The sequence below is a fragment of the Thalassospira sp. CH_XMU1420-2 genome (genome assembly GCF_037029325.1).
GTDB classification, from domain to species: domain Bacteria; phylum Pseudomonadota; class Alphaproteobacteria; order Rhodospirillales; family Thalassospiraceae; genus Thalassospira; species Thalassospira povalilytica.
The window spans coordinates 575,327-632,997 of the sequence record NZ_JAYMEG010000003.1 but is presented as its reverse complement, the minus strand read 5'-3'; the positions used below and the strand labels follow the sequence as shown (position 1 = coordinate 632,997).

Here is a 57,671-nt window from a genome sequence, read left to right as displayed (position 1 = left end):
GTAACGCCGTTTGATTTGATGTAATCAATCAGCTTTTCCTGCAGGACCGGATGGTTGTGGCCGTAATTCAGGCTGCCGGCACCGGCAAGGAAATCAAGATAGCGATTTCCGTTATCATCGGTCAGCCAGGCGCCTTCGGCCGTTTCAAAAGTTACCGGGAAGGAGCGTGCGTAGCTCTGAACTTCCGATTCAAGACGATCAAATACAGTCATGGTTCCCTCTTTCAGATTGGGAAAATCAATTCCACTTGTCATGCCAAACGTTCCGGCAGGCCGGTTGTTCCAAAAACGGTATGATCCGTTAGTTGCATGCGTTGGGTGAATATCGGTTGGGTCGGATCAGGCCGCGACGCGTTCAACGTCCTTGCGTTCAAACGGTCCGATCTGCCAAAGGATTTCGCTGGCAGCGGCCCCATCGAAATGGGTTTCGCGTTCGAACTGGACTTTGCGTTTGACGTCAGCGCCAAGCTCACGTGCGACTGAACGGAATACGCCCTGTGACGGGGCATTCGTTGACGTGATCGTCGTGTTCAGTTCCGTCACGTTGTGGCATGCCGGACGATCAAGGATGTCAAGGATCAGACGTTTGGCCAGGCGCAATCCGCGCGCCTTGGGCGAAACGGCGACCTGCCAGATGAAAAGCTGGTCCGGTTTGTTCGGGACAAGATAGCCCGAGACGAAGCCGACGGCTTCGCCATCAAGTTCTGCGATCGCGCAGGTGTCTGCGAAGTGCGAGCATTGCAGCAGATTGCAATACACGGAATTTTCGTCCAGCGGCTTACATTCGGCAATCAGGTTGTTCACCGTCGCGCCGTCAGTGGCCTTGGGTTTTCGGATAATCAGGTTGGCTTTCTGGCCGGTATTGCCCTTTGTGGTGGCAATTTTCATCGGTCTGCCTGTTCTGTTATTTCGATATGCGATCATTCATGTCGCGATAGATGTATAGAATATCGATGGAAAATGATCAAGGGGGCGACTGTTAAAATCCTGTGAAATACAATAAGTCATTGAAAATAAACGTAACTATAATGGATCGACGGTCGATAATCATTGCGGGGAAATGATGAAATAATCTTTCCTTGAAATAACGAATATCGATGTAATTAAATATCGAAAGTCGATGGAATAATGCCATATACCGTTGCGAATTGCGGTTTTCGGGGCTAAAACAGGTTTTGCAGCAGGATAAAATCAACGCCCGGATATTCATCATGGATAAATTGCACGAAGCACTGATCTCGATCCGCCGAATTTTACGGGCGAGTGATATTCACGCCAAAAAACTTGGCAAGATTACCGGGCTGAAAACGTCCCAATTGCTTGTTTTGCAGTCACTTGAAGAATTCGGCGAGATGACGGTCGGGCAGATAGCCGCGAAGGTCAACCTTGCCCAGGCATCGACGACATCATTGGTCGACAAGCTTCAGGCGATGGGGTTTGTGTCGCGCGAACGCGGGGATACCGACAAGCGCAAAGTCTTTGTCCGTCTGACAGAGCAGGGGCGATCCATCCTTGATCGTGCGCCGATGGCATTGCACGACCGTTTTTCAGACAATTTCAACAGTCTGGAAGAATGGGAGCAAACCTTCCTGATTGCCGCCTTGCAGCGTGTTTCGGGGATGATGGATGCCAGTGACATTGATGTCGCACCGGTTCTTGATCACGACGTGATCGTTGAAAAACGCGACTGATCCATCGGCATATCAAGGGCCGCACATTCTGATCAAGTGCATCAGGTGGCTTCCATAATGCACTGTAAATCAAAAATGTTTTCTATTTGATTTCGCCGTTTTTGCGGTTGAAATGCCGTTCGAACCATTTCGCCATGATTGGTGCCAGAAGCACGATTTCGAAAATCCGCACGATATGGTGAAAGGCAACAAAGCTTGGTTCGACATTCAGGGCTAGTGCAATCAGCGACATCTCGGCCACGCCACCCGGCGCAAAGGCCAGCAGAACCGCAATGAAGTCAAGATCGAGCCATTGCGACACGAACCAGGCAACACCGCCGGTAAAGGCCAGCACAACCAAGGTTGCCAGAACCGAATAAATCGCCAGCCGTCCCAGAACAGCAAGCTTCACACCAGAAAAGCGGCTGCCGATGGCAGATCCAAGGATCAACAGACTGCCGGCAAGAAGCCAGTCGGGCAGGTTACCTTCGACGATGCCGGTGACATGCAAAACCATGCTTGCGGCCATCGCGCCGGTCATATAGGAGGCCGGCACACCGATCTTGCGGAAAATCAGGATGGTGACAAGGGCGCAAATCGCGGTAAGTGCGCCTTCGCCCAAGCTCATGTGGATGGCTTCGCTGTCGCCGTGTCCATTGGCGACGACACCCGTAATCAGCAAAACAATCAGCGGGGCAGACATCACCAAAAGCAGCACCCGCAAACCTTGTGTCAGTGCAATTTCCTGCTCATTCCCGCCGGCCGCAGCGCCTAGAACCACCATCGGGGTCAGTCCGCCCGGTGTTGCTGAAAACAGGGCGGTTGCCGGATCAAGACGGGCGACCTTGCTGTAAAACCAGGTGATGATCACGGTGATCACCGGGACATAAAGCAAAACAGCAATCATGCTGATGGGCCAGCGGGCCGCCTGATCAAAGGTATCGGGCGTAAAGGAAGCGCCAAGAAAAATCCCGATCACGCCCAAAATCACAGACCGGAACTGCATGGGAATACCCATCGGCACGCGCAGAAGGCTTGCAACAAAGGTTGCGAGCATCGGCCCCATCATCCATGCCAGTGGCATATTGATGGAATGGGCAATGAGCCCGCCAACAAGTCCGATCCCAAGGCCAATAGCCAGTTTTTTAAAAAAGCGCGGTGTCAAAACACTGGAAAATCGTGTGATCCAACTGTCTTGTGATGGATCGTCCTGTGTTTTGGTCATTACGCGTCAGCCTTGTTTTTTTCGATTTGTTCGAGGAAGCCGTCAATGGCATCACGCAAGCGCGATGCTTCGGTATTCAGGGTATTGGTCGCCCGTGTCACATTTTCCGAGCCGTTATGAACCCGCGCGGTTTCGTTATCAAGTGCGCCGACGGCTTCGGCAACGGTACGCATGCCGCCATTGGCATCCTGGATGCTGTCGGAAATACCGGCTGTGGAGGCCTGCTGTTCTTCGACAGCCGCCGCAATTGCGGCCGCCGATTGATCGACTTCGCCAATCACATCGGCAACAGAATGAAGCGCATTGACCACATTGTCGGTCAGACCACGGATTTCTTCGACCTGACTTGCGATATCTTCGGTCGCGCGCGCAGTTTGCGAGGCCAGGTTTTTGACCTCGCCGGCAACAACGGCAAAGCCTTTGCCGGCATCGCCAGCACGTGCGGCTTCGATCGTGGCATTCAGGGCCAGAAGGTTGGTCTGGCTGGCAATGTCTTCGATCAGGCTGACGATATCACCAATGCGCTGTGTGGCAGACGTAAGCTGTTCAAACAGGGCACGTGAATGTTCGCTTTCCTCGCGGGCGCGCCCGGCGACGGTTGCGGAATTCTGGGCCTGCTGACCGATTTCGGCGATGGCTTCGGACAGGCTGGCAGTCGTTTGCGATACCGCTTCGATGTGATGGAGGACCTGCTCGGAATGCTGATTGGCATCGGCAGAGCGGGCGCTGGCATGGGTGGCGATTTGTTCCATATCGCTGGCCGAACCGTTCAGAGATCCGAAGTCACGGTCAAAGCCCGACAGGGCTTCCTGAACGGTGCGCTGGAAATGTTCGGTCGCCTCAATCAGATTTTGCTGGCGCTGACGTTCAAGGCCGCGAACACGTTCGCGTTCCTTGCGCAGGTTTTCGGCTTCGCGTGACTGGTCGCGCAAGACGGTGACAGACCGGGCAACAGTGCCGATTTCATCACGGCGCTGAACGCCACGGACCTCGATATCCAGATCACCATTGGAAATCTGTTCGATCAAATGGGCAAGGTCGGTCATTGGCCGTGAAATGCGGCGCGATACAAAAATCGATACCGACCCGGCAATCAGGACCACAACAATGGCAACAACAACAAAGACCTGCTGAAGGGCTTCTGCCTGGGATGTTGCTTCGGCAAAGGACGTTGTCGCGATGTCGTGGGATTGCACAAGAATTTCATTAAGCGGCGCTTGCAGGGCCTGGAATGTTTCATCGGCCTGGGCGATGACTTCCAGCGCGCCATAAATGTTCATTTCGCTTTCGACAAGGAACTGGTCAACCTGTTCCATGTATTTTGTGTAGTTGCTGCGGAATTCGTCACCACCAACAGCGGCCAGACGATCGGCAAGTGGTGCCAGTTCTGTGGATAGCTTGCTCACTTTTTCACGCAGGTCGGGGACAACAGCGGCATTAATGCCATTGGAATCCCAGGTCAGAATACGAAACAGCGATCCGTGTGCCTCATTTAACGCACTGCTGAGCGTCAGAGCATCGGATCGCCGTTCATAGGCTTCGACGCGAAGGCTGGTGAGAGTGGCTTTTTCGCTTTGAAGGGTTGCGACCGTGGCAATCCCCATGGCGATGATGACGATCATAAGGAAGACCGGAACCAAAAGGGTCTTGGGGCCGATCGACAGATTATCAATAAAACGCATTCACCAGTTTCCTTCGCGCCGATTAACGTCGGTTTTTAGAGTTCACCGTCATTGGGAACTGTTTTGCGATTACGCATCCATTCCCGAAGGTTCCCGATCAGCGGAGCAGACAGGAACAGAATGCTGATCAGCAGAATGACGAGCGTAATCGGACGTTCCCAAAGGAACGAGATCGACCCGTCACTGATTGCCAGGGCACGACGCAGGTTTTCTTCCATCATCTTGCCCAGAATGAAGCCAAGAAGCATCGGCGCCATCGGATAGTTCAGCAAGCGCAGACCGATCGCGATTGCCGCTGCAATCACCATCATGTGGATGTCCATGGTGTTAAAGGTCACCAGATAAACACCAACCAGCGAGAAGAACAGAACGAACGGCACCAGAAGCTGCTGGGGCAGGGCAAGCAGACGGGAAATATACGGGATCAGCGGCAGGTTCAGGATCAGCAACACCACATTCCCGATATACATCGAAATGATGACAGACCAGAACACAGCAGGCTGTTCAACAAACAGGCGCGGGCCAGGCTGAACGCCATAGGAAATCAGCGCGCCCATCATGACTGCCGTCGTACCCGACCCCGGGATACCAAGGGTCAGAAGCGGTACGAATGAACCCGAACACGCGGCATTGTTTGCGGTTTCCGGCGCCGCCAGGCCACGGATCGAACCTTTGCCGAATTGAAGCTTTTCCTTGGCCGAAGCAAGGTTGCGTTCCATGCCATAGGCGAGGAACGAAGCAATGGTCGCACCCGCACCCGGAAGAACACCGGTGAAGAAACCAAGGATCGACGAACGGCCAATGACCGGAACCATGGTTTTGACTTCATCCTTGGAAAGCTTCATCGAGCCCAGGCTTTTAAGGGCCTTTTCTTCGTCGCTACGTGTGTCCTTGGTCGGACGCAGGATCGACAGCAATGCCTCGGACAGGGCAAAGGTCGACATCGCCAGCAACAGGAAGCTGATACCGTCAATAAGGTCCATGCTGCCAAAGGTAAAGCGTGCAACACCGGCTGCCGGATCGGTGCCGATGGTCGACAGCATGATGCCAAACAGCGTCATGGTGATGGCCTTGAGAACCTGGCCCTTGCCGGCAAAGGCCGATACGGCCGTAAGACCCAGAACCATCAGTGCGAAATAATCGCCAGACTGGAAAGACAGCGAAACAGAGGCCAAGGCAGGTGCCGCCACCAGCAGGAAGATCGCAGCGATCGTACCACCCGAGAACGACGCATAGGCCGCAATTGCCAGCGCCTTGCCAGCCTGGCCTTTCTGGGCCATCGGATAGCCGTCAAAGGCGGTTGCAACCGTACCGGCAACACCCGGTGCGTTAATCAGAATAGAAGAGGTCGACCCACCGAAAATCGCCCCATAATACACACCAGCCATCAAAATCAGGCCGGTCGACGGATCAAACCCGTAGGTGATCGGGATCATCAGTGCAATGGCGGTAATCGGGCCAAGACCGGGGAGCATCCCGATAAAGGTGCCTGCGAAACAGCCAACAGCAACCATCAAAAGGTTGATCGGCATGACAGCGGTCGAAAGACCGGCGAAAATTCCATCAAGCATCGTTCGACATCCAACCGAGATAGTAGAAGAAATCGCCAGGGGTCAGGTAAATACCCATCAGATAAAGCAGGCCCCAGAATGCGAGTGTGACAAGAACAGCCGTCAAAACCAGAACCAGGGGACGTCGTTCGCCAAGGGTATAGAAACCACCCATCAGGAAGAGGGAGGTCGAAATCGGGAAGCCAAGCTGGCGGATCGTCAGGCCGTAAAACACCATCAGACCCGCAAGGATGACAACGCGGCGCCATTTGAGGCCGCGGAAGGCATCCGCAAGGTTGCCGGCCTCCTGGTTGGCCGGCAGGATCAGTTGGATAAAGGAAACCACGCCCAGGATCCAGGCAAGTGCATTAGGGAGGGTTCTGGCGTTAAACGGGGCATCCTCGTCGCCAAACAGCAGCGGGATATCACCGACATAAAAGCCATAAATCAGCGCAAGGCATAGGAATAGCAATGCGCCGAATTTGTCGCGATTGATGGACATGGCGTGGTTTCCTTCGGAGGTCTTTTTACTTGTGTTCTAGTGGCTTATTTCAGGAAGCCGAGTTCGCGCATCAGGTCGCCAACGACCTTTTCCTGGTTTTCCATGAATGCGGAAAATTCAGCACGCGGCTTGTAGATTTTTTCCCAGCCATTGCGCTTGCGAACGGTTTCCCATTCCGGGGTTGCCTGAACGTCTTTCAGGACCGCTGCATAGGCATCCGCTTTTTCAGCCGAAAGTGCCGGGGAGCCGAAATAGCCGCGCCAGTTGACGAATTCGGCATCAATGCCGAGTTCACCGAGCGACGCTACGTCCGGAGCCGCTTCAACGCGTTCTTTCGAGGTCACGGCAAGAATGCGGATCTGGCCAGCCTTGGCCAGTTCAAGCAGTTCACCAAGACCGGTCGACAGAACTTCGGTTTCACCCGACAGAAGGCCTGCAATTGCTTTGCCGCCAGCATCGTAGGGGATGTATTTTACCTGTTTCGCATCGCCGCCAGCTTTCTGGACAGCATACGCAGCAACAATGTGGTCCATACCGCCACGAACCGAACCGCCGCCGAACTTGACCGAGTTCGGATCCGCTTTCACAGCGTCAACTACATCGGTAAAGGACTGGAATTTGCTGTCTGCCGGAACTGCGAATGCAGCATATTCAGCAACAACAGCAGCAATCGGGGTCAGGTCACGGAAGGACTGCGGGAACACGCCGGTCAGCGAACGAACGATGATCGGGGTGGAGTTGACCATAAGGGTGTTGTCAAGACGGTCAGCCGCTTCGATCATGTAGGCAATGGCTTTACCGCCGCCGCCGCCAGACATGTTTTCGTAGGATGCGGTGCCAACCAGACCGGATTTGGTCAGGGCTTCACCGGTACCACGTGCCGTACCGTCCCAGCCGCCGCCAGCGCCGCCCGGAATGACGAAGTGAATTTCATTGATTTCTGCGGCTTTGGCATCCATGGCGCCAAATGCAGCAGTCGAAACAGCAACAGCGGTTGCTGCGGCAATAAATCCGCGACGCGAGAACATCGTCAGCTTATTCATCAGGGTCTCCTCCAGACACTAAAGCATTTTCCCAGACCACCCGTTTGGCGGTCGACCGATCGAAAGGAACAAAACTTCGACAAGGAAGATGGTTGATGTCGCAATGCCGATACAGTTTCCCCATCAGCATACGACCGCTAAAAATGACCTCCCTTGCCGATATTCTTTTTGTTTGTTCCAGGCACGTTCAAGACGCACCCGGATCGGCAGTTGGAGGACGTTAACAGTAGAACCTGTCATCAACCTGTCATTGCGGATAATTGCGTGAAAATTTTTCACATCATTTTTGCGGCAATGGAAAAGGTGGGTGGAAATACGCGGTCAGCCAGACAGTCGGTCACCACATTCTGTGGCATGGTTTTTCAATTTTTGCAGAATGTTATGGCGTTTTTCACGTGTGAAGCGGCTGCTTGGGCCGGATAGTGCCAAGGCACCCAAAAGATGCCCCTGACGGGCCAGAACGGGCACCGCGATCGCCGATATGTCCGGGTCACGTTCGCCTTCGCTTTCGGCAAACCTGTCATCAAGAACCTCGATGGCGCGATCATCGACACCATCGCCCCAGGCACGGATAACATGACCGGCCGCCCCGCGATCACAGGGCAAAAGGGCACCTTCTTCAAGATGGTGGCGCAAACTGCGCGACGAATTTTCACGAAACAGACAAAGACGACTTGATCCTTCGGGCACGTAGAAAGATGCCGTTTCCCCGCTTTCTTTGACCAGTGCCGACAGATGGGGGCGCACCACATCATCCATGCGATAAGAACGCCGATAGATCGAACCCAGTCGCCACAAGGCCGGCCCCAATCGATAGCGACCACGTCCCGACAACATCAGAAACCCGTGGGACTCCAGCGTACCCGCCAGTCGCGACAGGGTGCTTTTATACATTCCGGTGCGTTCAGCCAGATCCTTAAGCGACAAGTCGCCGTCCTGATCGGTAAAGACATCCAGAATTTTAAGGGCGCGTTCAACGGCGGTAACGTTTTGGTCTGACATGGAAAATCGTCCTGTTTCAGGCGGGTGATCGGCGATGAAGTGCTGTTTGGATTTCGCGATAGTCCAAAATTCTATATAATAGAACATAATTCTACTAGACAGAATTTAAGGAAATTCCATGAACGGATCAAAATCGCTTTCCGGTATCACGGTGCTGGACCTTACCAATGTTCTGGCCGGGCCGTTTTGTTGTCATCAGCTTGCCCATCTTGGCGCGGACGTGATCAAGGTCGAAGCACCGGGGCGCGGGGATCTTGCGCGGCAGCTGGGCGCGGACATGGCCCTGAATGAAAAACTTATGGGCGTCTCGTTCATGGCGCAAAATGCCGGGAAGAAGTCGATCACCCTTAATCTCAAGGATCCACGTGGCAAAGAGATTCTCAAGAAACTGGTCGAACGCGCCGATGTGCTGGTCGAGAATTTTCGCCCGGGCGTCATGGACCGTCTCGGGCTTGGGTATGACATCCTGTCACAGGTGAACCCGAAGCTTGTCTATTGCGCGATTTCCGGGTTCGGGCAAACCGGTCCGATGAAAAAGCTTCCGGCCTATGATCAGATTGTTCAGGGTCTTTCGGGGATCATGACGATTACCGGCGAGGAGGGTAAGGGTACCTATCGCGTTGGCTATCCGGTGGCGGATACGATTGGCGGCATGACGGCTGCTTTTGCGATCAGCTCGGCGCTGGCCGGACGTGCACTTGGCAACAAGGACGGCAAGGGCTGCTTTATCGATATCTCGATGCTGGAATCTGTCATCGCGACCATGGGCTGGGTGGTTTCAAACTATCTGGTTGCAGGCAAGGAGCCGACCGCCAATGGCAATGACAATTTCACATCGTCGCCATCGGGAACGTTCCGTACCGCAGACGGCCAAATCAATATCGCCGCAAACAAACAGGAACAGTTCGAGGCATTATGTGGTGTCCTTGGGCTGGAAGAGCTGATTGGTGACGACCGCTTTACGTCGCGCAAGGAACGGCTTGAAAACAGGGAAACCTTGACCGGTCTTCTTGAAAATGTGCTGAGGACGGGGGCCACGGATCATTGGGTTGAACGTTTCAACGCGGTCGGTGTGCCGGCCGGTGCGGTTCTGACCGTTCCACAGGTGCTGGCACTGCCACAAATTGCCGATCGGGGAATGTTGGCGTCCTTTGAAAATGTCCCGGGAGCCGGGCGTGATATCCGCATTCTCAAGACCGGGATCAAGATGGACGGGGATGCGCCGTCGGTTGATATGCCGCCCCCCGAACTTGGCCAGGACACTACCGATATTCTGACCGGGCTTGGTCTGTCGGCGGACGAAATTTCAACATTGGCCAATGAGGGCGTATTATGAGCGAGAAGACAGCAACCGAAATCGAACAGGAAGTTCGCGACTGGTGGCCTACCGGTATCATCGATATGGAGCCCGGAAAAATCCATTATGGCGGCTATGCAATCGAAGAACTTATCGGAAATGTCAGTTTCCCGACGATGATCTGGCTGATGACGCGTGGCGAACTGCCGACTGCTGGTCAGGCGCGATTACTCGAAGCAGCTCTGGTTTCCGCCGTTGATCATGGCCCGCAAGCGCCAAGCATTGCCATTGCCCGGATGGCTGCGACATGCGGGGTCGGGCTTAACAATGCCATGGCAAGTGCCGTGAATGTTCTGGGCGATGTGCATGGTGGTGCGGGCGAGCAGGCCGTCAGCCTTTATCATGATATCGCAAGCCGCATGGATCGCGGTGTGGTGTTTGAGGAAGCGGTGTCTGACGGACTGGATCATCAGATTGCAGAACACGGCAAACATGTTCCGGGTTTCGGTCACCGGTTCCATCCGGTTGATCCGCGGGCGCCCCGGCTGCTTGAACTGGTCAAGGTCGCCGCTGAGGACGGGCATGTTTCAGGCCGGTTTGGACGGATCGCAAGCGGTATCGAGGATGAATTGCTCAAACGCAAAGGCAAACGCATTCCGATGAATATCGATGGTGCCACAGCGGTGATCTATGCCGAACTCGGCTTTGCACCGGAATTGGCGCGCGGTTTGTTTTGCCTGTCCCGTTCTGTCGGTATCCTTGCCCATGCCTGGGAGCAGACCAGTCAGGGTGGCCGCAACAAGGGCCCGATCCCGCGTCGCATGATCTGGAGCTATACGGGGCCTGAACGCCGACCGGTTCCCGAAGGTGCAAAAACGGAATGCAACAAGGCCTGATGACGGAATGAATGCCGGGCAGGGTGCCTTAGCGACGGTTTAGCAAGGAATCCTGCCAACGGCGAATAAAGCGCTGGCGCTTGGCCTGATCAAGATAGACCAGAAGACCCGGACCGACTGGAAAAGAACGTACCCGTTCGCCGTAACGGTCAAAAATCAGCGACGAGAACGGGCTTTGCGGGACATCGGCGCGGACCGGGTTGAAATTGCCCTCGCTTTGCAGAACGCTTTGGCCCTTGATCGATAACATGAAGTCGAGGAAACGGGCACCAAGGTCGGGGTTCTGTGCGTCGCGCGGAATGATGGCAATCCGCGAATACACGACAATAAAGTCGTCGGGCAGGATAACGCCAAGGTTCGGGTTGCGATGGCTGAACGTCTCAGCATAGGAGCCAAGAAGATTGTACCCAAGCACCACCTGCCCATCGGCGATTTTTTCCAGCATTGGTGACGTGTTGGAATAAAGCTTCACCTTCGACTGGCCAAGTGTGCGCACGAAATCCCAGATACCCGGAAAGAAGCGTTCATCGCGGGCCAGAAACAGAAAACCAACCCCGCTTCGTTCAATGTCATAGGTGGTAACCTTCTCACTGAACAGATCATCATGTTTGGTCAGGAGTTCGATGAAGGCATCGCGGGTTCTGGGCGGTTCAAGATTGTGTTCGCGAAAAAATGCCCGGTTGTAGGCAATGACGGCGGGTTCCTGCGTTACGGCAAAGGCTTCGTTGCGCCAGCGCGCCCAATGTGGCAAGGCGCGCGTCTGGCTGCTTTGATGTGAAATGGCATAGCCGTCATTGGCCAGTTTCATCTGCAAGTCCATGGACGAACTGATGATCAGATCGGCATTTGGTTCGTCATTGGCACGCTGTGCCAGTGTCATGTCATACATTTCAAGGGTTTGAAGCTGATGATATTCGACACCAACATATGGGTTTTCTTGCTGAAACGCTTCGATGACCGGGGAAAATGCGCCAATATCGGCAGAACCGTAAATAACCGCGGACGGGGTATCGGGTGATAAAAGTGACTGTTCCGGGTCGGAAATCTGGGATGTTCGCAGCGGGGCAAAGGTAAAGACTTCCGCCAATGCAGAAGATGCTTGCATCGCAACCACGATGGCACATAAACGAATAATGGTACGGCCCAGGGTCATTTCGGATACTCTATGTCACGGTCGGCCAGAGACGACTGGCTGGATACGGGCAAAGCGTTTCAACATAAACGGCCATATCAAAGCCAATACCAAGAACGGCAAAGCATAACAACGCCGTAGAACGGTTTATCAGGGAAGAGTAACACAAACAATGAGAGTCCTTGTCGTCGAAGATCACGCCGCACTGGCTGACGGGATTGCACAGTCTTTAAGGCAATCGGGTTATGCGGTTGATATCATTGCCGATGGCGAGGAAGCCGACGATATCCTGCGGACGCAGGAATACGGGCTTGTGGTGCTTGATCTCAACCTTCCGAAGCTCGACGGGCTTGAAATCCTGCGGCGGTTGCGTCATCGGGGGGCGGAAAGTGCTGTTTTGATCCTGACGGCGCGTGGCGATATCGAAGACCGGGTGAAGGGACTTGATCTTGGCGCCGACGATTATCTGGCCAAACCGTTTGAGCTTGTCGAGCTTGAAGCACGGGTGAGGGCGCTGATGCGCCGTCATGCGGGTACGCACAACACCCAGATCAAATGCGGCCAAGTGACTTTCGATACGGTTGCCCGCCGCGTCATGATTGACGGCAATGACGTCGATATTCCACGCCGCGAGCTCAATATCCTTGAAATCTTGCTGTTGCGGGTCGGTCATGTTCTGAGCAAGGAACAAATTGCAGACCAGTTGGCCGGATTTGAAGACGATATCAGTGCAAATGCGGTCGAACTTTATATCAGCCGGCTGCGCAAGCGTGTCGAAACAGCCGACGTCAAAATCCAGACGGTTCGCGGGCTTGGATATTTGTTGAAAAAGACATGAAATGGCGTAACGGATCTCTTAGACGCAGGCTTGTCATCTGGCTGCTGATACCGCTTTTGGTGATCAGTTCATTGATGTTGCTTGAAGTGCGCAGCAACGCTGTTAGGTCGACAAACCAGGCATTTGACAGGGCACTTTTAAGTTCTGCATTGGCCATTGCAGATCGCGTGGTCATGATCGGCGGGAAGATCGAGGTTGATGTTCCCTATGTCGCGCTTGAGATGCTGACAAGTGCGGCCGAAGACCGGGTATTTTATCAGGTAAGTACCGGGCAGGGCGAATTCATCACCGGATACGAAGACTTGCCCCCGGTGCCGGACCGTTTGCTGCCGCTGCGCGAAGAACCGGTATTTTATGATGCGGTCTATAATGGTGAACCGGTGCGCATTGGTGCATTGTCGCGATATGTTGCAAGTGTTCGAAAAGCAACGCGTTTTCAGGTTCTTGTGGCGGAAACAATGGGTACCAGAACCAGTCTGAGCGAGGATATTCTGGCCAGTGCTGCTGCACGTCAGATTGTGCTGATCATGCTTGCCGCAATCATTGTCTGGTTCGGGATCGGTCAGGGTCTTAAGCCGCTAACACGGCTTGAAGAAGCCTTGAACCGTCGCTCGCCAACCGATTTGCGACCCATCTTGCATGACGTTCCGACCGAAGTGCGACATCTTGTAGGAGCGATCAATCAGCTGTTCGGACGCCTTGAAAACAGCCTCAAGACCATGCAGCGCTTTACAGCGGATGCAGCCCACCAGCTGCGGACTCCCTTGGCGGCATTGCGAACCCAGGCAGAACTTGGCCAGCGGGAAGATGATCCGGAAAAAATGCGCCAAATCATGGAAACCATTGCGTCTTCAACCCGACAAACCTCACATCTGGCCAATCAGTTATTGGCGTCTGCACGTGCAGCACCCGAAGGCCTGGCCGGACGTCCGTTTGAAAAAATCGATCTCTGTGCCATCACACGTGCGGTGACCAGTGCAAAGGTTCCAGCTGCGATCGAAAACGGCATTGATCTTGGGTACGAGGGCCTGACAGAGCCGGTATTGATTATGGGTGACGCAACCCTGATTGAAGAACTTCTTAAAAACCTGGTGCATAACGCGCTGATCTATTGCCCGGATGGCAGTGCGGTGACAGTGCGTCTTGAAAATGATCGAAAACCGGGGTTCGTGTGGCTAAGCGTCGAGGACAATGGCCCGGGCATTCCGATTGAACATCACAAGGATGTTTTCAAACGGTTCTATCGGATGAGTGAATCCGGTCAGGAAGAGGGTTGCGGCCTTGGTCTGTCGATCGTCAAAGAAATTGCGGCACGTCACGACACCAAAGTGAAATTGACCCAGCCCGAACGCAACAGCGGGTGTGTGTTCAGCATTTCATTCAAACGCAGTTCGTAGCAGCGGGTGCATCTGTACGCAGGCATCAAATTGAATGCATTGCATGAGATAACAGAATGCAGTGAGTTGAAGGTATTATATATTTTTCCATAAACACCATTTAGAAATATTTGTCATAATATATATTATAGAACTTAATGATGCAGAGAATGTACGGTGTACGTCCCGTGGAATTCTTATTCCCCACCGACACTGAAATACACCTTGAAATACACCTTTTACAGGCTTCTGAGCCGTGATGATCAGTTCACCTCGATGACAAGCCCGTCATAAGCCGGTTCAACATGGTTCGGTGTGTCGGCCATCGCCTGTGCGTAATCGAACTGAATGCTCATATGGGTCATGTAGACCTTTTTGGGTTGGAATTCTTCAACCCAGCCCAGCAGCTTTTCAAGATGCGCATGCGTGTTGTGTGGTCGGTGGCGCAAACAATCGACGACCCACACATCAAGATCATAAAGATGTTGTTTGGATTGCTCGGGGAAATTCACGACATCCGTCGAATAGGCAAATTTCCCGATCTTGAAGCCAAGGGTTTCGCCATAGCCGTGATCCTGCGAGAAAACGGTTATCGGGACCCCTGCTGCGACCAACGGCCCTGTGATGACGTGCGGTATCAGGACCGGTTTGAAATAGAACTCAACCCCGTCAGGCAGTGGCGTAAAGACATAATTGAAGCGATGGTCGATATCAGAGATTGTTTCGGCCGAGGCATAGATATCTATTGGCCGGTTCATCGCCACATTGAGCCAGCGAACATCATCAATCCCGTGCACGTGATCGGCATGCGAATGCGTGAACAGAATGGCATCAAGATGATCAATGTTATGGCGGATCGCCTGTTCACGGAAATCCGGGGTGACATCGACAAGGATCTTTTTCCCGGCTTCTTCAATCAGGATCGAACTGCGCAAACGGCGGTTTTTCGGATTATTCGGGTCGCACTTTCCCCATCCAAGGCCAACGGATGGCACGCCATTTGATGATCCGCAGCCAAGGATGGTTATTTTGGTCACTGTGCCTCTTCTCCTGGCAGAAGAAGATTTTTGCGATTGGCCTTGGTGAAGAGTTTGAAGAAGTTGTCCGTGGTGACCCGGGTGATTTCTTCGAGGCTTACACCCTTGATTTCGGCGAGCTTTGCCGCTGTGTGGGCGACATAGCTTGGCTCGTTCGGTTTGCCACGTTTGGGCACAGGTGCCAGATACGGTGCGTCTGTTTCCACAAGCAACCGGTCCAAGGGCACATCTTCAAGGGCCGCGCGGATTTCCTTGGCGGAATTGAACGTAATGATGCCCGAGCAAGAGATATAAAACCCGATTTTCAAGGCCCGCTGCGCCAGTGTTGCCGAACTTGAAAAGCAATGGATCACCCCTGTAAAGGGCCCCTTTTCATATTCTTCTTCGAGAATATCCATCGTGTCATCATCCGCATCACGGGTGTGAACGATCAGAGGCAAACCGGTTTCACGGCATGCGGCAATGTGGGCGCGAAAGCTTTGTTGCTGGGCTTCACGCGGTGCATTGTCGTAAAAATAGTCAAGGCCACTTTCGCCGATGCCAATAATTTTGGGATCGGATGCCTTGGCCAGCAACGGTTCGGGGCTTGAAAGCCCCTCCTCGCCGGCTTCGTGCGGATGCACGCCAATCGTGCAATAGATATGATCGGATTTTTCGGCAATGGCGCGAACCTGATCAAAGGTCGTCAGTTTCACGCCGATGCTGACCATCATGCCAACGCCGGCATTTTTCGCCCGCGCGATGGTGCCCGAAAAATCTTCGGAAAACTGCGGATAATCCAGATGGCAGTGGCTGTCGACCAGGGCGACATTCATGCCTTCTCTCCTTCGTCTTCTTCTACAAAGCGCGGGAATACGCCAGCCGGTTTCGGGATTTCCGTTCCCGGAACAAGGGCATGATCCGGGCCAAGATTCTCGAACCCGCGCTGATCATCGGCCAGCACCAGCAAATCGAGAATTTTCGATGCGGAATCCGGCATGATCGGCTGAACCAGAATGCCAACATGGCGAATGACTTCGGCCAGAACATAAAGAACCGTTTCCATCCGTGCCGGATCGGTCTTTTTCAGGCCCCAGGGCGCCATTTCATCGACATAACGGTTGGCATCGCCCACAAGGCTCCAGATTGCTTCAAGGCCCTTGTTAAATGCCTGCTCATCAAACAGCGGCCGAACGGTGTCCAGCATCCCGTGTGCTTTGCCGAGGATTTCATTATCCGCATTGGTGAGCGCGCCCGGTGTCGGGATCGCGGCGTTGCAGTTTTTGTGGATCATCGACAGAACGCGCTGGCACATATTGCCAAGATCGTTTGCCAATTCGCTGTTCATGCGATTGACCATGGCGCGATGGGCAAAGTCACCATCATTGCCGAACGGAACTTCGCGCATCAGGAAATAGCGGGTCTGATCCAGACCGTATTTTTCAGTCAGGTCATAGGGATCAATGACATTGCCGATCGATTTGGAAATCTTCTGGCCTTCGTTGGTCCACCAGCCATGAGCAAAGACGCGCTTGGGTGGTGTGATGCCGGCGGCAAGCAGGAAGGCCGGCCAGTAAACTGCATGGAAGCGCAGAATATCCTTGCCAACCATGTGAAGGTCAGCCGGCCAGTATTTTTCAAGTTTGGCCGGATCTGCATCCGGATAACCGATCGCCGTCAGATAGTTGGTCAGCGCGTCAAGCCAGACATACATGACATGGTCTTCGTCACCCGGAACAGGCACACCCCATTTGAAGCTGGTGCGCGATACCGAAAGGTCATGCATTCCGCCTTTGACAAAGCTGATGACTTCGTTGCGGCGTGACTGCGGTGCGATGAAATCCGGGTTCTGTTCATAGAACTCAAGCAGACGATCACCCCATGCCGACAGCTTGAAGAAATAGCTGGGTTCAGACACCCATTCGACCGGGGCCCCGGTCGGCGCCAGTTTCTCGCCATCCTTGGTGATCAGTTCTTTTTCAGCATAAAAGGCCTCGTCGCGAACCGAATACCAGCCATCATAGGAGCCAAGATAAATCTCGCCCTTTTCAAGCAACGTATTCCAAAGCGCCTGACAGGCCTTTTTGTGGCGTTCTTCGGTCGTCCGAATGAAATCATCATTCGAATAGTTCATATGCACGGCCAGATCGCGGAAGTTCTGCGATACCTGGTCGGTAAAGGTTTGCGGGTCGATACCCTTGGCCGCGGCCGACTTGTCGACTTTCTGACCATGTTCGTCCGTGCCCGTCAGGAACATCACGTCATACCCGTCCAGGCGCTTGAAGCGTGCCAGAACGTCACAGGCAAGCGTCGTATAGGCATGGCCAATATGGGGCTTGTCATTGACGTAATAGATCGGGGTCGTGATGTAATAGGGCTGTTTGTGCCCGGTCATGGTCGCAAATCCTTCGCGCAAGTCGTGAAACAAAACGGCCCGAAATGGGCCGTGATGGTCAAAATTTCGGTTACTGGGCAGTGATGTCAGGTTCGCATGGTTTCTTCAAGCATGAAGAATGCATTCAGCAAGGCTTGCTTGCGATCAAGATGCAAACCGCGGGTCGCGCCCATCAATTCGTTGATCTTTTCCCATACCTCCAGCCATTGATCAAGCGGTTGCGCAGCGGCCATGCGTTGCATGGCTGGCAATTCGCCCTCGACCACTTCGCGTGGCGGCTGTCCGGTTGCGGCAAACCGGATCATTCGGGCCAGCCACCAATGCAGAAGTTCGGTCACGGTGGCAAAGGCCGCGTCCTTGTCTGCCGGGGAAAAGCGTTCGGCAAATTTGTGCTGGGCCGCAACATCGGCATTTGGCAAAGATGCGATCAGATTGACCATCTCGGTATATAGCTCAAGCCCGCCGACTTCATGCAGTTGAAGGGCACGGCCAATGCTGCCTTCGGCCAGACCCGACAGCGCATCACGATCGCCAAGATCCATTTCAGGACAATAGCGGCCCAAAAGATCGACAACCTGATGGTCCTCAAGCGCGCCAAGGTTCAATCGACGGCAACGTGAACGGATGGTTGGCAGCAAACGGCCCGGATGATGGGCAATAAGGATCATCATCGCGTTTGCCGGCGGTTCTTCGAGAACCTTCAGAATGGCGTTTGCTGCGTTACGGTTCAGCTCGTCAGCCGCATCGACGATCACGATCCGCCAGCCGCCCTCGGCCGAGGTTTTGGACATGAAATTGCCAACAGTGCGCACATTGGCGACGGTAATTTCGCCCTGAAGCCGTTTTTTCTTCTCGTCATACTGGCGCTCGATAACCTTGAGGTCACCATGCCCGCCACCTGCAATCCGTCGTGCGACCGGATCTTCGGGATCAACGTAAAGTCCATCTGGCTGATCACCAAACAGGCCTGCCCCGCCGATCCCGCCACCAGACAGGATAAAACGCGCCATGCGATAGGCCAGTGTTGCCTTGCCAACGCCACGCGGACCACACAATAGCCACGCGTGATGCATCCGTTTGCTATTCCAGGCATCAAGAATTGTTTTCTCGGCCTCTTCGTGGCCAAGAAGCGCCTCATTACGGCGCGGTTCAAACGGATTGTTGTCTTCTTGAAGGTCGTCGTTACGGGCCATCCGGATTTATGCCCCCTGCCCGACAATACGGTTCTTGACCGTTTCAATGACACGTGCGGTTACGTCATCAATATCGCCCTGGGCATCAACAACGCAGCAACGTTCCGGTTCTGCGGCCGCGATTTCACGGAAACCGTCACGCAGACGCTGGTGAAATTCCAGTCCCATCCGTTCAAACCGGTCTTCGGCGGCGCTGACATTGGCAAAACGTGCACCAGCGCGCTCCAGTCCTATTTCGATCGGCAGATCAAAAATCAGGGTGATATCGGGTTTGAAACCATCGATGGCAAGTTGCCAAAGATTTCTGATGTAATCAGCCCCGAGCCCGTGGCCATATCCCTGATAGGCAACGGATGAGTCGGCAAAGCGGTCGCAAAGCACAACTTTGCCTTCGGCAAGGGCCGGACGGATCGTGCGTTCGACATGGTCCCGGCGCGATGCAAACATCAAAAGTGCTTCGGTGACCGCATCCCATCGCCCAGGATCGCCCGTCAGCAGAAGCGTGCGGATTTCCTCTGCGCCGGGCGAACCGCCAGGTTCGCGGGTGACAACGACGTCACGCCCCTGATTGCGGAACCATTTCTCAAGGCATCTGATCTGTGTCGATTTTCCGCTGCCTTCCCCGCCTTCAAAGCTGATGAACAAGCCGGGCTTCACACTCACCCGTTTGCCCCCCACAGAAGATATTTGATGGCGGCACCGATACGGCCGACAAAGCCGAGGCGCCCGACATCATGGGCCGCATAAAGCGGGAATTCTTTGGCTTCCTGATCAGGAACTTCCACCTTCAGGGTCGCGATCTGATCGCCTTTGGCAATCGGGGCCGGAATCGGACCGTCATAGACGACAGACACTTTCATATCACGGCTAGCACTGCGCGGGAGTGTCAGGAGAATGTCCTGATCTGCGACCAGATCAACCTTTGTTTCGGCGCCAAGCCAGACATTGGCGGAACTGACCGTTTCATCCTTGGAAAACAGGTCGTAATTGTCGAATTCGCGGAAACCCCAATCGAGAAGTTTCTGTGATTCCGTACGGCGTTCCCGAACCGAGTTCAGGCCATTGACAACAATGATCAAGCGACGGCCATCACGTTCGGCCGACGCGGTAAGGCCATAGCCGGCAGACTCCGTATGCCCGGTTTTAAGGCCGTCGACACCTGCACTGGTCCCCAAAAGCGGGTTGCGGTTGGGCTGACGGATGCCGTTGTAGGTGAATTCCTTGACGGAATAGAGTTCATAAAGATCAGGGAAATTACGAATGGTATCGCGGGCCAGGATCGCAAGATCATGCACAGTGACAAGGTGACCTTCGGCAGGCCAACCGGTGGCATTCTTGAACACCGATTTGGTCATGCCGATATTGCGCGCTTCCTGGGTCATTTCCTCGGCAAAGGCTTCTTCGGTGCCGGCGAGGCCTTCGGCTACCACAATCGCGGCATCATTGCCGGACTGAACGATAATTCCGTGCAGAAGGTCGGAAACTGAAACGTCGGAATTGACCTCGACGAACATTTTGGATCCGCCCTTGCGCCATGCCTTTTCACTGACATGGAAGGTGTCATCCATCGATACACTTCCGTCCTTGATATGCTTGAACAGCATATGGACAGTCATCATCTTGGTCATGGATGCCGGTTCGGTCAGTGTGTCCCCTTCCTTGTTCAGAAGGACAGCACCGGTGTCGAAATCCATAATGTAGGCTTCACGCGCGCTGGTCTCGATCGCCTGTGCACTGGTCATCGACATTGCCATGACGGACCCCAATATTGCGGCCCCGGCCACTACCCGGTTCAGACTGTTTTTGAACGGAATTGGCGGCATCAAAGTCATAGCGTCCTAACCCTGTATAATAAAATCTGTTCCCGCCGGTCTTTCGGCGTGTTCATTCTGTTGCTTATGTCGCAAATCCGGCAAAATTGTGCAACAGCAAGCCGGTATGCTCATAAAACAAAAGACTTCATCAGAAAACCGTGCGCATGACAGCAATCAAAGCGGTAGCACAGCGGATTTCTGCAATCAACATCCCGACTTGGCAGCCCCACCGTCAGCGCATTCAACGACCACTTTGGCGCCGTTCTGGCCGGTTGCAATCACCCGTTCGAGTAAAATGTCAGCTTCGGGCACCGTGTTTAACGGTCCAAGACGTACCCGGTAAAAGGTCGTGCCTTTGACTTCAATCGGTTCAATCTTGCTTGGTGCAAGATCATAAAGACGGTTCCGAAGGTTCAAGGCATTGTCATAAACTGAAAATGCACCGGCCTGAACATAGATTGACGAATTGGCAACAGGCGCAACATTGACAACTGCGGCCTCTTCAACCGTTCCTTCCAGCGGGGATGACGATACGCTTGGTTCGGACGATGGCGGCGTCAGTTTGATCCGGGACGTTGTCGGCTGTCCGCTGTCAGTAATCGGACCATCATCAAGACGTACGGTTTCGACAACATCACGCGGTGCGGCCGATACGGTGTTCTGTTCGGCAACGGTGACCGCCGGTGCTGCTTTGCCCTGCGCGATTGCGGCGATCTGTCGGCTTTCGCTTTCGATCACCTCGACCATCACCTTGGCCGTGCCCTTTTTCTCGAAACCGAGCAACTGGGCCGCGCGGCGCGACATATCAATGATGCGGCCATGTGCAAACGGCCCGCGGTCATTGATGCGAACCTTAAGCGATTTGCCGTTTTCAAGGTTGGTTACACGAACAATGCTTGGCAGTGGCAAGGTACGGTGGGCCGCCGATATTTCGTACTGATCAAAAACTTCGCCATTGGCTGTCCGTTTGCCGTGGAATTTGGGGCCGTACCAGGATGCGATACCGGTTTCGCTATATTCGTAATCAACGGCGGGGTAATACCACTGACCGGCAATTTCATAGGGATTGCCGATCTTGTAGCTTCCGACCTGAACCGGTTGTGTTTGTCCGCCGCCCAGACGTTTGACACCGTGAACGGCCAACTGGGTTTCGGCACAACCTGCCAGTAACATACCAAGTGCAACCACGGACAGTCCGAGGCGGCTTTTTGTCCGCAGGCGTGCGAATGCACTTTTTCTTGGTGATGGCATCAAGGTGTCCCCGCTTAAAGATGCTCTGTATCTGTCGGTGACGGGATTTTCCCGTCACCTGGACATTCAATGGTTACTGCCCCGCAATCGCGTCTGCCAACGTACCGACAGCAATCGCGAAATAGGTCGAACGGTTCCAATGCATGATGGTGTGGAAATTGTTATAAACCATATATGCCGGACCTTCACCGTCATTTACGGTAACAATTGATGCATCCATGTCGGCCTTTGGCAGATCCGCACCATTAGGCATGCGTACACCGGCTTTCTGCCATTCGGCGATTGGTTTGCGAATGTCGCGGCCAACCAGTGACTTGTCGAAATCTTTCGGGATGCTGACCTTGCGTCCCCAACGCTCGTCACCCTTCCAGCCAACGGTCGAAAGATAGTTTGCAGCCGACGCAAAGACATCTTCCTTTGCCCCCCACAAATCAATCTTGCCATCGCCATTTCCATCACGTGCATAGTTCAGGAATGTGGAAGGCATGAATTGCGCCTGCCCCATTGCACCGGCCCACGACCCTGACATGTTTTCAGGTGCTATATGCCCAGCATCAATAATGGTCAGGGCATTCATCAATTCCTTGCGGAAATATTCCGCCCGACGGCCCTCAAAGGCAAGGGTCGCAAGTGAATCAACCACGGAATACCCGCCGGTATGGCGGCCAAATCCGGTCTCAATTCCCCAAAAAGCCGTAAGATACTGACCCGGGACACCATATTTTTTTGCCGCGGCATCAATCACGGCGCGGTTTTCGGCGTATTTCCGACGTCCCTCATCAATACGGGACTGTGGCACCACGCGCTGGATATATTGTTCAAACGTCAGTTTGAATTCCGGCTGGCTGCGGTCATATTCGATGACTTTGGGGATCGGCTTGGTGTTGGCAAAGGCGACATCGAGTGTCGGCTGTGAAATGCCTTTGGCTGCTGCTTCTTTTTTGAAGTCAACAAGCCATTCATCAAACCCCTCTGTGGTAAATTCTGGAAGTTTTTCATCGGTCTGTGCGAAGGCAGGTGAATGCGCAGCCAAAACAGTCAACACCGAGGCGGCAGTCAGCAATTTCCAGAATTTCATCAAAAGGCCTCATCCAGGATTTTAGTTGTCAGGGGCGACCGGCATCGGGCCGGGGAACCACTCATTCGTTCGCCCGGTCAGGTAATAGGCGGTCAAACCTACCCATTCACGCAAACCACGACTTAGAGATTTGATACCGCCTGAGACGTTAAGACTTGCTAAATGGATGTCGTCTGAGGTCAATCTGCCGACCGGATACGGAATTACAGTCCATCCAACCTGTCGAAAAACACCAACCGCGCGCGGCATATGATCGGCCGAAGTGATTAAAAGCCAAGGTTTTTGTGCCAGTTCCGGCCAGTTGCCATACACAACCTTGTGGGAGTTTAGCGCATTCTCATATGTGTTGCGTGCTTCGGTCTCGAAATGCATGTTCGGCGTCAGAAGCTTCGAATCGTAAAGCCAGTCGCGAAGAACATTGGCCTCGCTGAAACCCCGATCGTTCAAAACACCATCGCCCCCGGTGAATATTACGGGTTTATCGGGGTATTTGTTTGCAACGCGCAGCATTGTAAAGACCCGGTCCGGGGCACTGAGAAACTGCACGTCGCCACGCTGAAGGAAGCCGTTTGCATCGATACTGCCTGACAGTGTGATGACGCCTGCAAATTCGGTTTTGTCCAGATCAGGCTTTTCGAACCGTGTTTCGAGCGTCCGGGACAAAAACGCACCGAGCGGAAATACTGTAATCAACAGTGATAAAACGGTCACGACAACCAGGCCGGCAAGCGCAAAGCGCCGCGTTCGGCGCAGGCAAATCAATGCGGTCAGCGCCAACAAGACAACCCCATGGACCAGCCCGATATTGACGATATAGCCCACTGTTTTTGACAGAAAATAGAACACGTGAATTCAATCCGACTGGTTATTCGCCCTGTGGTTGCTGGTACCTTACTGAAAACAAATTATTTCGTCAGCATTCGATGCAATATCGGATTGACCTATTGACAGGGCAGCGCACCCAATTTATTGAAAGCGCCCAGAGCGAGATGCTCCGACCATTTTTGCGGAGAGGTGGCAGAGTGGTTGAATGCAACGGTCTTGAAAACCGTCGTGCCTTTACGGGTACCGTGGGTTCGAATCCCACCCTCTCCGCCATTTCCCAAGTCGTTGATTACGTTGTAAATTGCCGCGGACTGTTGCGAATTGTGAACCAAAACTGGTTTCCGATTTAGCATTCAGCTTGGCTTGTGCATATCTTCCTCGCGCGGTCGCGGACATTGTTTTATCCGCCCGGAATCCGTTTGCTTTCTGGGCCAATTGCCATGATGAAGGCATGGCAGGCATCCCATACGGTGTGATGCATTTCGGTTGTCGTGATCAGTAACTTAATTCCAGGCCGAGCATGCGGCTCAGCAATATGGCGACAAGTCCGACTGCGATCAATGCAACCAGGAAAATAGCGACCATCTTGGCCCCAGAGCGTATCAGGGCGCGGGTCTCGCCCTTTTCTCCCTGGTCGTAATGCCATTTGATGGAAAAGAACATGGCGGTGCATAACGCGACAATCTTGAACGTGCCGAAGATTATTGGGACCCAATCCATTTTTTTCACTCATATCTGCATCAGCTGTGTGCGTTATGGCCGTGTTTTCGCCAAACGCACACTTCATATTCTGCAACCCAGACATGTATCAGCGGGCGGGAATTGCACTGGCCCATAAGGCGGTTACCTTGCGGATACGGACGCCTGCGACTGCCGCGGCAACTTATATCCAAATACGCGCCGGTAAATGACAATTGTCGATTTCGCCGGGATTTCGGGGTTTTAAGCCATAGAATGCGGACTGCACGGATATTGTTTATCTTGACGCGGTCGTCACTGTTCTGCGAACTGTAGCCTCCTTTCGCAAGATTTTGAAACCGTCCTAATGAAAGTCCGCCAATGAGCGCGTTACCGCCCTGCCCCAAATGCCAATCGCCCTATGCCTATGAGGATGGCGAGCTCCTGATTTGTCCGGAATGTGCACATGAATGGTCTGCATCAGCCGATACTTCATCCGAGACAACTGTCAGGGATGCCAACGGAACGCCGCTTTCTGATGGTGATACGGTAAGCGTTATCAAGGACCTGAAAGTCAAAGGGTCATCGGCCGTTGTCAAGGTTGGTACCAAGGTCAAAGGCATTCGCCTGGTCGACGGTGATCACGATATTGATTGCAAAATTCCCGGGATTGGTCAGATGGGACTGAAATCCGAATTTGTGAAAAAAGTATCGGACTGATTTCCCAAGTCCTGTATTTCAGAAAAGAAAAAGCGCACCGTTTCCGGTGCGCTTTTGTCGTTTAAATTTGGTGTTGGGCGGTGCTTAGTCCGCACTACCGGTACGGAAAGTCGCACCGGCTTTTGGTTTGATCACGCGCTGAACAAACCAGATCACCGCAGCCATCCCGACACCGATAAGATCGGTAACAAGACCGCCGGAAATCATGAACAACGCTGCAATGATCAGGGCAATACGCAAGAACCAGACCGCGTTGCGGCCAAGGAACCAGCCCTGAACACCCGCAGACAGCAGGAATACGCCGACAACGGCCGTAACCAGCGCCTGCCCGATCTGAAGGTATGTGCCCTCCATCAGGATCGCAGCGTTATAGAAGAACATGAACGGCACGATAAAGGCCGCGATGCCGATTTTGAATGACGCCACCGATGTTTCCATCGGATTGGCTCCTGAAATCCCGGCCGCGGCATAGGATGCCAACGCAACTGGCGGCGTGATTGCCGAAACCACAGCAAAGTAGAACACGAAGAAATGAGCGGTAAGTGGTTCAATTCCAAGCTCAATCAGGCCCGGTGCAACAACGGATGCCGCCACGGCGTAGGCAGCGGTTGTTGGCATGCCCATGCCAAGAAGAATGGCAATCAGCATGGCAAATACCAGTGCCAGAAGCTGGGATGCTTCTGCCAGACCAAGCAACAGGTTCGAGAACCGCGCACCAACACCGGTCAAGGCGATAACGCCAACAATGATCCCGGCACAGGCACAAACAGCAATGATCTGAATTGACATGCCACCGGCCAGCTCAAAGGCCTTGGCAACGGCGCGAACACCGACCCGGTTTGGTGTCAGCCAACTGACCACGACGGCCGCAACCGTCGCCAGCGTACCGGCACGAATAACCGAATATCCAAGGAACAACGCAATGATCAATATGATGATCGGCAGGAACAGGTAGACCTGTTTGACCATCGTGTTGAAGCGCGGCAGTTCTTCTTCCTTCATGCCGCGCATGCCGAGTTTAGCGGCTTCGAAATCGACCATGAAATAGATCGACACAAAATAAAGGATCGCAGGAATAACCGCGGCAATCGCAATATCGGTATATGGAATACCGGTAATCTCGGCCATGATGAAGGCGCCCGCCCCCATGATGGGTGGCATGATCTGGCCACCAGTCGATGCTGCGGCCTCAATCGCGCCGGCGGTTTTCTTGTGATAGCCGACCTTTTTCATCAACGGGATGGTCAAGGAACCGGTTGCCACAACGTTACCGGCCGATGTGCCATTGATCATGCCCATCAAACCGGATGCAAAAATCGCAACCTTGGCCGGGCCACCCCGCGCCCGTCCGGCGACCGAAAAGGCAAAGTTCACAAAATAGTCGCCAACTTTGGATGCCTGAAGAAAGGCTGCGAAGATGATGAACAGGATGATGTAAGTCGAAGAAACGGCCGTCGTCGGTCCGAGAATTCCGGCATCGGTATAGACCTGGCTAAAGAAGCGCTGCCAGGTGATTGCCGGTGATTGCAGGAAGCCCGGCAGGAATTCACCGACAAAGACGTACACGAGGAAGATCGTTGCGATGATCACAAGCGCAAGCCCGGCGACACGACGGGTCAATTCCATAATCAGCAATGTTCCGGAAATCGCAGCAATCGAAATTCCGATTGGCGCAAACGGCGTTCCGGTCGAGTTGCGCATCAAGGTGCCATAAATCGTAATCAGATAGATGGCGACTGCAAGCCCGCATACCGTAAGGACAAAGTCCGGCGGCGAATAACGGTTTCTGGTGGTTTTGTGGAACCAGGACAAAACGATACCGCCGACTGTCGCAGCCATAAGCGGCGCGCCAAAGACCCAGGTTTCATTGAACTTGATGCGCGCATCAATGCCGTTCCACATCACGCCATTGTTGATTTCAAAGGCGAAACTGATTGCGGTTCCCACGGCAACAAAGGCCGGAACCAGCAGAATGTAGGACAGATAACCCAAAAGCGGCGTCTGGCCGGTCGGGGCATCCGCAAATTTGTTGGCCGAATACCAAAGGAAACCAAGTGCCAGCGCACCGGCAACGTGAACAATTCGGAAGTTCCAGGTTTCGAGCGGAAAATCAGGCAGAAACGCAAGATTAACCAAACCACCGGTCATGCCCGACAGCGACACGCCATTAAGTGCCAGCATGTGAAACGCGGCATAAATCGCAGCAGCAATCGTAATGAAAGTAAGGCCGCGCCCTTCAAAAAGGCGTCGGTTTTGTTCAACCGGTTCCTCGTCAACGCCATCGGCGATGAGATGGTCGTCATCAGGTTTGTTGGGTTCGGTCATAAGGTTTCCCCGCACTCTTTGGTCATTTGTTTTTGGCAAGCTTCTTTACGGCGATTGAGCAAAGGCGGGTCACCATTGCGATGACCCGCCTTGCGATATCAGATCGGGCTGACTTAGTGGATCATGTCAGCCGGGATGGATGCGCCATGTTCATTGAACCATTTGGCGGCACCCGGGTGCCATTTCATGACTTTGTTCTTGTTCCAGTTTTCCGGAACCGTCGAACGGGCCGCACGGTGGATCGAAACCATGCGGGCATTGTCCGACATCACAACGTCGGTTGCGGCATAGACGAAGCTTTCAGGAAGATCGCAGTTGGCAATCGCAAAGTTCCACATCGAAACCGAACGTGCCGGTGCGGTCAAAGTGGTGTAGGTGTCAGCTGCGATGTCGAACTCGGATACCGGGAAGGCATCCATGATCTGTTTCTGTTCTGCTTCGGTGAACTCGATGATGTTCACTTTGGTCTGGACTTCCAGCTGGCTGACAGCCGGAACCGGGACGCCGGCGGCGAATGCGATAACGTCAAGCAGGCCATCCTGAAGCTGACCACCAAGATCAGACCAGCCGCCGTTACGGCGTTCGAATTTCACGCCGAGTTCTTCAAGCATCCGCGGGAAATAGGTGTCGGATGTCGACCCGGCCGGGCCGAAACCGATTTTCGCACCTTCCGGAATGTCGGCAACCGATGCGATGCCCGACGATGCCAATGCGGTGATCGAGAACGGCGTCTGATACATCGGGAACATTGCGCAAGCGTTGGTCATCTGGACGCCCGGTGCAATCGGGTTGGTCCCGGCCAGCGATTCTGCAGCCGGTCCCATCGTGGTCATGCCAAATGCGGCTTCACCAGTATGGACCAGGGCCATGTTCTGCATCGGACCACCGGTGACTTCACCACCACCGGAAATGCCGAGTTCTTCAGCGACAAGGTTTGCCCAACCCGAACCATAGGCAAAGTATGTTCCGCCCTGAGAAGCGGTGCCAACGGTAAAGCTATCAGGCCAACCGGTGCGATCCTGCGCGACAGCAGCAGTGCTCCCAAACGCAAACGCGACCGCCATCCCTGCAATTAATGCGCGTTTCATCTATTTCCTCCGTTTATCGGTACTTATGTGACGTTGCCCCCAAGACAGTTCCACATATGGGGAAACCAAAGGTTGAAGGCAATGTGATCTATAATCAATAACTAAAACAAGGCACTTGGAAAGTGATGTTGGTCTCAGAACTTATGCGACTTTCGTTGAATGGTTCTATTGCGTGCATTTGACGCCACTAAAACACGTTATTCTGATTTAAATTTAAAGACCGCGCTACAAACGCTTGTAATGGCATGAAGACGTTACAACGTCTCTAGAAACCATGGTGTCTCGGAGGGCGGCGCAGTGTCATTGAATATCGGCAGTAGAATCTTGCTTGCAGCGGCGATGATTGTTGTTGCGACGTTTGTTGCCTTTATCCTGTATTTTGATTACCAGCAGCGAACGTCGATCCAGAGCGCGTTGCAGTCAAAATTGACCGAAAGCGGATCGCTTGCGACGGCGGGGATTGCCAACTGGCTTGATGGCCGTCGTCTTCTGGTCGAAAGCCTTGCCAACAACATCGCACGGGACAGCTCGCCCGAAGCCGTACGCGAAGTGGCCAGCGGCCAGGCGCTTGCTGAGTCGTTTATTTATGCCTATTTCGGCAGCGCCGATGGCGTAATGACAATGAACCCGCCAGACGAGCTGCCGCCCGATTACGATCCGCGCAAACGCCCATGGTATGGTGATGCGGTGGCAATCGGTGACAGTACCCTTACCGAACCCTACACCGATGCCTCAACCGGGCAGCTTATTGTTACGGCAACAACCCCGGTATTTGACGGTTCGAAACTGCTTGGCGTGGTGGGTGGTGATATCAACATCTCCATTCTTGGCGAACTGGTTCGCAGTATTGATTTGGGCGGGATCGGATACGGGTTCCTTGTCAATGATCAGGGCACCGTCCTGATCCACCCCAATGCAGATTTCACGCTTAAACCGATTGCCGAAGTTTTCCCGGAAAACACCCCGACCGTCGAAGAAGGCATGCAAAGCGTTCTTGAAGGAAGTGGTCCGCAATTGTTTACCTTCTTCAAGGTTGACGGGTTGCCTTCTGTGAACTGGTATCTTGGCTTTGCCCTTGATCGGGATGCGGCATATGCATCACTGACCGAGTTTCGCTATACCGCCATAATCACCGCGATCATTGCCGTACTGGCGATCATGGGGCTGATGGGTGTTCTGGTACGCACCTGGGTTTCGCGTCCGGTGCTAAGCATGACATCCGCCATGACCCGCCTGGCCAAGGGGGAAAAGGATGTCGATGTACCCGGAACGGAGCTGAAAGATGAAATCGGGGCGATGGCGGCCGCGGTCCTTGTGTTTAAAAACAATGCGGCCGAGGTCGAACGCCTCGCACATGAAAACGAACAGGCCACACAGCGGGCTGCGCTGGAACGCAAACGTGCACTCGATCAGATGGCCGACAATTTCGAAAAAAGTGTGCTTTCGATCGTTGAAACGGTTGCCGATGCGGCTGAACGAACCCAATCGGTAGCAACCCAGCTTTCAGCCAATGCCGAAGAATCCACCAGCCGTGCTGCCGCGGTTTCAAATGCAGCAAATATCACGACCGAAAACGTTCAGGCCGTTGCCTCTGCGACAGAGGAACTGTCAGCAGCCATTCGTGAAATCGGCGCGCAGGTGACCCAATCGATTGATGTTGCAACCGAGGCCGTGAATGGTATCAACAATACCACGGCAACCGTCACAGAACTGGCAGAGGCCGCCGAACGCATCGGTCAGGTTGTCGGGCTTATTCAGGACATTGCTGGACAAACCAACCTTCTTGCTCTGAACGCAACGATCGAAGCCGCACGTGCTGGTGACGCGGGTAAAGGCTTTGCCGTGGTCGCCGGCGAGGTCAAGTCACTGGCCAATCAGACAGACAAGGCAACGGGCGACATTCAAACCCAGATTGACGGCATTCAGGGATCGTCTAACCGCTCGGTGACAGAAATCGGGTCAATTTCCACGACGATTGAAAGGATCAACGAGTTCTGCAATGCCATTGCAGCCGCTGTTGAGCAACAAGGTGCAGCAACCCGTGAAATCGCCGACAGTGTCCAGCGGGCGGCATCGGGTACACAGGAAGTTTCGCAAAACGTTTCAGCGGTATCGGATGCATCCAATATGGTCAGCACAGAGGCCAACTCCCTTCTGACATCATCGCGCGAGATGCGTGAGCTGGCCCAGCGGCTTCGCGAGGAGGTCCTTGGCTTCCTGAAATCTGTTCGGGAAAACAAATAGGATCCGGACAGAAGTCCCCTGCCCGTGCATCAAATTGACGCCATCGTTCCTGATCGAGAACGGTGGCGTTTTTTGTGTGATCCGGTTGCCGTTCCTTGGGATTTTGTCGGGATACATCCCAAGAGTCTGGTGCAGGTGGACAAATGGTAAAATCGAACGTGGTGTTTTGTTGCGTGAAATGCGGGTGCAGCGCACGATGTTTGCGGGTGTTTGTCCAATTGGAATGGCTAAGCGTTTGAAATATTGCCTTTATTCATAAAACTGCAAAAAATCAGTGGAAATACGCAGCGCCGATAGGCAATTATTGTCGCGATGAGAGGCGCATTTATGGCGTGTCTTGTGGGGGAGCATCGTTTCGATGATGCTAAGACGAACAAAATTCAGACTCTCAACAGGGAAACTTTTCACTCGCTATGAGCAAAAACATACCCGCCCTGCAGGTCGAAGGGATGATCAAAAGCTTTGGGGATCACGAAGTCCTCAAGGGAATTGACCTGACGGCGCATACTGGGGACGTGATTTCGATTATCGGTTCCTCTGGCTCGGGCAAAAGTACGTTCCTGCGGTGCATCAATCTGCTTGAAACCCCGAATGCGGGTAAAGTCCATGTCCATGGCGAACTTATTCGCATGAAGACATTGAAGGACGGTTCGCAGGAAGCCGCGGACAAAAAACAACTTCAGCGCATCCGTACCAAACTGGCAATGGTGTTTCAGAGCTTCAATCTCTGGAGCCATTTGACCATTCTTGAAAATGTTATCGAAGCACCGGTGCATGTTTTGGGTGTGCCGAAAAAGGAAGCGATTGAGCGCGCAGACGCGCTGCTTCAGAAAGTCGGCATGTATGAGCGGCGTGACTATTACCCGGGGCATGTTTCAGGTGGTCAGCAACAGCGTGCGGCGATTGCCCGCGCCCTTGCGATCGAACCTGAAGTCCTGCTGTTTGATGAACCGACTTCCGCACTTGATCCCGAACTGGTCGGGGAAGTGCTTAAGGTAATGACAGATTTGGCCGAAGAAGGCCGCACGATGCTGGTGGTGACCCATGAAATGGGCTTCGCTAAAGGGGTATCCAGCCACGTGATGTATTTGCATCAGGGCCGGGTTGAAGAATTCGGAAACCCGACTGATGTGTTCGAGAACCCCAAATCAGAACGTATGAAGCAATTCCTTCAACGCGATTTCTGATATGGGCAGGCTGCCTCTGTTGGGGGCGGTCGCGTGAATGGGTGCAAGAGGTTGTGCGCCATTCCAATTTACAAGGGAGAATTTGAATGAAAAACTGGATCAAGGTTGCTTCGGCTGCCGCTATTGGTATTGCACTGAGCGCATCTGCAGCAAATGCGGCGTGGGAAAAGGTTGTGATTGCAACCGAAGGTGCCTACCCCCCGTTCAACATGGTTGACGAGAACGGCAAACTCATCGGTTTTGACGTTGATTTCGCCAACAAGCTTTGCGAAACCGCAAAAATCGAATGCGAAATCGTTGCCCAGGACTGGGATGGCATGATCCCGGGTCTTCTGGCGAAAAAATATGACGCGATCATTGCTCAGATGTCGATCACCGAAGAGCGCAAACGCTCTATCGACTTCTCCGATTATTACAGCAACACTCCGGCTGTCTTCGTTGGTAAAGACGGCATGAGCATCGAAGCGTACAAAGATGGTGAAGTCGTCGACGACGCACTTGACGGTCTTGTCGTTGGCGTACAGCGTTCGACGACCCACGCAAACTTCCTGGAAGACAACTTCCCGTCTGTCGAAATTCGTATGTACGGCACCCAGGACGAAGCACTTCTTGACCTGACTGCCGGTCGTGTTGATGCCACCCTGGCTGACTCCGGTACGCTTGAAGACTGGCTGAAATCCGACGAAGGCAAAGGCTACGGCTTTGTTTCCAACCAGTTCGCACCGAGCGAATGGTTCGGCGATGGCGCTGGTATCGGTATCCGCAAGGAAGACCAGGATCTCAAAGAGATCTTCAACAAGGCACTGGCTGAAATGCTTGAAAACGGCTCCTATGCCGAGCTGAACAAAAAGTATTTCCCGACGATCAATCTGCACCCGAATTGATCTGTTGATTTTTCCGGGGCGGCATCACTGTGCCGCCCCGCCCTTATTGTTGTCTGGTGTTTCTTTTTAGGGGATTGAAACGCCTGCGACATCAAGGAAAGCTGGAGACACCATGCTCGATTTATACGGCCGCGGCTGGCAGATGCTTGAAGGGGGACTGGTTACAGTTCAGCTTTGCCTTACCGTTTTGCCATTCATGATCATTATTGGTCTGCTGGGCGCATCGGCGAAACTTTCACGCTATCGCTCGTTGCGCATTATCGGGGAAAGCTACACCGTTCTTATTCGCGGTATCCCTGAACTTCTTGTTATTTTATTGATCTATTTTGGCGGCACGATTGCCGTTCAGAACATTGCCGAACTGATTTCCGGTGAAGAAACCCGTGTCGATATTCCGGCATTCTGGTCCGGTGTTGCCGCCCTTGCACTGGTACAGGGCGCATTCGCATCCGAAGTTTTCCGTGCTGCCATGCAATCCATCCCGATTGGCCAGATCGAGGCCGCCACGGCATGTGGCATGACACCACGGCAAATCTTTATGCGCATCAAGTTGCCACAGCTTTGGCGTTTTGCGCTTCCGGGGCTTAACAACCTGTTCCAGGTGCTGATCAAGGACACCGCCCTTATTTCGGTTGTTGGTGTCGAAGAAATCATGCGCAAGGCGGCCATCGGGGCTGGAACGGACAAGGCACCCTTTACATTCTATCTTGTGGCGATGCTGATGTTTCTTTCATTTACAACAGTTTCGCTTATTGCCTTCAACTATCTTGAAAAGCGGGCTGCCCGCGGTATCGCGAGGGCCTAAGATATGTTTGAAGATCTGATTTACGTTCTTGGCAAATATGATACCTGGCTTTGGCGTGGCTTTTTGCTGACGATTGAGCTGCTGGTAATCTCGGTTACCTTTGGAACGATTTTGGCCATTCCGCTTGCGGTGGCGCGCGTGTCCAAAAAAGTCTGGGTCCAGGCCGTTCCTTTTGCCTTCATCTATGTGTTTCGCGGTACACCCCTGATCGGGCAGCTGTTCATGATGTATTATGGCGTCGGACAGCTGATTTCGAACATTGACGGCATTCAGGATCATTGGAGCTGGGTCTATCTTCGCAATCCCTATTGGTACTGCCTGCTGACCTTTGTGCTCAATACATCGGCCTATGTTGCAGAAATCATGCGCGGTGGCATTCAGAACGTCCCAAGTGGCGAACTCGAAGCTGCGCGTGCATGCGGAATGACACCCTGGACCACCTATCGGCGGATTATCTTCCCGCGGATGTGGCAAATGATCTGGCCGGCTTACACCAATGACGTGATCTTTACCCTTAAGGCGACGTCACTGGCATCAACTGTGACCATGATGGAGCTTACCGGTGCGGCGCGTAAAATCGTTGCGCGAACCGCCCTTCCCTATGAGGCGTTTATTTCGGCTGGCGTGATCTATCTGATCATTGTTTATACGCTGACCTTCGGCTTCAAGGGCATGGAGCGATACCTGCGCCGGAATGAGCGTCGCAAAGACAAGCATTCAGCAAATACCAAGGCGCTACCTACCTGACCTTGACTGAATTTGAATACTCAAACGGCCCGGAAGCCGGTAACAATCATATGCCAGAAATTTGGTGATGATCTGTTTCCGTCCGGGCTGTTTTGCCCCACGCCACCATTTTTCAGGAAACCAAAATGCAAGAAGAACGCATTGAACTCGTTCGCCCGCAAATGGGCACGTCACGCGCCCTTACCGTGCGCCGCTATGGCAAGGCCGGAGCCGGTCCGAAAGCCTATTTTCAGGCAGCATTGCATGCAGACGAGCTGCCCGGTGTCATAACCCTGCATCATCTTGAAGCATTGCTGAAAGAAGCCGATGCCAAGGGGGAAATCACCGGTGAGATTGTTGTTGTTCCGTTTGCCAACCCGATCGGGCTTACCCAATATGTCGATATGAAGCCGCTTGGCCGGTTTGAACTGCGCAGCGGCCAGAATTTCAATCGCCATTACCCGGATCTCAGCCCTGCGCTTATTGCCGCCGTTGACGGCAAACTCGGTCGGGATGCCGATGCGAACGTCAACCTGATCCGGGCCGAACTTCGCAAACTGATAGCGCAACACCGCAAGGATGTAAGTCCGCTGACCGATTTGCAGGATTTGCGCCTTACGCTTGCCGAACTGGCGATCGATGCGGACTATGTCCTGGATTTGCATTGCGACTGGGAAGCGCCGATGCATCTTTATATCAGTGACCATAACTGGCCCGATGCCGCCGACCTTTCCGCACAGATCGGATCAAAATGTTCTCTGATTGCCGAAATCAGTGGTGACAACCCGTTTGATGAAGCATTCAGCCGCCCTTGGGTGGAGCTGCGCCGTGCCTATGGCGACAAGTTCCCGATCCCGATGGCGACCCTGGCAACCACAATCGAATTGCGCGGTGACCGGGATGTTTATGATGAATATGCCATTCCCGATGCCCTGAACATGTTCAAGTTCCTGCAGCGCCGCGGCCTTGTCGCCGGGGATCCGGGTCCCCTGCCCAAACCGAAATGTGATGCGACGCCGCTTTCCGGTGTTGATCGTGTTGCTGCGGTTCATGGTGGCATGGTTGTCTTTTCTGTCGAAGCCGGCGCACAGGTTAAGGCCGGTCAGGAACTGGGTTATGTGCTGGATTGTGAAACCGGTCAGAAAACGCCGTTTTCAAGCCGCACGGACGGGATCCTCTATTCCCGCCTTGGTATCCGCCTTGTAGTGCCGGGGGGCTATTTGTGTTCGGTCGCCGGTGAAGAGCCGCTGCCCGGCCGCGAAGGACAATTGCTGCTGTCGAAATAGGGTTTTTGACGGCAGTTGTCAGGCAGTTCTGCTGTTTTGATTGAAACTGTGTTTTGGACGGATCGATTGATTGCCGGGGTAAGGTTGGATACCTTCTTGGCGATTGGACGATCCGTCTTTATCTTTAATGCCAGATGCATTAAGTGAACCGACTTTTGCCACCATTCGATGCCAGATTGTCTGGTGTCCACACCTAAAACCGACAAGTCGCGCGATGCGCGTTGCAAGGATATTCCGATGTTCGACCCGAAAACTGTTTCCGACGTGATTGCCGCTGCCCGCAAAAAAGCAGTAGCTGACGCCGATACTGCACGTCGTGCCATTTCCGTTCTTGACCTGACCAGTCTGAATGATGATGACACGCCAGAGGTCATCGAAGCCCTGTGCAAGCGCGCCCAAACACCCGAGGGCAATACAGCTGCGGTTTGTGTCTATCCGCCCTTTATCGAAACGTCCTGGCGGGCGCTGGGACAGTCCGGGGTCAAGACGGCGACTGTTGTGAACTTCCCCGAAGGTGGCACCAATGCCCAGCGCGTTGGCGATGAAACAGCCGATTGCGTTGCCAAGGGTGCGGATGAAGTCGATCTTGTTTTCCCCTATAAGGCCTTTATTGGCGGGGATGCAGCGATTGCCGCCGATGTTGTTGATGCGACCCGGATGGCGTGCGGCACGATGACCACCATGAAGGTCATTCTTGAAAGCGGCGAGTTTGACGACCTTGCCAAGGTCTATGATGCCGCCCGCCTTGCGATCAGGCACGGGGCCAATTTCGTCAAAACCTCAACCGGGAAGGTTCCCGTCGGTGCCACGCCAGAAGCAGCTGTGGCAATGCTGACGGCCATTCGGGATGCCAAAGAAGAAGACGGCATTGACGCCGGTTTCAAGGCATCTGGCGGGGTCAAGACAACCGATGACGCCGCACTGTATATCGCAATCGCCGACCACATCATGGGGGACGGATGGGCAAAACCCGAAACGTTCCGTTTTGGTGCCAGCGGGGTTTTGACCGCCCTGCTTGAAACCTGCGGGTCGAAACCGTCGGATGCGCCCGCGGCGACTGGCAATTACTAAGACGACTGACTATCTGCGACACAGGTTTTCGCAGCTTCTGGTTTGAAGGAAAATATCCATGGCACGTGCCATTATCATCGTAGCGGACAGTTTCGGTATCGGTTCTGCACCGGACGCATCGAAGTTCGGGGATCAGGGATCTGATACGCTCGGACATATCGCCGAACATTGTGCCAAGGGGCTGGCTGATAACGATCAGCGCAGCGGTCCGCTCAATGTCCCGAACATGGTTGCTCTTGGCCTTGGCGAAGCTGCACGCGATGCAACCGGTCGTGTGCCGCCGGGACTTGATCATGGCGGGGCGATGATTGGTGCGTTTGGCCATGCCAAGGAACTGTCGCGCGGCAAAGATACGCCAAGCGGTCACTGGGAAATTGCAGGTGTGCCGGTCGATTTTGACTGGGGTTATTTTCCGATGACGGTTCCGACCTTCCCGGCCGAACTGACCGATGCCCTGATTGAACAGGCCAATCTGCCGGGGATTTTGGGCAATTGTCACGCATCTGGCACGACGATCATTGCCGAACTGGGCGAAGAACACATCAGGACCGGAAAGCCTATTTGCTATACCTCGGCCGATAGTGTGTTTCAGATTGCCGCACATGAAGAACATTTTGGGCTTGAACGACTTTATGAAGTTTGCGAAATCGCTTTCAAACTGGTCGAGCCGTATAATATCGGTCGCGTGATTGCCCGTCCGTTTGTCGGCGAAAGCCCGGCTGATTTCAAACGGACCGCAAACCGCCGTGATCTTGCGGTTCCCCCGCACAAACCAACCCTTCTTGACCGGTTCAGCGATGCCGGTGGCAAGGTCATTTCAGTTGGCAAGATCGCCGATATCTATGCCCATCGCGGTATTGCCAAGAAGGTCAAGGCATCGGGCAATATGGCACTGTTTGACGCCATGATGACCGAAATTGCCGACGCACCTGATAACAGCATTGTGTTCACCAACCTGGTGGACTTCGATATGGAATTCGGTCACCGTCGCGATGTTGCGGGCTATGCCAACGCGCTTGAGGAGTTCGATAAACGAATTCCTGAATTGCGCGCAGCCCTCAAACCCGGTGATTTGGTGATTATCACCGCCGATCATGGATGTGACCCCACGTGGCGCGGGAATGATCATACCCGCGAATTTGTGCCGATCATGGCCTTTGGTCCGGCGATCGCACCGGGTCCGTTCGGTTTGCGGGAAACGTTTGCCGATATCGGACAAACGGTTGCCGATCACCTTGGTATTGCGCCACTTGCGGCGGGAACATCGTTTTTGAATGGATAGCATCATGAACTGGCAAATCGGACAAAGTGAAACAACAACGGCACCGATCCGGATCGAGGCCATTGTCGATACGATTTGCCCATGGTGTTACATCGGTAAAAAGCGACTGGAAAAGGCGCTGGCACGCGAAAAGCTTGATCAGTTGATGATCACGTGGCGCCCTTTCCTTCTCAATCCGGACATGCCCAGTGGCGGCATCGACCGCAAACTGTATTTGTCGGCAAAGTTCGGCGGATCAGAAAGTGCTGCACGGGTCTATAAGGCAATCGAAGATGCCGGGGCAGCTGTCGGCATTGACTTCAAATTTGACCAGATCAAGGTCACACCCGATTCAACAGATTCCCATCGCCTGATTTACAAGATGTGTGCGGAACGCCCGGCTGTTGGCAATGCGCTGGTCGAAGATCTGTTTGTCGCCTATTTCCTGGAAGGCCAGGACATTGGCGATCATGAGCTTTTGGCAGATATCGCGGTCCGCCATGGCGAAGACCGAAATGAAATTCTTGAATATCTTGCCGGTGATATGGATCGGGAATTTGTCGGACAGGAAAATCGTGTGGCCCATCAAATGGGTGTGACCGGTGTGCCCTGTTTCCTGTTTAACAGCCGTCATGCTTTGTCGGGGGCACAGGAACCCGACATTTTGCAACGGATGATCCGTCTTGCGCGACAGGAAGAAATACCGGCCTGATCAGCAAGTGAGAAATTAAAAAAAAGGCGGGATAACAGTTTGTTACCCGCCTTTTCTTTAAGTTGCGACTGCAATATCGGAAAGCCGCTTCATCAGCCTTTTAAGGCCTTCCAGTCGATCTGTCGGTCCATCCCAACCAGCTGAATAGACAATCTTGTGGTCAGGACGCAGGCGGGCAACGCCAACCTGCTGCTGGATAAAGCCGATCAATCCGGCCGGGTTCGGGAATTCGTTATTGCGCAACGTGATCAGTGCACCTTTGGGGCCCGCATCAAGCTTTTCGATATTGGCGACACGGCACCATTGCTTGATCGTGACAACATCCAGAAGGTTTTCGACTTCTTTGGGCAATTTGCCAAACCGGTCGATCATCTCGGCCGCGAACTGGTCGACTTCTTCGCGTGATCGCAATTCGGAAATCCGGCGATAAAGACCCAATCGCACGCCAAGATCAGGCACGTAGCGATCCGGGATCAGAACCGGCATACCGATATTGATCTGCGGGACAAAGCTTGCATCTTCGGAAGCATCAATTTCGCCCTTGGCCTCGGCCACGGCTTCTTCGATCATTTGCTGATACAGCTCGATCCCGACTTCCTTGATATGACCGGATTGTTCTTCGCCAAGCAGGTTGCCTGCCCCGCGAATGTCAAGGTCATGGCTAGCAAGGTTGAACCCGGCGCCGAGGCTGTCGAGTGTCTGCATGACTTCAAGACGTTTCAGCGCCGTTGCTGTCAGCTTCTTGCTGTTCGGAAGCGTGAGATAGGCATAGGCGCGCTGTTTTGAACGGCCAATCCGCCCGCGCAACTGATAAAGCTGTGCCAGACCAAACATATCCGCACGATGGATGATCATGGTATTGGCGTTGGGAACGTCGATACCCGATTCAATGATGTTGGTCGCCAGCAGCAAATCAAATTTGCGATCGGTGAAATCAGTCATCACCTGTTCAAGATCGCGGGCACCCATCTGACCGTGGGCAACATCAAACTTGATTTCCGGCACCAGATTTTCGAGTTCCTTGGCCACCCGGCCAAGTTCGTTCACGCGCGGACAGACATAGAAAATCTGACCACCACGATGACGTTCGCGAAGGATAGCCTCGCGGACAACTACCGGGTCATAGGGCGTAATGTATGTTCGAACCGCCAGGCGGTCGACCGGCGGCGTGGCGATAATCGACAGTTCCTTGACCCCGGTCAGCGCCAATTGCAGCGTCCGCGGGATCGGTGTCGCGGTAAGGGTCAGAACATGCACGTCTGATTTCAGTTCTTTCAGGCGTTCTTTGTGTTTCACGCCGAAATGCTGTTCTTCATCAATGATCAGAAGACCAAGATCCTTGAAATGCACGCCATTGCCCAACAACGCGTGGGTACCACAGACGATATCAACATGGCCGCTTTCAAGGTTGTCTTTGACCAGTTTGGCATTCTTGCCGGTGACCAGGCGCGAAAGCTGTTCGACCCGAACCGGAAGCCCGTCAAAGCGTTGCTTGAAATTGAGGTAATGCTGGCGGCACAACAATGTGGTCGGTGCGACAATGGCGACCTGTTTACCAGACATTACCGCGGCAAAGGCCGCACGCATGGCAACCTCGGTCTTGCCAAAGCCTACATCACCACAGACAAGACGATCCATCGGCTTGCCAGCGGCAAGGTCATCAAGTGTATCGCGGATGGCACGTGCCTGGTCTTCGGTTTCGGCGAACGGGAAGCTTGCGCAGAATTCGTCGTAACTTCCTTCGGGTGCCTGCAATTGCGCACCTTTGCGCAGATGCCGTTCGGCGGCAACCTTGATCAGTTTGCCGGCCATGTCGCGGATACGTTCGCGCAGCTTGGCCTTGCGGGCCTGCCAGGCAACACCGCCCAGTTTATCAAGGATTGATATGCCTTCGTCCGAGCCGTAACGCGACAGGACTTCGATATTCTCGACCGGGACAAACAGCTTGTCGCCGCCATCATATTCAAGCTCAAGACAATCATGCGGGGCGCCACCCGCCGTCACGGTTTTAAGGCCAAGATAACGCCCGATACCGTGTTCAAGGTGAACAACAAGATCACCTTCGGAGATCTCGGATGCTTCGCGCAGGAAGTTGTCTGCCTTGCGGCGACGACCGCCCGGACGGCTCATGCGATCCCCGAGGATGTCCTGTTCGGTTACAAACCACAGGCCCTGACGACGGAAACCGCGTTCAATATCAAGGATGACGACCGCAACATGTTCATGGGTCAAATCATCAGTGATATCTTCCCAGCACTCACATGTGACAACCTTGCCAACCCCATGTTCGCGCAGAAGCGATACCATACGATCACGAGACCCGTCGGAATAGGCCGCAATGACAACCTGATTTCCCTTGCCGCGCTGGGTCGTGATGAAATCACGTAGTTCGTCATAAAGGTTGGTATCAGCACGCGCACGCACGTCACCAAAATCACGCCCCGCCCGTGCACCAAGGTCAAATATGCCGCGCTCTGGGTTTTCATCGTCATAATATGGCGAATATTCAAGAACGACACGATCTGCCAGCATCCGGTCAAATTCGGCCTGATCAAGATAAAGCCGTTCGGTCGGAACCGGCTTATAGACATTATCACCCGAAAGACCGCCGCCTCTGATATTCAGACGTGCCTGATAATAATCGTCAATCATTTCAAGGCGGTTTTCGATGACCTCACCATACTGGTAATCCAGTGTGACGATGGTATCTGGCAGATAGGCAAAGATCGTATCAAGCCCGTCATGGAACAGTGGCAACCAGTGTTCCATGCCACCATATTTCAGGCCGTTTGAAATTGACTCGTATAGCGGATCTGTTTGCGAAACCGCGCCGAACAATTCGCGATAACCGCTTCGGAACCGTGAAATGCTGTCGGGATCAAGGAATACCTCGCCCACCGGCAACAGGGCGATTTCCTTGACCTTGCCAACGGTGCGCTGTGTTTCAACGTCAAAGCGGCGGATGCTTTCAATTTCATCCCCAAAGAAATCAAGGCGCACAGGTTCTTTCATGCCCGGTGCAAAGATATCGACAATGTCGCCGCGCACGGCATAGTCGCCCGGTTCCATCACCTGCTCGGCGCGGTTATATCCCATGCGTTCGAAATAGGCGGTCAGTTCAGACCGGTCATATTCCGATCCGGCCTTGAAGGCGAGTTTACCCTTGCGCATTACTTCAAGCCGCGGGACACGCTGGATGGCGGCCGCCGCGGTTGTAAGCACAATGCGCCCCTGCCCGGCGGCCGGCTTTGTGCCCTCTGCCAGTGTGGTCAGGGTTTCGATACGCCGTGCGGTTACTTCCGCGATCGGGGATACCCGGTCATAGGGAAGGCAATCCCAGGCCGGAAGCGTCAATATGTCGACTTCGCCGGCAAAAAACCGAAGCGCCTCTGCCAATTGCGACATGCGTTTGTCATCGCGCGCAATATGAAGAACCGTCTGGTTGGTTCCGGCAGCGTCAAGCAACTCACGCAGGATCAGGGCGTCGGCCCCTTCCGGGACACCACCAACACGTTTCCGACCTTTGGTCGATATGATTTCTTTGATTTTACTCAATGCTTTATCAGGCGTTGCTAAGTTCCCGGATCATCCGCAGAACATCCGTGTCATATTGGGCTGGCGCTTGTTCCTTGCCGGTTGCCCATTTGAAGAAATCTGCATCCGGTACTTCGTTGATCAGTGCCTCGAACGTATCAAGCTGTTCTTCGGTCAGGGTGCTCAGGTGCTTGTCCATGAAACGCCCCATCAGGATATCGTTTTCCTTGGTGCCGCGATGGCCGCCCCGGAACAACAGTTTCTTGCGACGCATTTCGAGTTCCGAAATGTTGTCAGTCATGGTCGATCTCCTGATTTAACTCTTTGATAGCCGCCCGGCGGGAGGGCCGGCTGTCTGCAATTCTGTGGCATGGTTTTTACGGTAAAATACGATCCGGGTCCATGGTGCCGATCACCTGATTTTGCATCAATTGGTGACTTGCCGGTTGTCCCGCGATAATTTTGTTGTATACCCGTGCCATAAACGCAATTGTTCTATTAACGTTCTCATCAAAAGTTGCAACCAAAACCGTCATGCGCCCGGAAATTCTGTTCCCGCTTTTTGCTGAAATCGACACCCTGCCGGGCATTGGTCCACGGTTAAAGCCGCTTGTTGCCCGGTTGATTGGCGGAGAACATGTTGTCGATCTACTATGGCACTTGCCATCCGGGATCATTGATCGCCGCTTGTCCCCGCCGTTAAGCGAAACAATTGACGGGTCGGTCGTAACAATTGATGTCTGGGTCGAGCGGCATGATCCTTCGCCCAACCGTCGCCGTCCTTACCGTGTGATTTGCAAAACCCAAAGCGGCACGCTGGTTCTGGCGTTTTTCAATGCACGCGCAAAATACCTGAATGACGTTTTGCCGGTGGGCGAAAAACGCATTGTTTCGGGAAAAATTGATCATTATCGCGGCGAATATCAAATTACCCATCCCGACCGGATCGGGACAGAGGCCGAACGTGACGAAATTCAAACGGTGGAGCCGGTCTATCCGATGTCTGCTGGCGTTACCGGCAAAACATTGACCAAGGCCGCACGCGCAGCCCTTGGCACCCTGCCCGACTTGCCGGAATGGCATGATCCGGCACTTGTTGCGCGCCATGAATGGCCGGACCTTAAAACGGCCCTGAATATTGTTCATAATCCGCAAGATGACACAGATCTGTCGCCCGATCATCCGGCGCGCAAACGGCTGGCCTATGATGAATTGCTGGCAAATCAGCTGGCCCTTGCGCTTATTCGCGCCAAAATGCGCAAGCTTGGCGGACGTGTGACCAAGGGGGATGGCGGGCTTCGTGATGCGTTGGCGGGCCACCTGCCCTTTGCCATGACAGGCGCGCAGCAACGCGCGTTAACGGACATCTATGCCGATATGGCAAGCGAAGGTCGCATGTTGCGTCTTTTGCAGGGGGATGTTGGTTCGGGCAAGACGGTGGTTGCCCTGATGGCAATGCTGAACGCGGTCGAATGCGGGCGCCAGGCAGCATTGATGGCCCCGACTGAAATTCTGGCCCGGCAACATTTTGAAACCATTGCCCCCTTGCTTGAAAAGATCGGGGTCAGTTGTGCAATCCTGACCGGACGGGACAAGGGAAAATCGCGCAAGGCATCGCTGGAAGGTTTCGCAAGTGGCGAAGTCCAGATTGCGGTCGGAACACATGCACTGTTTCAGAATGACGTGGTGTTCCGGGACCTTGCCTTTGCCGTGGTCGACGAACAGCACCGGTTTGGTGTGCATCAACGATTGATGCTGGCGGGCAAAGGTCAGGCCGTGGATGTGCTGGTGATGACAGCAACCCCGATCCCAAGGACACTGACCCTGACCGCGTTTGGCGATATGGAAGTTTCGCGTCTTGATGAAAAACCACCTGGTCGCAAGCCGGTGGATACGCGCGTTCTTCCGATCGACAAGGTCGATGATGTGATTTCCGGCATTGGACGCGCGATCCGTACCGGCACAAAGATCTATTGGGTGTGCCCGCTTGTGGAGGATTCAGAAGTGCTGGATCTGCAAGCAGCGGAAGAACGCTATCGTGTGTTGGTTGAGCTTTTTGGTGAAAGCCGTGTCGGCCTTGTTCATGGCAAGATGAAGGGCAAGGAAAAGGACGAGGTCATGGAGCGTTTTGCCCATGGCGAGACGTCCATTCTGGTTGCGACAACGGTTATCGAAGTCGGGGTGAACGTCCCCGAGGCAACCATCATGGTGATCGAGCATTCAGAACGTTTTGGTCTGGCACAGCTCCATCAGCTGCGTGGCCGCATCGGGCGTGGCGATGCAGCATCCACCTGTTTGCTGCTATATGGCAGTCCACTTGGTCAGGTGTCGAAATCACGCCTTAAAATCATGCGCGAAACCGAAGACGGCTTTGTAATTGCCGAGGAAGATTTGAAATTACGCGGCGCCGGCGAGGTTCTGGGGACGCGGCAAAGCGGTCTTCAGGAATACCGCCTGGCAAATCTGGAGCTTCATGGGGATTTGCTGGCGATTGCACGCGATGATGCAAGGCTGATTGTTGATCGCGATCCGGATTTGCAAAAGGCGCGCGGCGAAGCGTTGCGCTTGTTGCTGTATCTGTTTGAACGTGACGAGGCCGTACGCTATTTCCGGTCTGGCTAGAAATGGCAAAGGGCGCCCGATGTTGGCGCCCTTTGATTTGTTCGGCAAGCTGTAACAGGCTATGCGTCTTCGCGTGTTTTGCCATCCTTTGGGGATGTATCCGCATCCGGATCAATGCGCGCGGGAATATCGCGCGAAACCAAAATCGGTACATTTTCCTTTTCACGAAGCACATCCACATCTTCATAGGTCTTTGCCGCGACCTTTGGCTGGCTTTGTTCTTCGGGCGGACGGCGGTCCGGCGGGGTAACGATACCCCCGGACATGACCATTTTGATCGCCTCTTCCACCGTCATGTCGAGAATGATGATATCGCGACGCGGCACGAACAACAAAAAGCCCGATGTCGGGTTCGGGGTCGTCGGCAAGAAAATGTTGATGACCGTGTCTTCGGTAAGGTTTTGCACCTCGCCCTTGGTCTGGCCGGTAATAAAACCGATCGCCCACATCCCGCGACGCGGATATTCCAGCAACACCGCCTGCCGGAACGCATTGGACTGGTTGGCCAACACGGTTTCAAGAATCTGTTTTACCGCACTATAGATGCTGCGCACGGCCGGAATGCGGCCGAGAATGCGTTCATAAAGCTTGATCAGTGCGCGACCGGCAAAGTTGGTCGTAAACCAGCCGACAATGGTGATGAAGACCAGAACGACCAGAAGTCCCAGGCCGGGAATGCCGTAATCCTGATAGCCCGCCGGCAGATATGTTTCGGGATTATAGTGTGACGGGATTAGTGGGATGACTTTGCTATCGACAAACTCGATAAACCACCAGGCCAGACCGAACGTGATTGCAAGCGGCGCGCTTACAAGAATACCTGTCAGAAAATATGCCCGCATCCGGGCGAAAAAGCCCGGGCTGGGAAGAACATGACCGGAACCCTGATTTTCCGTATCATTTGTGTCGTCGCGCTTGGCGTTCATTGATCACCTGTGCTGAAGTGCCGCAACCAGATAGCTATTGGTAAGAATAGCCTTTGGTATTTAGTATTTGTAAGTAAGAATATGGCATTGCTGCGACATCGGATCGGGTTTCCCCGTTCCTTGAAGTGATAGCAGTATTCAAGTTTGCGGCGCAACCAAACAAACCGCAAATAGGCAAACAGAACCGTTGTGGAGACGTTTTGAAGGTCTGGATAGTCGAATATATTTACGACAATGATGGCTCGGTCGGGGTGAAAACGGCCAAGGTCCGGGCCCCGGATTATGAAACCGCACGGCAATTCGCCCTTGGCGACGCGCCTGCGCGGGATTTCGTGATGTCCTTGCATCCGGAATCCGAAGACCAGTTTCTTGGTACAACCGGCATTCGTGCGCGCGAAATGACCGGTCAGGTAGTTCACGAAGTCCCTGATCCGGACGATGATTTGGAAGAAGATGATGACGATTTCCGAGCTTGACGAAAGAACGTTTTTACCGCGGCCGATGATCGGTGTTGGTGCGGTTGTCTGGCATCAGGATCATGTCCTGCTTATTCAGCGTGGTAAGGAACCCAATATCGGCAGCTGGAGCATTCCCGGCGGCGCGCAAGAGGTCGGTGAAACCGTTCGCGATGCAGTATGCCGCGAGGTCATGGAAGAAACCGGTGTTAAAATTTCAAGTCCGATCCTGGTCGATACGGTTGATCTGATTTCACGAACCGAAGACGACAAAGTGGAATATCACTATACCCTGATTGATTTCGTTGCGGTTGCCCTTAACCCCGACATCAGTCTGGGGGGTGATGCGGCCGATGCAAAATGGGTGAAGGTTGGCGATGTCACGAAATACGGTTTGTGGAGCAAAACCGTCGACGTGATCGCGAAATCCCGGGCGGTCCTTGAAGGCCGTTAATTGCCAAAGTTCCCAAGACCCCAAGTCCCCAAGCCCCCACGTCCCGAAACGGGGCTGCTGGCAGATACAAAAAAGGCGGCACATCAAGGTGCCGCCTTTTGATTGTTTGCTTCCTGCCCGATCAGGCTTGTGCATGCTGCATCAGAACGCTTTCCTGCAGCTTTTTGAAAGCACGGGCTTCCAGCTGACGGACACGTTCGCGGCTGACACCGAAACGTTCACCAAGTTTCTCAAGCGTGATCGGATCATCGCTCAGGAAACGGGCCTTGATGATTTCCTGTTCGCGTTCGGGCAATTCACCAAGTGCGTTTTTCAGCATGCCGTTATGAAGAACACGTTCCTCGGCATCAGCAACGATTGCTTCCGGGCTTGGTGCATCCGATGACAGGGTATCGAGATATTCCATCCCCTCGTCTTTTGGCATCGGCGTATTCAGCGAGAAATCACGCGCCGCCAGGCGACGGTTCATTTCAAGTGCTTCACGGCCGGTTACACCAAGCTTTTCGGCAACCTGATCAGCTTCATCCGGGGACAATTCGCCATTGTCATAGATATTGAGCTGACGTTTTGCCTTGCGCAGGCTGAAGAACAGTTTCTTCTGCGCGGCCATGGTGCCGAGTTTGACCATGGACCAGCTTTGCAGAATATATTCGGTTACCGCAGCACGGATCCACCACATCGCATAGGTCGACAGACGGAAACCGCGTTCCGGATCAAATTTCTGGACGGCACGCATCAGGCCGGTATTGCCTTCGGCAACCAGGTCGGCCATCGGCAAGCCATAGCCGCGATACCCGAATGCAATTTTGGCAACAAGACGCAAGTGGCTGGTCACAAGTTTGTGGGCGGCCGCGGTGTCATCATGGTCCTGATAACGATGGGCCAGCATGTATTCTTCGTCCGCGGTAAGCATCGGAAACTTCCAAACTTCGCGGAGATAACCCGAAAATCCCTCATCCTGGGGAACGGCTGGTAATTTAATGGCGCTCATTCTATGTCCTCCTGAGAGGTTTACGCGTCGACATCTGTATTGAATACGGAGTCCGTCAAAGATTAGATGACGCGCAAACACTGTCGGTTGTGAATTTATTCACTTGGACGACCGGAATGTAATGGGAGATATCGCAAGTCCGGTCGCAATTTCATTCCATAGGTGTCTATGGAAGAGGACAGCAGACGCTAATAAGAAGTTCATTCATGGTGTCTCATCCTTACATGAAGCAAATCGACAAGTTACATGTCCGCCAATAGGCCGGACTTTGATCCGGCGGTGCCTTTGGGCCCCCACCCGCAATTCTTAATATATCTAAACCTGACCAAATCAGTCAAGAACTTCTGACCAGTATTTCAGTTATATTAATCATCCAATATCAGCATTTTACGATCGATAGCCGACAAACCCTGTCGGGTACTCGGAATGCCAATAATTCACGGTAAAATCGATATGAGGCGAAACAAAGGCAAGCTGTCCAAATTCGGTGTCACTGATGACCCTTAGTCAAATACACGGTTACAAGGTGACCAAAAGGTAACCGTCGAAATCAAAGGAACTGGTATCCGCGAACCGCCTGATATAGGGTCGCGCACCACGCTTGATTACCGGGAATATCGTATGTCTGCTTTTCCATCGACAAATCCGTGCCCCTGCGGCAATCGGGAAACCTATGGTGATTGTTGTGGCCGGTTCCATGCGGGCGACAGCATGCCGGAAACAGCCGAAAAGCTGATGCGATCACGCTATAGTGCATTTGTCGTTCGCAATGGTGACTACCTTGCGGCAACCCTTGCCCCGGAAAAACGGGCGGATTTCGATGCCGATGGGATCAGGGATGATCAAACCCAGTGGACAGGACTTCAAATCATTGACCGCGCAAAGGGTGGAATCCTCGATCAGACGGGGATAGTCGAATTTGTCGCAAGCTTCATTGAAAACGGACAAACATATAAGTTGCATGAACGGTCAAATTTCGTTCGACGTGACGGCAAGTGGTTCTATGTTGACGGCGTCTTTCCATCAGAAGGCCAGTCGGCAACTATTGCCACCCAGGGCACAAGTGCCGTTGCCGGCGCCAAAGCGGGCCGTAATGATCCCTGCCCGTGCGGATCAGGGAAAAAGTTCAAGAAGTGCTGCGGCTAGCAGAGCTGACAAATTCCAGTGCCCAGCGATGAAACGGTCTGATTAGACTTTCATGGGCTTTCTGATACGGCATCCAGACCAGTTCGTGGTCGTCTTCAAGCGGCGGGCCGAGTTTTTCTGTCAGTTCGCATTCAAAGAAGGTGCCACGTTTAAGGCGGTATCTGCCTTTGGCGAAATTGTTCACATATTGTGATGCAAATCCCAGACGGGAAATAATCCGGATGCGATATCCGGACTCTTCATAGGCTTCGCGATAAAGCGCATCCTGTTCGCTTTCACCCGGCTCAACCCCGCCCCCCAAAAGAACGATCCCCTTGGGTGTGCGCGCAACAGCAACCTTGCCCTCGCCATTTCGAATAACGGCATAGGAGCAGTCCTGAACAACATAGCTTTGCCCCATGCGCGGGGTTCCAAAAACTGGGCCTACCAAATCGGATCTACTTGCCTTCTGAAATGTTTGCCGTTGCCAGCAAATATCCGGGTTTCTATTTTATTTTTAACGCGATAGCACGATCAAGCAATGCTTGGCAACGCGTAGAAACATATGAACTATTGAGTTTCCAAACCTGCCAAACAGGTCTGTTTGCCCGATTAAATTCATCTTTGCACGAAAGTCACTATCGATCATGTCACAAAAAGGACCGTCAATAGAGACAGCGTACGGAATGAACTTACTGCTTTATGAAAACACCCCGAAACAGCTTTGTTCCGGGGTGTTTTGAAGATCATGTCGATGCTGAATTCTTAGAACGGAATTTCGTCATCCAGGTCCGGTGCGCCGGCCGGTGCGGAACCGCCGCCCGACGATCCAGCGTTACCCCAGCCCGCGTCAGAACCGCCGCCGAAGCCGCCATTGTCAGAACCGCCATAGCCGCCGCCGGATGATGAACCGCCACCCATGCCGCCGCCACCTTCGCCGCGGTTATCAAGCATGGTCAGGTTGGAGTTAAAGCCTTCAAGCACGACTTCGGTCGTATAGTTGTCCTTGCCGTCCTGTCCCTGCCATTTGCGGGTGCGCAGCTGGCCTTCGATATAAAGCTTGCTGCCTTTTTTGACGAAGCGTTCGACAACGTCTGCAAGGCCTTCGTTGAAGACTACAATGCGATGCCATTCGGTACGCTCGCGGCGCTCACCAGACTGACGGTCGCGCCACTGTTCGGAGGTCGCAATGCTGAAATTGGCGATTTTCTTACCGGCCTGGGTGAACCGGATTTCAGGATCGCGCCCGAGGTTCCCTACGAGAATGACTTTATTGACACTACCAGCCATGGGTTATCTTCCAAGTTTGTGTTGTCCGCTGTCCCGAATGATCAGGACTTGTGAATTATCATTGCGCAAAAATGCGCTGCATTAAAGTTTCAAGTGAAACGCGATCCGTTTCATCAAACGAGCCATACTCGACACTATCCACGTCAAGCACCGCAATCAACTGTCCATCACGATTGATGACCGGAACGACGATTTCGGAATTGGAACGGCTGTCGCACGCGATATGTCCCGGAAACGCGTGCACATCGGCGACAAGCTGGGTCTCGCGGGTGGCAGCAGCTGTTCCGCAAACGCCACGACCGAATGGAATGCGCAAGCAGCCCAGCGTGCCCTGATACGGGCCGACGACCAGTTCATTTTCCTTTTTGGGATCAACCACGTAAAAGCCGGTCCAGAAGTAATAATCAAACTTCTCCGACAGAATGCACGATACTGTCGCCATCAATGCGGTGACGTTCGTTTCGCCCTCTGTGATGCTGATCAGTTCTTTTTCTGCTTCGGCATACAGGGATTTTTTAATGTCTGGCTGCACGGTGATCTCCATGTTCTTTGACGATACGAACTACCCCGTTCGCCCCCTGCGAGACAAGGGCAAATTGACCGATAGACGAAACAAAAATACCCCCGGCACAGGATATATGCCGGAGGTATCTGAAATCAGCTTGTAAACAGCGATTAAAGACGCTTGCCACTTTCCGTATCGAACAGATGAATTTTGTCGGCCGGCACTGTTAGATCAAGGGCATCATTTCTGGAAAAGTTGTGCGTCCCTTGTAGGCGAAGCGTGACATTGTCGGCTTTGCTTCCGAAATCCAGATAAACAAGGGTTTCTGCCCCAAGGGATTCCACCATGCGGACAGTTGCATTGATCGTTCTCTGCCCGGCTTGTGCGATGCTGAGATGTTCCGGGCGAATGCCCGCGACAACAGCCCGTCCACCAGCAATATTGTGGTCGATATCAAGCATCACTCCGTCGCCGACAGTCACATGTTTACCATCGTCGGAAATAACACCATTGAGGAAGTTCATCGCCGGGGATCCGATGAACCCTGCCACGAACCGGGTTGCCGGCTTTTCATATATGTCAATCGGTGTCCCTATCTGCTCGGCAACGCCGCCATTCATGACAATCAGACGATCGGCAAGGGTCATGGCTTCGACCTGGTCATGGGTGACATACACAGATGTAATGCCAAGACGCTGCTGAAGGTTCTTGATTTCAAGGCGCATATCAACGCGCAGCTTGGCATCAAGGTTTGAAAGCGGCTCGTCAAACAGGAAGACTTTGGGCTGGCGAACAATCGCGCGGCCCATGGCAACGCGTTGACGCTGCCCGCCGGAAAGCTGACGAGGTTTGCGATCAAAGTGATCTTCAAGCTGAAGAATTCGGGCGGCCTCGCGGACCTTGCTTTCGATATCGGCCTTGCTGTAACCGCGATTGCGAAGGCCATAAGCCATATTGTCAAAATTGTTCATGTGCGGATAAAGCGCATAGTTCTGAAACACCATCGCAATATCGCGATCAGCCGGTGCCACTTTGTTGACGACCTTGCCATCGATGCTGATTTCACCGCCTGAAATGCTTTCAAGGCCGGCGATCATGCGCAGCAAGGTTGATTTTCCGCATCCGGACGGTCCGACAAGGACGGTAAATTCGCCATCTTCAATGGCAAGATCAATGCCATGAATGGCCTTGAAGCCGTTCGGATAGGTCTTTTCAGCCTGATTAAGGGTAACTGTTGCCATCGTGGTATCCTGTATTCGGATCAGTTGTTGTCAGCTCAGCAAGTGTCGGGAGACAGAATTATTTCTCTGTCTCGACCAGACCCTTGATGAACATGCGCTGGAAGATGACCACCACCAGAACCGGCGGAATGGTGGCCATGATTGTCAGGGCAAATGCCTTGGGAAACTGCGGGATTTGTCCGCCTTCATATAGCGAGTTATAGACCTGCTTGATGCCGATCACGATGGTATAAAGCTGATCATCGGTGGTCATCAGAAGTGGCCAGAGATACTGGTTCCAGCCAACGACAAACATGATGATAAAGATCGCAGCAATCATGGTGACCGAAAGCGGCACAAGAATATCGATAAAGAACCGAATGGGCCCTGCCCCGTCCAAACGGGCGGCTTCAAGCAGTTCATCCGGGACCGAGCGGTAAAACTGCCGGAAAAAGAAAGTCCCGGTCGCCGATGCAATCAACGGCAGGATCAGCCCGGTATAGGTGTTCAGCAAGCCAAGGTTTGCCACCACCTCGTATGAGGGCACAATGCGTACCTCAAGGGGAAGCAACAGGGTCGAAAAGATCACCCAGAAAAGCGGCACCGCCAGTTTGAACCGGAAATAGACAATCGCATAGGCCGCCATCATCGAGATAATGACTTTGCCAATTGCAAAGCCAAGCCCCAGCACCATGCTGTTAAACAGCATTTCAAGTGCGGTGACCCTGCCCTTTGTGGCCGACGGATCAAACAGGATCGCCCCGTAATTGTCGATCATATGTCCACCCGGCCAGAATTGCAGACCGTTCTGGAAAATGAATTCACGGGTATGCGTCGATGACGCAAAGGCAATCCAGACCGGCATGATCATGAAGAGCGCGCCCAAAATCAGAATTGTGTGGTTGGTAAAAATTCGCCATTTCGACTGATACATCTGGGCCCCCCTAGTAATGCACTTTGCGTTCGATGAACCGGAACTGGAATACCGTCAGTACGCTGACCATAATCATCAGAAGCACCGACTGGGCCGAACTGCCGCCAAGATCGGCACCGATAAACCCATCGACATAGACCTTGTAAACAAGGGTTGCCGTGGCCCCGCCCGGCGAACCTTTGGTCGATACGTCAATGATGCCAAAGGTTTCAAAGAACGCGTAGGTCAGGTTGATCACCAGCAGGAAGAATGTCGTTGGTGCCAAAAGCGGGAATGTAATCGTCCAGAAACGCCGTTCAGCACTTTTGCAATCAAGTGTGGCTGCTTCCTGAACCGATTTCGGGATTCCTTGAAGGCCGGACAGGAAGAAAATGAAATTGACGCTGACCTGTTTCCAGACCGCAATCAGAATGACGACAAAAGCCGCGTCATTGGCATTCTGGATATGATTGAATTCAAAACCGAAACTGTTGAAGGCCTTGTAAAGATCGCCCATCAACGGGTTGAACATCATATTGCCCAGCAATCCGGCCACCGGCGGCGCAATCGCATATCCCCACATCAGAAGTGTCCGATAGGATTTTGCCCCGCGAATGACCTCGTCTGCACGAACGGCTAGGAAAAGTGAAATTGCGATCGAAATAACCGCAACAAGTACCGAAAAGATCACTGTAAAAATCGCCGATCGGCTCCAGGACGCACTTGACAGCACATCCTCGAAATTGCGGAACCAGACGAACTGCGAGGACATGCCAAACGCGTCTTCAAGCAGGAAGGACTGGTAAACCGCCTGTGCGGCAGGCCACAGGAAAAATATCGAAATAATCAAAATCTGGGGTGCAATAAAAAGATACGGCACCGCGCTATGTTCAAATTGTACGCGCTTCATCGCTCACGCCACCATTAATCACGTCCGGAAAATGCAAAACAGGGCGACCAGCAATGGGCCGCCCCGCATTTGCGTAAGGCTGTTTAGTTGGAATAGGTGTCGTTGAAGCGCTTCAGAAGGCCGTTGGCTTCTTCTTCGATCGTGTTGAAGGCTGCATCAACGGTTTCTTCGCCGTTCATGATTTTGTCGACTTCACGATAGATGACTTCGCGGATCTGGACATAGAAACCAAGACGGTACCCTTTGGTCCAGTCGCCACCTTCTTCAGACAGCTGCTGAATGCCGACTTCTGCATCCGGGCTTTCTTTGTAATAGCCGTCTTTTTTCGCCAGCTCATATGCCGCATTGGTGATCGGCACATAACCGGTTTCCTTGTGCCAGTAATACTGGGTTTCCGGCTTGGTCAGGAATTGGAAGAATGCAGCAACGCCTGCATCCTCTTCTGCGCTATGGCCCGAGAAAGCAAACAGCGAAGCACCACCGATGAAGGTTGATTTCGGGGCATCACCAACGCCTTTCCAGTACGGAAGGGTCGACGTACCAAAGTCAAACTGGGCCGACTTGCGAAGGCCACCGAAGGAGCCGGAGGAACCGATCCACATGGCAACCTGCTGCTGAACGAAGGCGTCCTGGTTCGCGCCCCATGCACGGCCGTAATAGCCATAATATCCGGCGTCTTTCCAATCCTTGACGTGCTGCCAGTGATCTTTCAGCGCATCGTTGTTATAAAGGATTTCAACGTCAGTGCTGTCATAACCGTTATTGGCAGTGGCCATCTGCAGGTTGTGACGGGACATGAAGTTTTCAAAGAAGATCCACGGGCTGTGCGACTGGGCAAGCGCGATATAGCCAGCTTCTTTAAGCTTCGGAGCTGCTTCTTCGAATTCCTGCCAGGTCTTCGGTACATCAACACCGGCTTTGGCAAGGGCTTCCTTGTTGTAATACAGAAGCGGGGTCGAGCTGTTGAACGGCATTCCGATCATCTTGCCGTCAGAATCGGCATAGAAATAACGAACGCCCGGGATGTAATCATTGATGTCAAATTTGACGTTGTTTTCTTCAAGCAGGTCCTGAACCGGCTTAACAGCGCCTTTTGCGTTAATGATCGTTGCCGCACCGGCGTCGAAGATCTGGATGATGTTCGGCTGGTTTTTCGCGCGGAATGCCGCGATACCGGCGGTCATGGTGTCTTCGTAGCCACCCTTGTTTACGGCTACAAGGTGGTAGTCGGACTGGCTCGCATTGAAATCTGCGGTGATCTGATCAACCACACCGCCAAGCGCGCCGTCCATGGCATGCCACCAGGTGATCTCCGTTGCTGCTTCTGCGGTGTTGCCAAGTGCAAACACAGCAGCCGCTGCCATAAGCGTCTTGCGAAACATGATCTGTTAGCTCCCAATTAAAAAGACATCTGCGTCAAACCGCCTGTTGCCCGGTTCGCCACAACGCATTTGTTTTCTGTCGGGGGACCTGTTTCCTCAAGTGACAGTTTTCGGAAATTTACTTTTTGAACGCGCAAATGATCAATATAGCGCCGCGATGCCGTCTAAAAACTCACAAACTGATGCATGGTTATGTTCACATGAACAGTAGGGAATAGTGAAGTGTACGGCCATTTTTCCACTTGTCGTGGCTCGCTTCATTGCGAAATCAAGTTCTCAACTGCCGTCAATGTTAATTTTTTATTGCGATTTAATGACAATTGTTAAAGCGGAGATGATCAAGACTTGGGACTAAAAGCGACCACAACAAAACAAAGGGCGGCATTTCTGCCGCCCTTTCATTTTGTTCGCAACTGAACGTACATGTGCCCCGATCAGTTTTTACTGTCGCGCTGGACAAAGACCGACAGCAACGCCAACCCGCCGGAAACAACCATCAGAAGTAGTGATAACGCATTCAGAACAGGTGTTGACCCCTGCTTCAAGCGGTCAAACATGGCAATGGTCAGCGGCGCGTCAGAACCGACCAGCATCAAGGTCGTATTGAAGTTTTCAAATGACATCAGAAACGCGACGATCCCGGCGCCGATCAATGCCGGCTTCAGGAAGGGAATGGTGATCGTCCACAGTGCGGCCCGCCGTGTCGCCCCAAGGTTCAAGGCGGCTTCTTCAAGACTGACGTCGAATTTGCGAAGGCGCGCGGATATCACAAGCGTCGTGATGGTCGTGACAAAGGCGAACTGGCCAATAATCACCAAAAACAGCCCCGGACGCAGAAATTCGAGGTCCCAGCCGATCGCTTCTTCGATGCCATTGGCAATCGCGTTCGAGAACACCAGAATGGATATCCCCAGAATAACCCCGGGGATTACCAGAGGCGATAACGAAACAATATAAAGCAGGTTCTTGCCGGGAAACTTGCTGCGTTCGAACAGAAACGCGTTACATGTTCCGACTGTTACGGACAGAACCGTAACCCAGAAGGCAACAAATGCCGAAACGCCTACACTTTCGAGAAGCTTCGTGTCATTGAAGATGCCGATATAGGGATCTTCATTCCCGAAAAACCACGCCAACGTGCCGCCTTCCCACGGCATTGACGGAAACAGACTGTCATTGAAGGCAAATACGCCAACGACAATCAGCGGTGCGCTCAGATAAACAAAGAACAACGCGATATAGGTTGAATACAAGCCCTTGTAGAATTTGGGCTGTGGAATGCTTGGTATCATGTCTTCCCCCTAGCCCACGGTTTCCGAAAGAGTCTGTTTGCTGAGTTTGAGGCCAACCCAGACAATTACGGACGACAATATCAGCAACAGGAACCCAAACGCGGAGCCGGATTCCCAGTTAAAGCGTGTGATGAACTGGGTATAGATCTGCTCTGTGAACCACAGGCTGTCTTTCCCGCCCAAAAGATTTGGGGTCAGATAATTGCCCAGCGTCAGCATGAAGACCACGATACAACCGGACGCAATACCGGGCATTGCATGCGGGATAACGATATCGCGGGTCACGGTAAATGCATTCCCGCCCAGGTCATAACCGGCCTCAATCAGGCTGTCATCCAAACTGTCGAGAACTGACACAAGGGGGACAACCATGAACAACATGGATGTGTAAACAAGGCCAACCATGATAGCCGCATCGTTATAAAGCATTTCAACCGGGCCATCCGCAAGGCCAGCCCATTGCAGGAAATTGCTGATCACACCGCTTTCACGCAAAAGGATCATCCAGCCGAAGGTCCGCACAAGCTCTGACACCCAGAACGGGATAAGGCACATCAGGAACAGAACGTTCTTGCCTTTGCCTCGCATCACTTTGGCGATGTAATAGGAAACCGGAAAACCGATAATCAGGGTCAAAGCCGTTGCGAAAATCGACATGACCGCAGTGCGGACATAGGTGTTCCAATACAGGGGTTCAGCAAAGAATTCGATATAGTTGATCAGGCTGAATTCATATTTCCCGTACGAAATACGTTCACGCATCGACACCAGAAAAAGATCAACATGCGGAAGAATAACCAGCAGAAACAGCCACAGCAGCAACGGCATTGCCAAAAGCAGCAAGCCGAAGCGGAAAGTGCCGCCCGTGGTTATGGACGCGGATTTGTTCATGCCCCTGCTCCGCTTTGGTTAGCTGCAAAGCATCGGGTATTTTCAACGGTCCAGCCAAGTGTGATTTCGTCACCGGCCCGCACCGACGCATACGCACCGGTTTGCGGTAGTGCCACCGTCATCTCGTGACCGGTTGCAACATCACGAACCTGCAGGCTGCTTGCCGCACCATTAAACAGAACGTTCTCCACCTTGGCGGAAATGGTGTTTTCAGCATCACTGGCCCCGTCAATTGCGATGGCTTCGGGGCGGACAAAGATTTCGACATTCTGACCTTCGACCAGGGGCATATGCGGATCGCGTTTGGCCAACACCTTGCCGCCAGTCGGAAGAATGACTTCGACCTTGTTGTCGTCACCGCTACCGATTGTTCCGGTCCACCGGTTGCTT

54 protein-coding genes and 1 tRNA gene (2 of these 55 running past the window's edge) are annotated in these 57,671 nt (G+C 53.3%); 20 read left to right on the top strand and 35 right to left on the bottom strand.

All coding sequences use genetic code 11. From position 1 onward, the window contains the following. Together ectB and ectA are read right to left on the bottom strand one after the other, a co-directional pair. A protein-coding gene (ectB, locus tag WA429_RS12605; protein WP_287465021.1) for a diaminobutyrate--2-oxoglutarate transaminase crosses the window boundary here: on the bottom strand, positions 1 to 254 show its beginning. It extends 1,072 nt beyond the left edge of the window; only the first 254 of its 1,326 coding nucleotides appear in the window; its start codon is at positions 252 to 254; its stop codon lies off the left edge, out of view. A gap of 84 nt (positions 255 to 338) precedes the next feature. Then, complete coding sequence (ectA, locus tag WA429_RS12600) at positions 339 to 887, bottom strand: diaminobutyrate acetyltransferase (protein ID WP_068519047.1); 549 nt, start codon at positions 885 to 887, stop codon at positions 339 to 341. A gap of 323 nt (positions 888 to 1,210) precedes the next feature. Between ectA and WA429_RS12595 the strand changes: the two genes are divergently transcribed. Then, a complete protein-coding gene (locus WA429_RS12595) occupies positions 1,211 to 1,690 on the top strand; it encodes a MarR family winged helix-turn-helix transcriptional regulator (protein WP_068519209.1) in 480 nt (159 codons plus the stop codon). Positions 1,691 to 1,772: 82 nt separating this feature from the next. Here the strand turns inward: WA429_RS12595 and WA429_RS12590 are convergent, their stop codons facing one another. The 6 genes from WA429_RS12590 to WA429_RS12565 form a co-directional block, all read right to left on the bottom strand. Further along, positions 1,773 to 2,894, bottom strand: a complete 1,122-nt coding sequence (locus tag WA429_RS12590; RefSeq protein ID WP_287465023.1) for an AbrB family transcriptional regulator — start codon at positions 2,892 to 2,894, stop codon at positions 1,773 to 1,775. Further along, a complete protein-coding gene (locus WA429_RS12585) occupies positions 2,894 to 4,576 on the bottom strand; it encodes a methyl-accepting chemotaxis protein (RefSeq protein ID WP_287465024.1) in 1,683 nt (560 codons plus the stop codon). The genes WA429_RS12590 and WA429_RS12585 overlap by 1 nt, the downstream gene beginning before the upstream one ends. Positions 4,577 to 4,611: 35 nt before the next feature. Next, positions 4,612 to 6,147, bottom strand: a complete 1,536-nt coding sequence (locus WA429_RS12580; protein WP_068519050.1) for a tripartite tricarboxylate transporter permease — start codon at positions 6,145 to 6,147, stop codon at positions 4,612 to 4,614. Continuing rightward, a complete protein-coding gene (locus WA429_RS12575) occupies positions 6,140 to 6,628 on the bottom strand; it encodes a tripartite tricarboxylate transporter TctB family protein (protein ID WP_101246259.1) in 489 nt (162 codons plus the stop codon). Before WA429_RS12575 ends, WA429_RS12580 begins: the two co-directional genes overlap by 8 nt. 44 nt (positions 6,629 to 6,672) lie before the next feature. After that, positions 6,673 to 7,671, bottom strand: coding sequence for a tripartite tricarboxylate transporter substrate binding protein (locus WA429_RS12570; protein WP_068519052.1), 999 nt, complete (start codon positions 7,669 to 7,671; stop codon positions 6,673 to 6,675). A gap of 321 nt (positions 7,672 to 7,992) precedes the next feature. Then, a complete protein-coding gene (locus tag WA429_RS12565) occupies positions 7,993 to 8,673 on the bottom strand; it encodes an IclR family transcriptional regulator (RefSeq protein ID WP_287465025.1) in 681 nt (226 codons plus the stop codon). Positions 8,674 to 8,791: 118 nt separating this feature from the next. Between WA429_RS12565 and WA429_RS12560 the strand changes: the two genes are divergently transcribed. Next, positions 8,792 to 10,009, top strand: coding sequence for a CaiB/BaiF CoA transferase family protein (locus WA429_RS12560; protein ID WP_287465026.1), 1,218 nt, complete (start codon positions 8,792 to 8,794; stop codon positions 10,007 to 10,009). After that, positions 10,006 to 10,866 carry a citryl-CoA lyase gene (locus WA429_RS12555; protein WP_287465027.1) on the top strand — a complete coding sequence of 287 codons (861 nt, stop codon included), beginning with the start codon at positions 10,006 to 10,008 and terminating at the stop codon, positions 10,864 to 10,866. The genes WA429_RS12560 and WA429_RS12555 overlap by 4 nt, the downstream gene beginning before the upstream one ends. A gap of 28 nt (positions 10,867 to 10,894) precedes the next feature. On the opposite strand, the gene WA429_RS12550 is transcribed toward WA429_RS12555, so the two are convergent. Next, positions 10,895 to 12,019 (bottom strand): ABC transporter substrate-binding protein, encoded by a 1,125-nt coding sequence (locus WA429_RS12550; protein ID WP_068519055.1) that lies wholly within the window; start codon positions 12,017 to 12,019, stop codon positions 10,895 to 10,897. 151 nt (positions 12,020 to 12,170) lie between these two features. Here WA429_RS12550 and WA429_RS12545 point away from each other — a divergent pair, with 151 nt between their 5' ends. Beyond that, positions 12,171 to 12,836 (top strand): response regulator transcription factor, encoded by a 666-nt coding sequence (locus WA429_RS12545; protein WP_101246256.1) that lies wholly within the window; start codon positions 12,171 to 12,173, stop codon positions 12,834 to 12,836. Next, positions 12,833 to 14,233: a sensor histidine kinase gene (locus WA429_RS12540; protein ID WP_287465030.1), complete on the top strand. Its 1,401-nt coding sequence runs from the start codon at positions 12,833 to 12,835 to the stop codon at positions 14,231 to 14,233. The genes WA429_RS12545 and WA429_RS12540 overlap by 4 nt, the downstream gene beginning before the upstream one ends. A 242-nt stretch (positions 14,234 to 14,475) precedes the next feature. On the opposite strand, the gene WA429_RS12535 is transcribed toward WA429_RS12540, so the two are convergent. The 9 genes from WA429_RS12535 to WA429_RS12495 all read right to left on the bottom strand — a co-directional run bounded on the left by WA429_RS12535 (position 14,476) and on the right by WA429_RS12495 (position 23,805). After that, complete coding sequence (locus WA429_RS12535; RefSeq protein ID WP_287465032.1) at positions 14,476 to 15,249, bottom strand: MBL fold metallo-hydrolase; 774 nt, start codon at positions 15,247 to 15,249, stop codon at positions 14,476 to 14,478. Beyond that, positions 15,246 to 16,064, bottom strand: coding sequence for a TatD family hydrolase (locus tag WA429_RS12530; protein WP_287465033.1), 819 nt, complete (start codon positions 16,062 to 16,064; stop codon positions 15,246 to 15,248). The genes WA429_RS12535 and WA429_RS12530 overlap by 4 nt, the downstream gene beginning before the upstream one ends. Then, on the bottom strand, positions 16,061 to 17,623 hold the full coding sequence (gene metG / locus WA429_RS12525) for a methionine--tRNA ligase (RefSeq protein WP_287465035.1): 1,563 nt from the start codon (positions 17,621 to 17,623) through the stop codon (positions 16,061 to 16,063). Before metG ends, WA429_RS12530 begins: the two co-directional genes overlap by 4 nt. Positions 17,624 to 17,709: 86 nt before the next feature. Further along, positions 17,710 to 18,816 (bottom strand): DNA polymerase III subunit delta', encoded by a 1,107-nt coding sequence (locus WA429_RS12520; protein ID WP_287465036.1) that lies wholly within the window; start codon positions 18,814 to 18,816, stop codon positions 17,710 to 17,712. A gap of 6 nt (positions 18,817 to 18,822) precedes the next feature. After that, on the bottom strand, positions 18,823 to 19,479 hold the full coding sequence (gene tmk / locus WA429_RS12515) for a dTMP kinase (RefSeq protein WP_228195486.1): 657 nt from the start codon (positions 19,477 to 19,479) through the stop codon (positions 18,823 to 18,825). Continuing rightward, entirely contained in the window at positions 19,476 to 20,570 is a 1,095-nt protein-coding gene (locus WA429_RS12510) for a D-alanyl-D-alanine carboxypeptidase family protein (protein ID WP_242512861.1), read from the bottom strand. The genes tmk and WA429_RS12510 overlap by 4 nt, the downstream gene beginning before the upstream one ends. A gap of 264 nt (positions 20,571 to 20,834) precedes the next feature. After that, positions 20,835 to 21,881, bottom strand: a complete 1,047-nt coding sequence (locus WA429_RS12505; protein WP_206927598.1) for a septal ring lytic transglycosylase RlpA family protein — start codon at positions 21,879 to 21,881, stop codon at positions 20,835 to 20,837. Between the two features lie 73 nt (positions 21,882 to 21,954). Beyond that, positions 21,955 to 22,959, bottom strand: a complete 1,005-nt coding sequence (locus WA429_RS12500; protein WP_068519064.1) for a lytic murein transglycosylase — start codon at positions 22,957 to 22,959, stop codon at positions 21,955 to 21,957. A 21-nt stretch (positions 22,960 to 22,980) separates the two neighbouring features. Further along, a complete protein-coding gene (locus tag WA429_RS12495; RefSeq protein WP_287465037.1) occupies positions 22,981 to 23,805 on the bottom strand; it encodes a YdcF family protein in 825 nt (274 codons plus the stop codon). Positions 23,806 to 23,967: 162 nt separating this feature from the next. Here WA429_RS12495 and WA429_RS12490 point away from each other — a divergent pair. Next, positions 23,968 to 24,057 (top strand) — tRNA-Ser (locus WA429_RS12490). A 222-nt stretch (positions 24,058 to 24,279) separates the two neighbouring features. Here WA429_RS12490 and WA429_RS12485 read toward each other — a convergent pair. Continuing rightward, positions 24,280 to 24,504 carry a hypothetical protein gene (locus WA429_RS12485; protein ID WP_068519066.1) on the bottom strand — a complete coding sequence of 75 codons (225 nt, stop codon included), beginning with the start codon at positions 24,502 to 24,504 and terminating at the stop codon, positions 24,280 to 24,282. Between the two features lie 339 nt (positions 24,505 to 24,843). On the opposite strand from WA429_RS12485, the gene WA429_RS12480 reads away from it, so the two are divergent. Continuing rightward, positions 24,844 to 25,182: a zinc ribbon domain-containing protein YjdM gene (locus WA429_RS12480; protein WP_286886083.1), complete on the top strand. Its 339-nt coding sequence runs from the start codon at positions 24,844 to 24,846 to the stop codon at positions 25,180 to 25,182. Between the two features lie 84 nt (positions 25,183 to 25,266). Here WA429_RS12480 and WA429_RS12475 read toward each other — a convergent pair whose 3' ends face one another. Then, complete coding sequence (locus tag WA429_RS12475) at positions 25,267 to 27,507, bottom strand: TRAP transporter permease (protein WP_206927596.1); 2,241 nt, start codon at positions 27,505 to 27,507, stop codon at positions 25,267 to 25,269. A 113-nt stretch (positions 27,508 to 27,620) separates the two neighbouring features. Next, positions 27,621 to 28,595 (bottom strand): TAXI family TRAP transporter solute-binding subunit, encoded by a 975-nt coding sequence (locus WA429_RS12470; protein WP_206927595.1) that lies wholly within the window; start codon positions 28,593 to 28,595, stop codon positions 27,621 to 27,623. Positions 28,596 to 28,892: 297 nt separating this feature from the next. Between WA429_RS12470 and WA429_RS12465 the strand changes: the two genes are divergently transcribed. The 9 genes from WA429_RS12465 to WA429_RS12425 all read left to right on the top strand — a co-directional run bounded on the left by WA429_RS12465 (position 28,893) and on the right by WA429_RS12425 (position 38,771). Then, a complete protein-coding gene (locus WA429_RS12465) occupies positions 28,893 to 30,839 on the top strand; it encodes a methyl-accepting chemotaxis protein (protein ID WP_287465039.1) in 1,947 nt (648 codons plus the stop codon). Positions 30,840 to 31,252: 413 nt separating this feature from the next. Further along, positions 31,253 to 32,026 carry an ABC transporter ATP-binding protein gene (locus WA429_RS12460; protein WP_068519071.1) on the top strand — a complete coding sequence of 258 codons (774 nt, stop codon included), beginning with the start codon at positions 31,253 to 31,255 and terminating at the stop codon, positions 32,024 to 32,026. An 86-nt stretch (positions 32,027 to 32,112) separates the two neighbouring features. Then, positions 32,113 to 32,910, top strand: coding sequence for a lysine/arginine/ornithine ABC transporter substrate-binding protein (locus WA429_RS12455; RefSeq protein ID WP_287465041.1), 798 nt, complete (start codon positions 32,113 to 32,115; stop codon positions 32,908 to 32,910). A 112-nt stretch (positions 32,911 to 33,022) separates the two neighbouring features. Continuing rightward, positions 33,023 to 33,715, top strand: coding sequence for an ABC transporter permease (locus tag WA429_RS12450; protein ID WP_287465043.1), 693 nt, complete (start codon positions 33,023 to 33,025; stop codon positions 33,713 to 33,715). Positions 33,716 to 33,718: 3 nt separating this feature from the next. Further along, on the top strand, positions 33,719 to 34,462 hold the full coding sequence (locus WA429_RS12445) for an ABC transporter permease (protein WP_068519074.1): 744 nt from the start codon (positions 33,719 to 33,721) through the stop codon (positions 34,460 to 34,462). A 125-nt stretch (positions 34,463 to 34,587) separates the two neighbouring features. After that, positions 34,588 to 35,727: a succinylglutamate desuccinylase/aspartoacylase family protein gene (locus WA429_RS12440; protein WP_287465045.1), complete on the top strand. Its 1,140-nt coding sequence runs from the start codon at positions 34,588 to 34,590 to the stop codon at positions 35,725 to 35,727. Between the two features lie 183 nt (positions 35,728 to 35,910). Further along, a complete protein-coding gene (deoC, locus tag WA429_RS12435) occupies positions 35,911 to 36,798 on the top strand; it encodes a deoxyribose-phosphate aldolase (protein WP_287465047.1) in 888 nt (295 codons plus the stop codon). Between the two features lie 58 nt (positions 36,799 to 36,856). After that, positions 36,857 to 38,080: a phosphopentomutase gene (locus tag WA429_RS12430; protein WP_287465049.1), complete on the top strand. Its 1,224-nt coding sequence runs from the start codon at positions 36,857 to 36,859 to the stop codon at positions 38,078 to 38,080. Further along, complete coding sequence (locus WA429_RS12425) at positions 38,073 to 38,771, top strand: DsbA family oxidoreductase (RefSeq protein ID WP_228195470.1); 699 nt, start codon at positions 38,073 to 38,075, stop codon at positions 38,769 to 38,771. Before WA429_RS12430 ends, WA429_RS12425 begins: the two co-directional genes overlap by 8 nt. 57 nt (positions 38,772 to 38,828) lie before the next feature. Here the strand turns inward: WA429_RS12425 and mfd are convergent, their stop codons facing one another. Continuing rightward, complete coding sequence (gene mfd, locus WA429_RS12420; RefSeq protein ID WP_287465051.1) at positions 38,829 to 42,326, bottom strand: transcription-repair coupling factor; 3,498 nt, start codon at positions 42,324 to 42,326, stop codon at positions 38,829 to 38,831. Positions 42,327 to 42,333: 7 nt separating this feature from the next. Further along, positions 42,334 to 42,606: an FAD assembly factor SdhE gene (locus WA429_RS12415; protein ID WP_114113260.1), complete on the bottom strand. Its 273-nt coding sequence runs from the start codon at positions 42,604 to 42,606 to the stop codon at positions 42,334 to 42,336. Positions 42,607 to 42,839: 233 nt separating this feature from the next. On the opposite strand from WA429_RS12415, the gene recG reads away from it, so the two are divergent. Next, positions 42,840 to 44,927: an ATP-dependent DNA helicase RecG gene (gene recG, locus WA429_RS12410; RefSeq protein WP_287465052.1), complete on the top strand. Its 2,088-nt coding sequence runs from the start codon at positions 42,840 to 42,842 to the stop codon at positions 44,925 to 44,927. A gap of 59 nt (positions 44,928 to 44,986) precedes the next feature. Here recG and WA429_RS12405 read toward each other — a convergent pair whose 3' ends face one another. After that, the gene (locus tag WA429_RS12405) at positions 44,987 to 45,853 is read right to left on the bottom strand and encodes a DUF502 domain-containing protein (protein ID WP_068519080.1); all 867 of its coding nucleotides are present in this window, start codon (positions 45,851 to 45,853) and stop codon (positions 44,987 to 44,989) included. Between the two features lie 200 nt (positions 45,854 to 46,053). Here WA429_RS12405 and WA429_RS12400 point away from each other — a divergent pair, with 200 nt between their 5' ends. Both WA429_RS12400 and WA429_RS12395 read left to right on the top strand, forming a co-directional pair. Continuing rightward, positions 46,054 to 46,329, top strand: coding sequence for a hypothetical protein (locus WA429_RS12400; RefSeq protein WP_114113258.1), 276 nt, complete (start codon positions 46,054 to 46,056; stop codon positions 46,327 to 46,329). After that, positions 46,310 to 46,762, top strand: a complete 453-nt coding sequence (locus WA429_RS12395; RefSeq protein WP_287465053.1) for an NUDIX hydrolase — start codon at positions 46,310 to 46,312, stop codon at positions 46,760 to 46,762. The genes WA429_RS12400 and WA429_RS12395 overlap by 20 nt, the downstream gene beginning before the upstream one ends. A gap of 121 nt (positions 46,763 to 46,883) precedes the next feature. On the opposite strand, the gene rpoH is transcribed toward WA429_RS12395, so the two are convergent. Further along, positions 46,884 to 47,753 carry an RNA polymerase sigma factor RpoH gene (gene rpoH, locus WA429_RS12390; protein ID WP_068519083.1) on the bottom strand — a complete coding sequence of 290 codons (870 nt, stop codon included), beginning with the start codon at positions 47,751 to 47,753 and terminating at the stop codon, positions 46,884 to 46,886. A gap of 621 nt (positions 47,754 to 48,374) precedes the next feature. Here rpoH and WA429_RS12385 point away from each other — a divergent pair. Next, the gene (locus WA429_RS12385) at positions 48,375 to 48,899 is read left to right on the top strand and encodes a YchJ family protein (protein ID WP_287465054.1); all 525 of its coding nucleotides are present in this window, start codon (positions 48,375 to 48,377) and stop codon (positions 48,897 to 48,899) included. Here WA429_RS12385 and WA429_RS12380 read toward each other — a convergent pair. From WA429_RS12380 to WA429_RS12335, 10 genes are all read right to left on the bottom strand, one after another. Further along, positions 48,880 to 49,299 (bottom strand): NUDIX domain-containing protein, encoded by a 420-nt coding sequence (locus WA429_RS12380; RefSeq protein WP_287465056.1) that lies wholly within the window; start codon positions 49,297 to 49,299, stop codon positions 48,880 to 48,882. The two genes, WA429_RS12385 and WA429_RS12380, sit on opposite strands and share 20 nt — an antisense overlap. A 344-nt stretch (positions 49,300 to 49,643) precedes the next feature. Beyond that, positions 49,644 to 50,168 carry a single-stranded DNA-binding protein gene (ssb, locus tag WA429_RS12375; RefSeq protein WP_287465057.1) on the bottom strand — a complete coding sequence of 175 codons (525 nt, stop codon included), beginning with the start codon at positions 50,166 to 50,168 and terminating at the stop codon, positions 49,644 to 49,646. 58 nt (positions 50,169 to 50,226) lie between these two features. Next, positions 50,227 to 50,700, bottom strand: a complete 474-nt coding sequence (locus tag WA429_RS12370; RefSeq protein ID WP_156480874.1) for a GAF domain-containing protein — start codon at positions 50,698 to 50,700, stop codon at positions 50,227 to 50,229. 143 nt (positions 50,701 to 50,843) lie between these two features. Next, the gene (locus tag WA429_RS12365; RefSeq protein WP_287465058.1) at positions 50,844 to 51,914 is read right to left on the bottom strand and encodes a sn-glycerol-3-phosphate import ATP-binding protein UgpC; all 1,071 of its coding nucleotides are present in this window, start codon (positions 51,912 to 51,914) and stop codon (positions 50,844 to 50,846) included. A 58-nt stretch (positions 51,915 to 51,972) separates the two neighbouring features. Next, positions 51,973 to 52,827, bottom strand: coding sequence for a sn-glycerol-3-phosphate ABC transporter permease UgpE (gene ugpE / locus WA429_RS12360; RefSeq protein ID WP_068519088.1), 855 nt, complete (start codon positions 52,825 to 52,827; stop codon positions 51,973 to 51,975). 10 nt (positions 52,828 to 52,837) lie between these two features. Beyond that, positions 52,838 to 53,716: an ABC transporter permease subunit gene (locus WA429_RS12355; protein ID WP_068519089.1), complete on the bottom strand. Its 879-nt coding sequence runs from the start codon at positions 53,714 to 53,716 to the stop codon at positions 52,838 to 52,840. 83 nt (positions 53,717 to 53,799) lie between these two features. Then, complete coding sequence (locus WA429_RS12350; protein ID WP_068519090.1) at positions 53,800 to 55,098, bottom strand: extracellular solute-binding protein; 1,299 nt, start codon at positions 55,096 to 55,098, stop codon at positions 53,800 to 53,802. A 434-nt stretch (positions 55,099 to 55,532) separates the two neighbouring features. Next, complete coding sequence (locus WA429_RS12345; RefSeq protein WP_101246199.1) at positions 55,533 to 56,390, bottom strand: ABC transporter permease; 858 nt, start codon at positions 56,388 to 56,390, stop codon at positions 55,533 to 55,535. 9 nt (positions 56,391 to 56,399) lie between these two features. Beyond that, a complete protein-coding gene (locus WA429_RS12340; protein ID WP_114113251.1) occupies positions 56,400 to 57,281 on the bottom strand; it encodes an ABC transporter permease in 882 nt (293 codons plus the stop codon). Then, on the bottom strand, positions 57,278 to 57,671 hold the final stretch of the coding sequence (locus WA429_RS12335) for an ABC transporter ATP-binding protein (RefSeq protein WP_287465061.1). The gene runs 716 nt beyond the window's last position; only the last 394 of its 1,110 coding nucleotides appear in the window; its start codon lies off the right edge, out of view; the stop codon is at positions 57,278 to 57,280. Before WA429_RS12335 ends, WA429_RS12340 begins: the two co-directional genes overlap by 4 nt.

Bases quoted from the DNA above. Each gene is read 5' to 3' on its own strand.
- WA429_RS12440 (WP_287465045.1), top strand. From the start codon at position 34,588: ATGCAAGAAGAACGCATTGAACTCGTTCGCCCGCAAATGGGCACGTCA.
- WA429_RS12430 (WP_287465049.1), top strand. From the start codon at position 36,857: ATGGCACGTGCCATTATCATCGTAGCGGACAGTTTCGGTATCGGTTCT.
- WA429_RS12445 (WP_068519074.1), top strand. From the start codon at position 33,719: ATGTTTGAAGATCTGATTTACGTTCTTGGCAAATATGATACCTGGCTT.
- WA429_RS12580 (WP_068519050.1), bottom strand. From the start codon at position 6,147: ATGCTTGATGGAATTTTCGCCGGTCTTTCGACCGCTGTCATGCCGATC.
- WA429_RS12505 (WP_206927598.1), bottom strand. From the start codon at position 21,881: ATGCCATCACCAAGAAAAAGTGCATTCGCACGCCTGCGGACAAAAAGC.
- ugpE (WP_068519088.1), bottom strand. From the start codon at position 52,827: ATGTATCAGTCGAAATGGCGAATTTTTACCAACCACACAATTCTGATT.
- WA429_RS12585 (WP_287465024.1), bottom strand. From the start codon at position 4,576: ATGCGTTTTATTGATAATCTGTCGATCGGCCCCAAGACCCTTTTGGTT.
- WA429_RS12520 (WP_287465036.1), bottom strand. From the start codon at position 18,816: ATGGCCCGTAACGACGACCTTCAAGAAGACAACAATCCGTTTGAACCG.
- WA429_RS12425 (WP_228195470.1), top strand. From the start codon at position 38,073: ATGGATAGCATCATGAACTGGCAAATCGGACAAAGTGAAACAACAACG.
- WA429_RS12460 (WP_068519071.1), top strand. From the start codon at position 31,253: ATGAGCAAAAACATACCCGCCCTGCAGGTCGAAGGGATGATCAAAAGC.
- WA429_RS12480 (WP_286886083.1), top strand. From the start codon at position 24,844: ATGAGCGCGTTACCGCCCTGCCCCAAATGCCAATCGCCCTATGCCTAT.
- ectA (WP_068519047.1), bottom strand. From the start codon at position 887: ATGAAAATTGCCACCACAAAGGGCAATACCGGCCAGAAAGCCAACCTG.
- WA429_RS12570 (WP_068519052.1), bottom strand. From the start codon at position 7,671: ATGAATAAGCTGACGATGTTCTCGCGTCGCGGATTTATTGCCGCAGCA.
- WA429_RS12475 (WP_206927596.1), bottom strand. From the start codon at position 27,507: ATGACCGAACCCAACAAACCTGATGACGACCATCTCATCGCCGATGGC.
- WA429_RS12565 (WP_287465025.1), bottom strand. From the start codon at position 8,673: ATGTCAGACCAAAACGTTACCGCCGTTGAACGCGCCCTTAAAATTCTG.
- ssb (WP_287465057.1), bottom strand. From the start codon at position 50,168: ATGGCTGGTAGTGTCAATAAAGTCATTCTCGTAGGGAACCTCGGGCGC.
- WA429_RS12545 (WP_101246256.1), top strand. From the start codon at position 12,171: ATGAGAGTCCTTGTCGTCGAAGATCACGCCGCACTGGCTGACGGGATT.
- WA429_RS12550 (WP_068519055.1), bottom strand. From the start codon at position 12,019: ATGACCCTGGGCCGTACCATTATTCGTTTATGTGCCATCGTGGTTGCG.
- WA429_RS12385 (WP_287465054.1), top strand. From the start codon at position 48,375: ATGTCTGCTTTTCCATCGACAAATCCGTGCCCCTGCGGCAATCGGGAA.
- WA429_RS12350 (WP_068519090.1), bottom strand. From the start codon at position 55,098: ATGTTTCGCAAGACGCTTATGGCAGCGGCTGCTGTGTTTGCACTTGGC.
- WA429_RS12395 (WP_287465053.1), top strand. From the start codon at position 46,310: ATGACGATTTCCGAGCTTGACGAAAGAACGTTTTTACCGCGGCCGATG.
- WA429_RS12575 (WP_101246259.1), bottom strand. From the start codon at position 6,628: ATGTCCATCAATCGCGACAAATTCGGCGCATTGCTATTCCTATGCCTT.
- WA429_RS12450 (WP_287465043.1), top strand. From the start codon at position 33,023: ATGCTCGATTTATACGGCCGCGGCTGGCAGATGCTTGAAGGGGGACTG.
- WA429_RS12560 (WP_287465026.1), top strand. From the start codon at position 8,792: ATGAACGGATCAAAATCGCTTTCCGGTATCACGGTGCTGGACCTTACC.
- WA429_RS12415 (WP_114113260.1), bottom strand. From the start codon at position 42,606: ATGACTGACAACATTTCGGAACTCGAAATGCGTCGCAAGAAACTGTTG.
- WA429_RS12590 (WP_287465023.1), bottom strand. From the start codon at position 2,894: ATGACCAAAACACAGGACGATCCATCACAAGACAGTTGGATCACACGA.
- WA429_RS12355 (WP_068519089.1), bottom strand. From the start codon at position 53,716: ATGAAGCGCGTACAATTTGAACATAGCGCGGTGCCGTATCTTTTTATT.
- WA429_RS12345 (WP_101246199.1), bottom strand. From the start codon at position 56,390: ATGATACCAAGCATTCCACAGCCCAAATTCTACAAGGGCTTGTATTCA.
- WA429_RS12595 (WP_068519209.1), top strand. From the start codon at position 1,211: ATGGATAAATTGCACGAAGCACTGATCTCGATCCGCCGAATTTTACGG.
- recG (WP_287465052.1), top strand. From the start codon at position 42,840: ATGCGCCCGGAAATTCTGTTCCCGCTTTTTGCTGAAATCGACACCCTG.
- WA429_RS12485 (WP_068519066.1), bottom strand. From the start codon at position 24,504: ATGGATTGGGTCCCAATAATCTTCGGCACGTTCAAGATTGTCGCGTTA.
- WA429_RS12340 (WP_114113251.1), bottom strand. From the start codon at position 57,281: ATGAACAAATCCGCGTCCATAACCACGGGCGGCACTTTCCGCTTCGGC.
- WA429_RS12555 (WP_287465027.1), top strand. From the start codon at position 10,006: ATGAGCGAGAAGACAGCAACCGAAATCGAACAGGAAGTTCGCGACTGG.
- WA429_RS12365 (WP_287465058.1), bottom strand. From the start codon at position 51,914: ATGGCAACAGTTACCCTTAATCAGGCTGAAAAGACCTATCCGAACGGC.
- WA429_RS12540 (WP_287465030.1), top strand. From the start codon at position 12,833: ATGAAATGGCGTAACGGATCTCTTAGACGCAGGCTTGTCATCTGGCTG.
- WA429_RS12510 (WP_242512861.1), bottom strand. From the start codon at position 20,570: ATGGCAATGTCGATGACCAGTGCACAGGCGATCGAGACCAGCGCGCGT.
- rpoH (WP_068519083.1), bottom strand. From the start codon at position 47,753: ATGAGCGCCATTAAATTACCAGCCGTTCCCCAGGATGAGGGATTTTCG.
- WA429_RS12530 (WP_287465033.1), bottom strand. From the start codon at position 16,064: ATGAATGTCGCCCTGGTCGACAGCCACTGCCATCTGGATTATCCGCAG.
- metG (WP_287465035.1), bottom strand. From the start codon at position 17,623: ATGACCGGGCACAAACAGCCCTATTACATCACGACCCCGATCTATTAC.
- WA429_RS12500 (WP_068519064.1), bottom strand. From the start codon at position 22,959: ATGAAATTCTGGAAATTGCTGACTGCCGCCTCGGTGTTGACTGTTTTG.
- WA429_RS12405 (WP_068519080.1), bottom strand. From the start codon at position 45,853: ATGAACGCCAAGCGCGACGACACAAATGATACGGAAAATCAGGGTTCC.
- WA429_RS12380 (WP_287465056.1), bottom strand. From the start codon at position 49,299: ATGGGGCAAAGCTATGTTGTTCAGGACTGCTCCTATGCCGTTATTCGA.
- WA429_RS12455 (WP_287465041.1), top strand. From the start codon at position 32,113: ATGAAAAACTGGATCAAGGTTGCTTCGGCTGCCGCTATTGGTATTGCA.
- WA429_RS12470 (WP_206927595.1), bottom strand. From the start codon at position 28,595: ATGAAACGCGCATTAATTGCAGGGATGGCGGTCGCGTTTGCGTTTGGG.